The following is a 57,671-nucleotide window of genomic DNA, read 5'->3' as shown; positions in this document are numbered from 1 at the left end:
AGAATCCCGCTTCCTGAACGGCGCAATCGTAACGGCAGATGATGGAATGAGTGTGCAGTAACTGATTTCATTGATCTCGTGTGAGTAAGGTCAACACCCCTAACTCATACGAGTCAAAAAGTAAGCATTCATTCTTCACCGGCGAGACTTTTGGCGGCAATTCCGGTAATCAGTCTCTACATTCAAGCGATCTACAAATCATCAGCCTGTCAGATTTCAGAGTGCATTTCGTTTGATAAAAAACGATGGACAATTCTGTTACTGACAGATGAATAACCTCACTACCTTCGCCAGCATCCCAAGTTATTCAAATCGCCAGTATCAGCTAAGCACCTGCTTTACACTCGACTACCGACGAACAGATCAACGCATAATTCCCAGTAGCTTGTGCACAAGCTCGCTTGATGTTGCTGCAGAAAATTTCTTCATCAGCTTCGCTCTGTGCATTTCAACGGTTCTTGGACTTAATGAAATCTGTCTGGCGATCAATTTACTGGTCTTACCCTCGACTAGCAGGGCTGCAATCTCCCTCTCTCTCGGCGTGAGCTCAGCGCTCACGGGGCGCTTTGCGCTCAGGTCTTCAAATGTCCATATACCGGCCGCGTGCGGCTCATTTTTTCGCAACCCTCGTCCCGTAACATGGCACCAGAATAACTCTTGATTCGCCCTTTTCATGATGCGCTCATCAGAATAGGAGCCCTTCGCATTCATGATAGGCGTGATGCGAGCGCCCGTACGCTCGAACTCATCAGGGCTTGGATACAGTATCTGGAAAGATTGCCCGATCAGATCTTCTTTTTTATAGTTAAACATCTGCGCCAGATCGTCATTACAGGCATAAATAATACGGTTCTGAGAGACACACATTCCTATCGGTGCTTGTTGGAAAATAACTTCAAAATCAATAGTGTGCATCTCTATCATATGGCTGTTCTTGTGCAGATGGATAAGGTAAATTTATTCAGGTAGTTTTACGGTATTGCGGAGTATAGCTCAGCATCTTATGCTGAGCCCTATTCTGAAAAAAGTAATGCGCTATCAACCGATATTCGTGTTGCTGCGAAAAAAACAAACAAGTATTTCCCTGAATATCTATGAGGAGACGACGATGAATAAGGAATACCCAGACGCAAAGGCCGCGTTGGCTAATGTGGTCAAAGATGGGCAGACAATAGCGGTCGGTGGTTTTGGTTTATGTGGAATACCTGAAGCTTTGATTGCTGCGTTGCGTGACTCCGGTGTCAAAGAATTGACGGCCATTTCTAATAATGCCGGCGTAGATGGTTTTGGGCTGGGCCAATTATTGACGACACGTCAGATCAAAAAAATGGTTTCTTCCTATGTCGGTGAAAATAAAGAATTCGAACGTCAGTATCTGGCTGGCGAATTGGAATTGGAATTCACGCCACAAGGAACACTGGCAGAAAAACTTCGCGCCGGTGGTGCTGGCATTCCAGCATTTTTCACGAAAACAGGTGTAGGTACTATCGTCGCAGAAGGTAAGGAAATTCGCGAATTTGATGGTCAGAAATATGTCATGGAAAAAGCCCTGGTCGCCGATGTCTCGCTGGTAAAAGCGTGGAAAGCAGATAAGGCGGGAAATTTGGTCTATCGGAAAACGGCACGTAATTTCAATCCCAATGTGGCTATGGCAGGAAAAGTCACTATTGCAGAAGTTGAAGTGCTGGTAGAAACAGGTGATCTCGATCCGGATGAAATTCATACCCCCGGTATTTTCGTGCATCGCATCGTCGTCAATACACAACCCGAAAAACGTATTGAGCAACGCACTGTGCGTCCGACTAAATAAGATACCAGGAGAAATAATATGGCATGGAATCGCGATGAAATGGCTGCACGCGCAGCATCAGAATTGCAAGACGGATTTTACGTTAATCTCGGAATAGGTCTGCCAACACTGGTGGCTAACCATGTGCCTGCCGGCATGGAAGTCTGGCTACAATCAGAAAATGGGCTGCTGGGGATTGGCCCCTTTCCAACCGAAGATGAAGTTGACCCGGATTTAATTAATGCAGGAAAACAGACGGTGACTACCCTGCCCGGCTCCTCAATTTTCAGCTCGGCCGATTCTTTCGCAATGATACGTGGTGGAAAAATCAATCTTGCCATTTTAGGGGCAATGCAGGTCAGTGAAAATGGCGATCTTGCTAACTGGATGATTCCGGGCAAGATGGTCAAGGGTATGGGTGGCGCAATGGATCTGGTCGCGGGGGTCGGACGTGTCGTCGTGCTGATGGAGCATGTTGCGAAAGATAATGCGCACAAACTTCTTAAATCCTGCAATCTACCGTTAACCGGGGTTGGCGTTGTCAACCGCATCATTACCGACCTGGGTGTGATTGATGTCACTCCGGACGGTTTTAAGTTAATTGAACTCGCTCATGGCATCAGCGTGGAAGAGGTTGTCGCAAAAACAGAAGCAAAGATTGATACCAGCGCATTTGCATAAACAACGCAGCTAATTGAAAAGGCCGACGTAATTTATACGTCGGCCTTTTTTTATTTTACCTCCTGGCTCTCAACTTACCATTTCTCTTTCAATATTTTTTCCAGCCAGAATGAACCTATCACGGTTTTTACATCAGTAATCTTGCCTTCTCTTACCCAGTCTGACATCTCCGTTGAAGTGGCGGTGAATGTCTCTAAAAACTCTTCGTCATCTAAAGAAGCCGGACCTGCTGTTAAACCACGGGCAACGTAAATCTCCAGCCTTTCGTCGGAATAAGCGATGGCGTTATGAATCGTGCAGAGATGTCGCCAATCTGTTGCCGTATAACCGGTCTCTTCGCGTAACTCTCTTTGAGCACAAATCAATGGATCTTCACCAGCGTCAATTTTCCCTGCTGGAAATTCAATAAAAACACGATTCAGCGGATAGCGGAATTGACGTTCAAGCAGAACTTTGTCATCGTCAAATATCGAAATAATGACGACAGCCCCCGGATGGCGTATAAATTCTCTGGTGGCAACATGGCCATTTGGCAAAGAAACGCTATCCTTTTGAACCTGTAGAAAATCACCCTCGTAGACCAGGTCGCTACTGATTTTTTCTTCACGCAAGTGCGCGTCGCCAGAAAAACGATCAGTCACGACGCCGCCTCAGGTAACGAAAGACAAATCCGGGAAAAGCTAAAACCAGAAATAAAAAAGCGGTGATAGCAAAAAATTCCCATCCTTGCGGAAAACGATTGCCGCTTGAACTCTCAAGGAAAACACCTGTAGCACCAATCACAAAATACAAGATGATCAGTTCAAGCAAACGCAACCAAAATGGTTTGATAAAAGAAAAACGCCGTAGCGCGAAAACTGCGAAACAGCGTTCATTAAAAAATGGCAAGTTGGCAGCAATAACTGCCAACACGACGATCAGCCAGACGGAAGTCAAACTAGTCAAAAGAGATGAACCTTACGACGCTAAAGTTTTTACAACCGCGTTCAAACATGCAGTCATCAAACCACCAGGGACCACGCCAAGAATTAAAACGGCCAATCCATTCAGGCTCAAGACCACGCGAACGTCAACACTAGGAGTAATCAAAGCGTTGTCTGAAGCGTCATCAAAGTACATCAATTTAACAACGCGAAGATAATAAAACGCGCCAATCAAGGAGAACAGCACGGCCACTAATGATAACCATATTTGTCCGGTTGCCATTACCGACTGTAACACTGACAACTTGGCATAAAAGCCCATCAACGGTGGGATGCCTGCCAGAGAGAACATCAACAGCAACATGACCAATGCAAACCAAGGCGAGCGTTTGTTCAGACCTTTCAGATCGTCCAGATTTTCAGCTTCAAAACCGGAACGTGCCAACAACATAATTACGCCGAAAGTGCCTAAAGTGGTTAACACATACGTGATGCTATAAAACATCGCGGCACTGTACGCATCTGCGGCAAGAGCAGTATTACCGTGAGCAACGCCAGACAACAGACCCAACAGCAAAAAGCCCATATGAGAAATAGTCGAGTATGCAAGCATACGTTTCAGATTGGTCTGGGCGATAGCTGTAAGATTACCGATTGCCATCGACAGCACAGCCAGCACGACCAACATTTGTTGCCAATCTACCGCCTGAGAGAACAGGCCTTCAACTAGCAACCTGAATGTCATAGCGAAGGCTGCTAATTTCGGTGCACCACCCAGTAACAACGTCACTGCTGTAGGGGCGCCCTGATATACATCGGGAACCCACATGTGGAAAGGAACAACGCCTAACTTGAACGCAAGCCCCGCCACCAGAAATACAATACCAAACACCAGAATAGTTTTATTTGCAGTTGGAGAACTCGCTACCTTGGCAACTTCCGCCAACTCCAAAGAGCCAGTGGCGCCGTACAACATAGAAATACCGTAGAGCATGAAACCGGATGCCAGAGCCCCCAGAATAAAGTACTTCATTGACGCTTCGGTTGACTGAGTGTGTTCACGGCGCAAAGCAACCAGTGCATACAAAGACAAAGACATCAATTCCAAACCAAGATAGATAATCAGGAAATTATTCCCTGAAATCATGATCATCTGACCTAACAGAGAAAACAACGCTAAGACATAAAACTCACCACCCGACTTGCCATTCGTCATACCGCGATCTGTCACGTATTGACGTGAATAGATGAAAGTCATACCCACCGCAAGGTAAGAACACAGTTTGAGCAGGGTCGACATCGGATCCGAGACAAACATGTTATTGCTGACATAAGTTGACCCGTCACTATTCGAAGTCGCGATAGTCAGCGCACCACAAACAAACAAAGCAAGTATGCTCATGACATAAGTCAGATTACGTTTGCTATCAGGCAAAAACATGTCAACCAGCAAAATCGTACAGATTGCCAGCAGCAAAAATATTTCAGGATAAAGTGGTGTGAAGTTCATATTATTCAGTTCTACTAGCATTAATCTGCTGTCACACAATTAGCGCAACGAAAATTGTCGACGGGCTTACTTGTCTATATCTTCAATCAGAGCGGTAACTTTGACGTTGCCACATGCTTCAAAAGATCAGTCACGGAAACTTGCATCGCGTCGGTAAAAGGTGCTGGATACAATCCCATTACGATCACAGCGATCGCCAAAACGCCCAACATAAAAAATTCACGTGCGTTAATGTCACTCAGATGAGCAACATGCTCATTCGTAATTTTGCCGAAAACAACTCGCTTGACCATCCACAAAGAATACGCCGCGCCGAAAATCAACGCTGTTGCGGCGAGCATACCAATCCAGAAGTTAAACTGTACTGCACCGAGAATCACCATGAACTCACCGACAAAGCCCGAAGTGGCTGGCAAACCGCAGTTAGCCATCGAGAACAATACAAACAATGCTGCAAATTTAGGCATCTTATTCACTACACCACCGTAGTCTACGATCTGACGTGAATGCACGCGGTCATACAAAACGCCGATACACAGGAACATCGCGCCAGAGATAAAACCATGAGAAATCATTTGTACAATCGCACCCTGCACAGACATGTCGTTAAACATGAAAAAACCGAGTGTAACAAAACCCATATGCGCAATAGATGAGTATGCGACCAGCTTCTTCATATCAGCCTGCACAAGCGCGACCAGACCAATATAAATCACAGCGACCAGAGACAAAGTGATCATGAAACCAGCCATATAGTGGCAAGCGTCCGGAGCGATAGGTAAAGAGAAGCGCAAGAACCCGTAAGCACCAAGCTTCAGCATAATCGCGGCCAAAACAACAGAACCACCAGTAGGAGCTTCAACGTGAGCGTCAGGCAGCCATGTATGCACTGGCCACATCGGCACCTTAACAGCAAATGCCATCAGGAATGCGCAGAAAATAGCAATCTGTGTTGACATCGGAAGCGGCAGTTTGTGCCAGACTAAAATGTCAAACGAATGACCAGCCTGAATATAAAGATAAATGATGGCAACCAAAGTCAGCAAAGAGCCGAGCAAGGTGTACAGGAAAAATTTGAATGCTGCATAAACTCTGTTTGGACCGCCCCAGATACCAACGATGATATACATCGGTATCAAAGTCGCTTCAAAGAACACATAAAACAACATGCCATCCAAAGCGCAGAAAACACCAATCATCAGACCGGACAGAATCAGGAAAGCACCCATGTACTGAGCTACCTGCTTCTCAACCACTTCCCAAGCAGCGATAACGACAATCACTGTAATAAATGCGGTCAGCGGCACCAGCCAAAGAGAGATACCATCAATACCAAGTGAGTAAAAAATGTTGAATTTTTCTATCCAGGAGAATTTCTCAACAAATTGCATCCCATGCGCTGAATTATCAAAATTTGTAATCAATGGCAAGGTTACGAGAAAACTCGTTAAAGAACCAAGCAGAGACACGCCGCGAACTAAACCACGGTTGCTATCACGGCCAAAAGCCAGAACAAAAATACCAAATGCGATTGGGCACCAGATCGCCAGGCTGAGTAAGGAGGAAGTTGACTGCATCATGATTATATTTTTTTAGCCGAGGTCACTTATTTAGCAAAAGGGAATGGCATGAAATACACGAGAAATGCCAACACGCCCAAAATCATTACAAAAGCATAGTGATAGATGTACCCGCTCTGGAATAAGCGAACAAGCTTTGAGAACCATCCCACCAGCTTTGCACTACCATTAACGACAAGTCCGTCAATCAAACCTTTATCGCCAACATTCCACAGTCCCTGACCAAGCAAACGTGCGCCACCTGCAAAAACGATTTCATTAAACCTGTCCATGTAGTATTTGTTATCAAGCAAAGTATAAACGGCACTTGCATTTTTCTTGATTGCCGCTGGTATCGCCGGCTTAACCATATAGAAGAAATAGGAAGTTGCCACACCTGCTAATGCTAACCAGAACGGTGCTGTTGTCAGTGCATGCTTTGCCATGGCGATAGGGCTATGGAATTCATGCTTTAACTCTTCCATTGCATGATGCGCTTCATTAACAAAAATAACGTCCTTAAAGAAGCTACCGAACAGCATAGGTTCAATCGCAATGAAACCGATCAATACAGACGGAATCGCCAACATCACCAGCGGAAACCAGACGACGAACGGAGACTCATGCGGTTTTTGGCCTGGCGCCAATCCGTGATGATGTTCATCATGATCATCCGCTGCATGGTGCGCGTCATGGTGATCATGGGCATGCCCAAAATTTTCCTTGCCGTGGAACACCAGGAAGTACATACGGAAAGAATAAAACGCTGTGACAAATACACCGGCTAAGACAGCAAACTGAGCAAAGCCAGAGCCAGCAATGTGAGACGCCTGTACAGCCTCGATAATACTGTCTTTGGAGTAAAAACCAGAGAAGAATGGCGTACCAATTAATGCTAAAGAACCTAACAATGAAGTGAGCCAGGTGATAGGCATGTATTTACGAAGTCCACCCATGTTCCGGATGTCCTGATCATGGTGCATACCGATGATCACAGAACCCGCTGCAAGGAACAACAGCGCCTTAAAGAACGCGTGTGTCATCAGATGAAACACGGCAACCGAGTACGCAGAAGCACCCAAGGCGACAGTCATATAACCCAGCTGCGACAGCGTGGAGTAAGCAACAACGCGTTTGATATCGTTCTGGATGATCCCAAGGAAACCCATAAACAAAGCGGTAATCGAACCAATAACGAGAATAAAGGACAAGGCGGTATCAGACAACTCAAACAACGGCGACATACGCGATACCATGAAGATACCAGCCGTAACCATCGTCGCCGCATGAATCAGCGCAGAAATCGGAGTTGGACCTTCCATCGAATCCGGCAACCAGACATGCAACGGAAACTGTGCAGATTTACCCATAGCCCCGATAAACAGGCAGATACAGGCGACCGTAATCAGCATCCAGTCAGTTCCAGGGAAAATCAGTTTGGCCAGCTCTTCTTTTTTCGCGAAGACTTCCATGTAGTTCATTGAGCCCGCGTAAGCGAGCAACAAACCGATACCAAGTATGAAGCCAAAGTCACCCACACGGTTAACCAGAAAAGCTTTCATGTTGGCGTAAATAGCAGTCGGTTTGGTGTACCAGAAACCAATCAGCAAATAAGACACCAGACCCACAGCTTCCCAACCGAAAAACAATTGCAGGAAGTTATTGCTCATTACGAGCATCAGCATGGAGAACGTGAACAGCGAGATATATGAGAAAAAGCGGTTATAACCTTCATCTTCAGCCATGTAGCCGACAGTGTAAATATGCACCATCAGTGATACAAAGGTCACCACACACATCATCATTGCAGTCAGGTTATCCACCAGAAAACCAACTTCCAGTTTCAAACCGGCTACCTGCATCCATTGATACAACGTGGCGTTATAGACGGGTGCGCCACTCATCAAAGCATTAAGCGTCATGCACGAAATAATGAATGCAACCAGCACACCGAGTATGGTCGCGGTGTGTGAAACTTTACGCCCTACGACGTTACCAAAAAATTTGGTGCCCAGTAAACCGGCGATGGCAGATCCTGCCAATGGAGCCAGAGGTACTGCCAATAGTAGTTGTGGGTTAAGTTGCCCCGCCATGATGACCCTTTTTTAGCTTATTACTTTTTTAAATCGCCAGTGAATGATGGGGAGACGCACACTGCATTCGCCCCATGAAACATTATCCTTTGAGTGCGTCCAGATCTTCGACATTAATCGTGTCCAGATTACGGAACAGGACAACGAGAATGGCCAGACCAATCGCAGATTCTGCAGCAGCAACCGTCAGAATGAAAAATACAAAAATCTGCCCTGCGGCATCACCCAGATAATGAGAGAACGCAATGAAATTCATATTCACTGCCAACAAATTCAGTTCAATCGCCATGAGCAAAACAATAATATTTTTCCGATTCAGAAAAATACCAACGATAGAAATCGCAAACAGAATCGCGCCAAGTATCAGATAGTGTGTCAGTGTCAAAGCCATATCAGCCCTCTTGCTTTTCTGTCGATGAAGTTAAAGTACGTCCGGATTCCGCTTTCATTTTAACGATGCGAACACGATCAGTACTCTTCACTTTGACAGCTTTTGCCGGATCAAAATATTTACTGTCTTTGCGACGACGTAAAGTCAACGCAACGGCTGCAACAATAGCGAGCAACAAAATTGCAGCGGCAATTTCAAACGCCAATGTGTAGCGAGTAAAAATTTCTATACCAAGATTTTTTGTATTACCTATCGTATCGGCGGCAGCTGGAACGTGATTATCCGGACGTAAGAACCCGCGCCATAACACTGCAGACATCTCAAGAACAATCACGACACCAACAGTCGCAGCCAATGGTAGATGTCCCCAGAATCCTGCTCGCAATTTATCGATGTCGATGTCCAGCATCATCACAACGAACAAAAACAGGACCATGACCGCGCCGACATATACCAACACTAAAACAATGGCCAGAAACTCCGCCTTCAACAATAACCAAATCGCGGCTGCAGAGAAAAACGACAGCACTAAGAACAACGCGGCATGCACCGGATTACGAGCGGTAATCACCTGCGTCGCAGCAAGCACAAGTATCGCAGCGAAAACATAAAATAATGCGGTAGTAAATTCCATAATGAAACCGTTCTAATTAGCGATATGCAGCGTCAGCAGCACGTGCAGCTGCAATTTGTGGTTCGTAGCGATCACCGACTGCCAATAACATCTCTTTAGTAAAATAAAGATCGCCGCGCTTCTCACCGTGGTATTCAAATACATGCGTTTCAACGATGGAATCAACGGGACAGGATTCTTCGCAAAAGCCGCAGAAAATGCATTTGGTCAGATCGATGTCGTAACGCGTCGTACGGCGGCTACCATCTTCACGCTGATCCGATTCAATCGTAATCGCCATCGCAGGGCAAACTGCTTCACACAATTTACAGGCGATACAACGCTCCTCACCATTAGGGTAACGACGCAGCGCATGCAAACCACGGAAACGTGGTGATTGCGGCGTTTTCTCTTCCGGGAATTGGACAGTAATTTTGCGGGCGAACATATAGCGACCAGTCAATGCCAGTCCCTTTATCAGTTCGCGCAGCATCAGGCTGCCAAAAAAATCTTTGATTGCTTCCATCTTTTCAGCCTCTTACTTCCAAATATTCCATGACGTTTGTATCCATGCAGCGACAAACACCAGATACACCAGAGTTAAAGGGATAAATACTTTCCAACCCAAACGCATGATCTGATCGTAACGGTATCTAGGGAAAGACGCACGAGCCCAGATAAACATGGAAACCACAACAAATGTTTTCAGTCCAAGCCAAATCCAACCTGGTACCCAGTTGAACACGATGGAATTCAATGGAGCATCCCAACCACCAAGGAACATCAATGATGCCATTGTCGAAATCAGGATCATATTCGCGTATTCAGCCAGATAAAACATGGCGAACGACATACCCGAGTATTCGACCATATGACCAGCGACGATCTCAGATTCACCTTCAACCACGTCGAATGGATGACGGTTTGTTTCTGCAATGCCAGAAATAACATAAACAACGAACATCGGCAGCAACGGTAACCAGTTCCATGACAGGAAATTTAACCCCATCGATGCAAAGTAACCTTTTGTCTGTGCATTAACGATATCCGACAAATTCAGGCTTCCTGAAACCATGAGTACAATGACTAATACGAAACCCATTGCAATTTCATAGGATATCATTTGTGCAGAAGCACGCATGGCACCCAAAAACGCGTATTTAGAATTAGACGCCCAACCCGCGATAATAATGCCGTAAACCTCAACCGAAGTAATTGCCATGATCAGCAATAAGCCAGCGTTGACGTTCGCGAGCACAACTTCAGGACCGAATGGAATAACAGACCATGCCGCCAGCGCAGGCATAATCGTCATAATCGGTGCGAGTATGAAAAGAACTTTATTTGCTTTTGCAGGAACAACGATTTCCTTCAGCAATAACTTAACAGCATCAGCGATAGGCTGCAAAAGACCTGCAGGTCCGACACGGTTAGGGCCAAGGCGAATGTGCATCCAACCTATCATCTTACGTTCCCACAAAGTGAGATAGGCAACCAAACCCATGATAGGAGCAACAACGCAGACAATTTTGATCAGATTCCAGACCAGAGGCCAGAAATAGCCAAATACGCCCTGACCAAAAGTTTGAACAGTGAGCAGCCAATTCATTATGCACGCTCCACATTAATAGCACCGAACATGCCGTCCAGCTTACTAGTCAATACCGAACCGGTAGCAACCCGAACCACATTTTCAGGCAAAGATCCGTCGATACCGACATTCAACAGGATTGATCCGCCTTTAGTGACTTTGACCATATCTCCCGCGGAGACACCGATTTTTTCTGCGTATCCAGCACTGATCCAAGCCTGAGGGGCACGTGCGTCTGTAGTTTTTTGTAAAGATTCAGCTCTTCTGACGATCGCATCTGTGCTGTAAATAGCAACATCTGCAACGCGTTCCAAGCCTGCCTCGGATACAGATTCGAGAGCAGGTTTTAAAACAGCGATGTTATTCAGTTTCGCGATAACATCATTACCACCTAAAACTTCATCGCGAATGGCTTCGGATGTTTCGTAATTGAAATTATCCAGACCTAACAAATTCCCCAGAACACGCAATACCTTCCATGCAGGACGTGTATCGCCAAGCGGTTTAACAACGCCATGGAAACTCTGAACACGTCCTTCGCAACTGACAAATGTACCGGCAGTTTCCGTAAATGGCGAAACAGGTAATAAAACGTCTGCATATTCAGCGCTGTGCTTAAACGGAGACATAACAACAACCATGTCAGCTTCCGCTAAGGCTTTTTCCGCCCGGGCTGGATTTGCAGTATCTAATGCAGGCTCGGCATGAAGCACAACATACGCTTTCTTTCCTTCAGCAAACACAGGCTTAGCATTATTGGCAGGAATTGCATTCGCAAGATAACCACCAACCGTGTTTGCAGCCTCAGTCAGATAACCGAAATCTGCACTTGTTTGCTCTGCAATCCATTGTGCAAGTGCATGCAGGCGAGACGCTTCAGGATGATAGGACGCGGTGTTGCCTAAAAATACGCCTGCGTCGCCTGATAACAGTGTTGTCGCGATGTTTTGAGCCAACAACCCAGCGTCAACGGATTCCAGACCAGCCGGTTTAGCAATTTCTTTTTTAACTGCAACGGCAACCGCTACCTCGGCCAGAAACTGCGCCCATAACGAAGGTGCGAGGACTGCCTTATTCGCCAATTTAATCAGCAGATCATCATCAGTTGCATTGAGCACACTGAGCTTTGTACCAGATTTGACGGACTGACGCAGGCGTGCTGCCAACAAAGGATGGTCTTTCCGCAAGAATGAACCGATGACAAAAACGTTCTTCAGTTGCGCGAACTTGGTAATGGACGTACCCAGCCAAGGTTTGACACTTCCATTCAGAGAAAAATCAGACTGGCGCAAGCGGAAATCAACATTATCTGAACCGATGCCGCGGATTATCCGCTGAAGCAAGAATAATTCTTCGAGAGTCGAATTAGGTGCAGCAACAGCAGCGACAGAATCAGCGCCGTGTTCGTGACGAATGTTACGCATAGCATGCGCTACGTATTCTAATGCTGTCTGCCAATCTGTCTCTTGCCATTGACCACCTTGCTTGATCATCGGCTTAGTCAGGCGCTCAGCACTGTTCACGCCTTCGTAAGAGAAACGGTCTTTGTCTGAAATCCAGCATTCATTGATCTCTTCGTTTTCGAAAGGAACAACACGCATTACTTTGTTATTTTTAACCTGAACAATCAGATTCGAACCTAAACCATCATGTGCGCTGACAGATTTACGACGGGACAATTCCCATGTACGTGCAGAATAGCGGAACGGCTTGGAGGTCAATGCGCCCACAGGGCACAGATCAATCATGTTACCGGACAATTCAGAGTCGACAGTTTTACCAACAAAAGAGGTAATTTCGGAATGCTCGCCACGATTGAGCATACCCAATTCCATCACACCTGCAATTTCCTGACCAAAGCGAACACAGCGTGTGCAATGAATACAACGGCTCATCTCTTCCATCGACACCAACGGACCGACATCTTTGTGGAAAACAACGCGCTTTTCTTCTTCATAGCGAGAAGTAGTACCGCCATAACCAACCGCCAGATCCTGCAACTGACATTCGCCACCCTGATCACAAATCGGGCAATCCAGAGGGTGGTTAATCAACAGAAATTCCATTACTGCTTTTTGTGCTTTCACAGCCTTATCGCTGTGAGAACGCACAATCATGCCAGGCGTGACGGGAGTCGCGCAGGCAGGCAGCGGCTTAGGTGCTTTTTCAACCTCAACCAGACACATGCGGCAATTCGCCGCAATAGATAATTTTTTGTGGTAACAAAAATGCGGGATATACGTGCCAAGTTTATTGGCAGCGTCCATCACCATACTGCCTTCTTGGACTTCGACTTTTTTGCCGTCTATTTCGATTTCAACCATGGTCTACTCTAAGTGTGCTAACCGAAGCTGGCTTACAGGTAAGTGGGAACCAAGCAATGCTTATGCTCGATGTGATATTCAAACTCTGTGCGGAAATTTTTTACGAATGCGCGAACCGGCATCGCTGCTGCATCACCTAACGCACAAATCGTTTTACCCTGAATATTGTCTGCGATGGAATTCAGCATATCCAGATCTTCAGGGCGACCTAATCCATTTTCAATCCGATGAACCAGGCGATACAACCAGCCTGTACCTTCGCGGCAAGGCGTACACTGCCCGCACGACTCTTCAAAATAAAAATATGACAGACGTTCCAGCGATTTAACCATGCAACGGGTTTCATCCATGACGATGACGGCTCCGGATCCAAGCATGGAACCCGCCTTGGAAATCGAATCATAATCAAGATCCGTATTCATCATCACATCACCAACAATCACCGGTGCGGAAGAGCCGCCAGGAATGACTGCTTTGATTTTTTTTCCGCCACGCATGCCGCCAGCCAACTCAAGCAAAGTCGCAAATGGAGTACCTAATGGAATTTCGTAATTACCGGGCCGCTCAACGTCACCTGAAATAGAGAATATCTTTGTACCGCCGTTATTTGGCTTACCAAGAGCGGCATAATTTTCACCACCCATGGCAAAAATGAACGGAACGGCAGCAAATGTTTCAGTGTTGTTGATGGTTGTCGGCTTTCCGTACAAACCAAAGCTGGCCGGGAACGGAGGTTTGAAGCGCGGCTGGCCTTTTTTGCCTTCCAGTGACTCCAACAATGCCGTTTCTTCACCGCAAATATAGGCACCGTAACCGTGGAACGCATGCAATTGAAAACTAAATTCGGAGCCTGCGATATTATTACCAAGCATCCCCGCCGCGCGCGCCTCTTCAATCGCTTCTTCGAAACGATCATAGTCCGCAAAAATTTCGCCGTGGATATAGTTATAACCGACAGTAATTCCCATGGCATACGCACCGATGGCCATACCTTCGATCAGCGCGTGCGGGTTATAGCGAATGATATCGCGATCTTTAAATGTACCAGGCTCACCCTCATCGGTATTACAGACCAGATATTTCTGTCCAGGAAACTGACGTGGCATGAAACTCCATTTCAGGCCAGTCGGGAAACCCGCTCCGCCACGACCGCGCAAAGACGATGCTTTGAGCTCAGCAATGACCTGCTCAGGTGGAATTTTTTCTGAAAGAATACGCTTCAAGGATGCATAGCCACCACGAGCCACGTAATCTTGTAAGTGCCAGTTTTTACCATCCAGACCCGCGAGAATGAGGGGCTTAATATGGCGATTGTGCAGACTCGTCATTATTTACCCGCCTCTTTCAGTTCATTCACAAGTCCGTCGATTTTTTCGTTCGACATAAAGCTGCACATGCGTTTATTGTTGACCAACATGACAGGTGCATCACCACATGCCCCCATGCATTCACCCTCAACCAGGGTGAATTGCCCATCGACAGTGGTTTCTTTGTAATCAATACCCAGCTTCTGCTTCAGATGGTGCGCTGCGCGCTCCCCACCTGATAAAGCACAAGGCAAATTAGTACAAACGGTAATTTTGAATTTACCGACTGGCTTCGTGTTGTACATATTGTAGAAAGTAGCCACTTCCTGTACAGCAACGGCAGGCATACCAATATAGTCAGCCAAAGTCTGCATTACTTCAGGAGAGATCCAACCAGTTTCATCCTGCGCAATAGCCAAAGCGGCCATCACAGCGGACTGGCGCTGGTCAGCCGGGAACTTTGCCAGTTCACGATCAATTTTTTTAAATGCCTGCTCTGATAACACCATAGCTAATGCCTCAAATAAACGTCAGATGACGTTTTTATCTGTCAATCTCACCAAAAACAATGTCCTGAGTACCAATAATAGTTACTGCATCGGCAATCATATGTCCCTTCGCCATTTCATCCAGACCTTGCAGGTGCGGGAAGCCTGGAGCGCGAATCTTCAAGCGGTACGGTTTATTAGCACCATCGGACATCAAGTAAATACCAAATTCACCTTTTGGATGCTCAACTGCGGCATAAGCCTCGCCAGCAGGAACATGGAAGCCTTCTGTGAACAACTTGAAATGATGAATCAAATCTTCCATATTTGACTTCATGTCGACACGATGTGGTGGCGTAACCTTGTGATTATCTGAAATCACAGGCCCCTGATTATTTCTGAGCCACTCTACGCATTGTTTAATAATGCGGTTAGATTGACGCATCTCTTCTACGCGAACGAGATAGCGATCATAGCAATCACCATTGACACCAACAGCAATATCAAAGTCGAGCAAATCATAAACTTCGTATGGTTGTTTTTTACGCAGATCCCATTCAACACCAGATCCACGCAACATCGCACCGGTAAAGCCCATCGCTTTCGCACGCTCAGGCGATACAACACCGACACCGACTAAACGCTGCTTCCAGATACGATTATCCGTCAACAAGGTTTCATACTCATCGACATATTTCGGGAAGCGATTTGTAAAATCCTCGATAAAATCAAGCAAAGAACCTTGGCGGTTTTCATTAAGAAAACGCATAGACTTTTCGTTCTTCAGCAAAGATGCTTTATGCTTAGGCATTTCGTCAGGCAAATCACGATAGACACCACCAGGACGATAGTAAGCCGCATGCATACGCGCTCCGGAAACCGCCTCATAGCAATCCATCAAATCTTCCCGCTCACGGAACGCATACAACATCACAGCCATTGCACCGACGTCAAGCGCATGTGCGCCTATCCACAGCAAGTGGTTCAACAAACGAGTAATTTCATCGAACATCACGCGTATGTATTGCGCACGCAGAGGCACTTCCAAACCGAGCATCTTCTCAATCGCCATAACGTAGGCATGCTCATTCGCCATCATCGAGACGTAATCGAGCCTATCCATGTACGGAACAGATTGCAAAAATGTTTTTTGTTCTGCCAATTTTTCAGTTGCACGATGCAACAAGCCGATATGAGGATCGGCACGCTGAATAACTTCACCATCCAATTCCAGCACCAAGCGCAATACACCATGCGCAGCAGGATGCTGAGGACCAAAGTTGAGTGTGTAATTCTTAATCTCAGCCATTATTTCATCCCGTAATTTTCTTCGCGAATAATACGCGGGGTATTTTCGCGCGACTCAATAGTCACAGGTTGATAGACAACGCGTTTTTGATCCGCATCGTAACGCATCTCCACATAACCAGACACAGGGAAATCTTTGCGGAATGGGTGACCAATAAAACCATAATCAGTCAGAATACGACGCAAGTCGTTATGACCGTCAAACAATATGCCATACAAATCAAAGGCTTCGCGCTCGTACCAATTAGCAGCATTCCAGACATCAGTCAAAGAAGATACAAGCGGCATTTCATCATCCGGCGCAAAAACACGAACCCGAAGACGCCAGTTATTTTTAATCGACAACAAGTGCGTTACGACTGCATACCGGAAACCATCCCAGGCACCATCAGCATAGGTAGAATAATCAACACCACAAAGGTCAATCAATTCTTCAAAACACGTATCTGAGTGATCACGCAAATCACGCATCACCTGCAAATATTCAGCTGCCGACACAACAATCGTCAACTCACCTAGAGCATTTTTCAGCTCAAGAATACGCTCACCCAAGACTGCTTTTAATGCCTGCTCGAGTTTTTCTAATTTGATCGTCATAGTTAAAGGCTGCCTCAGCAATCGCGCGATCAGCGCGCGATAGTGTTTGTACGTTTAATCTTGTTTTGCAGCTGAATGACACCGTACAGCAATGCTTCTGCCGTCGGCGGACAACCAGGCACATAAATATCAACTGGAACAATGCGATCACAGCCGCGCACAACGGAGTACGAGTAATGATAATAACCACCACCGTTAGCGCAAGAACCCATGGAAATAACCCATCGAGGCTCCGCCATCTGATCGTAGACTTTTCGCAACGCAGGCGCCATCTTGTTGCACAAGGTACCCGCGACGATCATCACATCCGAATGACGTGGAGATGGGCGAAACACAACACCAAAACGATCCAGATCATAACGGGACGCACCAGCATGCATCATTTCAACCGCACAACAAGCCAGACCAAACGTCATCGGCCACATAGAACCCGTACGCGTCCAGTTAATCAGCTTATCGGCTGTTGTCGTAACAAAGCCTTCGTTCAACACACCTTCAATAGCCATTTTCCATCACTCCCAATCCAGAGCGCCTTTTTTCCAGATGTACCAAAACCCGACAGCAAATTCGAGCACAAAGCCAAGCATAATCAAGAAACCAGCCCATCCCAGATCGCGCATAGCAACGCCCCACGGGAAGAAAAATGCAGTTTCAAGATCAAAGAGAATGAAGAGAATCGCGATCAGATAATATCGCACATCAAATTTCATACGCGCATCCTCAAACGCCTCGAAGCCACACTCGTATGCTGATGTTTTTTGAGAATCCGGCTTATACGGACCGAGAACACGCCCCAAAACCTGAGGCAATACACCGACTCCGATACCAACCAGAATAAAGAGAAGAACTGGGAAATAATTTTCGAGGTTCACGTTAGGCTACCTGTATTTGAACGCCATATTGAAGCAAGCCATTTTTGAAGGACCTCATCAAAAATAACCACTTCCTCGACAAAATCAGAAAAGAAAACTGATTTGTTTTTTGGTGCCGACGACGAGACTCGAACTCGTACAGCTTTCGCCACTACCCCCTCAAGATAGCGTGTCTACCAATTTCACCACGTCGGCATAAGCCCAGCATTCTACCCTGAATGACCTCATTGTTCAACGCACAATCGAGGAAATTCAAGTTTTTTTGCCGGGAAATATAAATTTATTTTGGAATCTGATTCGATTGCGCAGACGAAGCCGCAGCAGCAGGCGCTGGTGCGGGTGTTTGCACAACTGCAGGCGCTACTTTTGTCACTGGCAGGTTATCCATCACACCGCCAGCTGGCTTACGCTCACCACCAAAAACACCCAAGGCCAATGTTGCAGCAAAAAATATCGCCGCCGCAATACCTGTGGAGCGCGACAAGAAGTTGGAGGAACCTGTTGCACCAAACAGACTACCGGAAGCACCCGAACCAAAAGAAGCTCCCATATCCGCACCTTTACCATGCTGCAGCAAAACGAGCGCAATAATTGCCAATGCAGAGATAACCTGAACGACCACTACCAATGTAAAAAAAGTTTGCATTCAAAACACCTAAAAAAATTAATCTTCAATCTTCAGCAATACAATCAAGCTGCAGCAGCAATAGCGAGAAAATCAGCAGACTTCAACGCGGCGCCACCGATCAAACCACCATCAATATCTACCATTGCCAGTAAGTCCTTTGCATTTTCGGGCTTCATACTACCACCATAAAGTATTTGCACCGAAGCAGCTGCAGCAACATCTTTCAAAGCAATTTGCTGACGCAAAAAGGCGTGTACGTCCTGCGCCATTTGTGGCGTCGCCGTTTTACCGGTACCAATTGCCCACACTGGCTCATAAGCAACAACAAGCTGAGTAATTTGCGCAACATCAACAACATCCAACACCGCCTGCAATTGCGCAGCAACAACGTCTTCTGTCTGACCGCTTTCACGCTGCTCCAAGGTTTCCCCCACGCATACAATAGGGATCAAGTTCTCGGATAACGCACGCAAAGTTTTTCTTGCGACAACCGCATTCGATTCAGCATGATACGCGCGCCGTTCAGAATGCCCGACGATCACATATCGACAACCGCAATCAACCAGCATCGATGCGGCAACCTCACCGGTAAATGCACCTTGTGCATGCTCAGAAACATCTTGAGCGCCCCATTTTACAAGGCTCGCTGTCAGCAACTCAGCACATTGAGTCAGGTACGGCGCTGGCGCACATACCAAAACATCACAATCCGAAGATACGGGCAATCCGGCTACGATTTCAGATAACAACGAACGATTGGCCGCGAAGCTGCCGTTCATTTTCCAGTTACCCGCAATTAGTGTACGTCGCATAAGAGATCAGAATATAAATAACCGTCTATTGTATCCCGCTGACAATACCCGGTCAAACAAAGGCAGCACAAAACAAACACGACCTACAGCCCAAGCCGACACATGCCTGCCCTGCACATCTAGGCAATTCATTTCTAGACACACTGCGATCTGTGCCTTCGATATCTCGAAAAATAAGAACCCCGACAGAATTACACCAACTGCAACATAATTTTGCCTATGTGACGACCATCCTCCATCAAAGCGTGCGCCAGATCCGCCTGAGTCAAAGGGAACACCTGATGAATAACCGGCCTGATTTTTCCTGCCTCAAGTAACGGCCAGACATGTTGCTGCAATTGTGAAGAAATCTGCCTCTTAAACTCAACAGAACGTGGACGCAAGGTTGACCCGGTTATCGTCAGTCGCCGACGCAAGACCTGCCCAAAGTCAACCTCTCCACGGTTACCGCCTAACAAGGCAATAATCGCAATCCGGCCATCATCTGCGAGACTATCGATCTCCATTGGAATATAACTTCCTGCGACCATATCAAGAATCACATCCACCCCCTTACCAGCAGTCAGTGATTTGACAACCTCGGGAAATTTTTCAGTTTTATAGTTAATAGCACGCTCTGCTCCCAAGCCCTCAGCAGCACGGCATTTTTCATCTGTTCCCGCCGTAGCAAAAACCCGGTGCCCGAGAGCGCTTGCGATCTGAATCGCAGCAACACCAATTCCTGATGTGCCCCCCTGTACCAGTAAAGTCTCACCAGCACTCAATCTGGCGCGATCAAAGACATTACTCCAGACGGTGAAATAAGTTTCTGGCAACGAGGCTGCCTCTACCATGCTTAAACCCTTGGGGACGGGAAGACACTGCGCAGCAGGCGCAACACAATATTCAGCGTATCCACCACCCTGCACCAGCGCGCAGACGAAATCACCCACCTGAAAATCAGTCGTCGATAAGTCTCCACCAACAATTTCTCCGGCAACCTCCAACCCTGGCAAATCTGAAGCCCCCTGAGGAACAGGGTAGTAGCCAAGCCGCTGTAGCACGTCCGGGCGATTCACGCCTGCAGCATGCACCTTAATCAAAATCTCACCAGTCTGCGCTTGCGGAATCTCGCGCTCACACAATTGCAAAACCTCGGGCGCTCCATATTTCGTAATTTCAATTGCACGCATAAAACTCACCGAATAAATAAAAAAATCATTGTAAGTCAATAAAAAAACGCCCGTTTAAACGGGCGTTTTTTTCAACAACTCATGACAAACAGCACAATTACTGGGCTGCCTGCGGCTCTTGTGACTGAGCCTGCGTATCACCTTCAACAGCAGCTGCTTTCATGGACAACTTGAAGCGACCACGATCATCGGTTTCCAACACTTTGACGCGTACTTGCTGACCTTCTTTGAGATAGTCAGCAACTGCGTTGACGCGTTCGTTGGCGATCTGACTGATGTGCAGCAGACCATCTTTACCTGGCATGATTTGCACAATCGCACCGAAGTCCAGCAACTTCAACACAGTACCTTCGTAGATTTTGCCGACTTCAACTTCTGCCGTCAGCTCTTCAATACGACGCTTGGCTTCTTGACCAGCCGCCGCATCGACAGAAGCGATAGTAACAACGCCTTCGTCGCTGATATCGATCTGCGTACCTGTTTCTTCAGTCAGCGCACGGATCACCGCACCACCTTTACCGATCACATCACGGATTTTCTCAGGATTGATCTTGATTGTGATCAGACGTGGAGCGAAATCGGACAATTCGGTGTTACCAACCGGAACTGCCTCTTGCATTTTACCCAGAATATGGACGCGACCTTCTTTAGCTTGCGCCAAAGCGACTTGCATAATTTCTTTAGTAATGCCCTGGATTTTGATATCCATTTGCAATGCAGTAATACCTTCTGCAGTGCCGGCAACTTTAAAGTCCATATCGCCGAGGTGATCTTCATCACCCAGAATATCGGTCAGAACAGCAAACTTGTTACCTTCTTTGATCAGACCCATGGCGATACCTGCAACATGCGCTTTCATTGGCACACCTGCATCCATCAGAGCCAGACAGCCACCGCAAACAGACGCCATCGAAGAAGAACCATTGGATTCAGTGATTTCAGAAACCAGACGTACGGAGTAGCTGAAATCTTCCGGATCAGGCAATGCCGCCTGCAATGCACGCTTAGCTAAACGACCATGACCGATTTCACGGCGCTTCGGCGTACCAACGCGACCAGTTTCACCAGTAGCAAATGGAGGCATGTTGTAATGCAACATGAAGCGGTCAGAGTATTCGCCCATCAACGCATCGATTTTTTGTTCGTCACGTGCAGTACCCAAAGTTGCAATCACCAAAGCCTGTGTTTCACCACGGGTGAACAAAGCGGTACCATGCGTACGTGGCAAAATACCAGTGCGGATAGTAATAGGACGCACAGTGCGAGTGTCGCGACCATCAATACGCGGCTCACCTTCGAGGATTTGGGAGCGAACGATTTTCGCTTCCAGATCAAACAGAATATTGCCGACGTCTGCTGAATCAGGAGCTACCTCACCTTTGGCGGCAGCTTGTTCAGCCAGCGCAGCAGCAACTGCAGACGTTGCGGCCTTCAATTGCTCAGTACGGGCTTGCTTTTCTTTGGTTTGATATGCAGCACGCAACAGCGGTTCTGCAACAGTAGTGACCGCAGCGATCAGCGGCTCATTTTTTGCTGCAGGTGCCCATTGCACTTCAGGTTTGCCACCGTCGCGTACCAATTCGTGGATCGCATCAATAACAGCTTTCATTTGCTCGTGGCCGAACACAACAGCACCCAGCATGACTTCTTCAGACAATTGCTGCGCTTCGGATTCCACCATCAATACAGCTTGTTCAGTACCCGCAACAACCAGATCCAGTTTGGAAGATTTCAACTGCGTCGCAGTTGGATTCAATACGTACTGACCGTCGATATAACCAACGCGCGCGGCACCAACAGGGCCACTGAAAGGAATGCCAGCAACAGAAATCGCTGCAGAAGCACCGATCATCGCAGCGATATCCGGATCAATTTCAGGATTGACTGACAATACGTGCACAATCACCTGAACTTCATTCAGATAACCCTCAGGAAACAAAGGGCGAATCGGGCGATCGATCAAACGTGAAGTTAATGTTTCTTTTTCTGATGGACGACCTTCACGCTTGAAGAAACCGCCAGGAATGCGGCCGGCAGCGTAAGTTTTTTCCATGTAATCCACGGTCAGAGGAAAGAAATCCTGACCAGGTTTAGCATCTTTTTTTGCAACCACAGTTGCCAGCACAACAGTGTCTTCGATCGAGACCATCACTGCGCCAGAGGCCTGACGTGCGATTTCACCGGTCTCCAATGTCACCTGATGTTGACCGTATTGGAAAGTTTTCGTAATTTTGTTAAACACAATGTGTCCTTTCTATTTTGCCGACAGATTTTCAGGCGCTGTCGTTCACCTCACCACGTGCAATCCCTCAGGACTGCCTTTTGCCAGTTTTTTGCTTATTTCTAACAATTTTGCTAAAAATTTCGCACAAAACCAAAACACCAGATAAGCAAAAAGCCTGCGACAGTCAACTGACGCAGGCTTTTTGCTATAAATTTTTTGCTAAATTCAGCAAGAATTACTTACGCAAGCCGAGTTTTTCGATCAGAGCGCGATAGCGATTCAGGTCTTTACCTTTCAGGTAAGACAGCAGGCTTTTACGACGGTTAACCATCATAATCAGACCGCGACGGGAATGGTGATCTTTACCGTGGGCTTTGAAGTGACCGTTCAAATCATTGATACGGGCTGTCAGCAAAGCAACCTGAACTTCTGGAGAACCTGTGTCGTTTTGACCACGGGCGTTATCCGCTACGATAGCGGCTTTTGCACTTTTTTCGATAGACATAATTTTTCCTTTACATGCGATAACAAGAGTCGTTTGATGACAAAACCGTCGTTATCGTGAAATAAACTCCCGCCAAAATGACGGGAGCCGAGACTATAGCACACAAATAATCAATGAATCAAACTTGTGGATTCAGCTTTTCTGACTTTGACTCGAGTTTATTCAGCGCTGACAAGTAGGCTTTCGCAGACGCCACGACGATATCAGGATCTGCCCCCACGCCATTGACGATACGTCCGGCTTTTTGCAAGCGCATCGTCACTTCGCCCTGAGACTGCGTGCCGGTCGTAATTGCGTTGACTGAAAACAGCAGCAATTCAGCGCCACTGTTCACCTCAGATTCAATCGCATTCACAATCGCATCCACCGGGCCGTTTCCTTTTGCTTCACAAGTCACTTCTTTACCGGCAAAAGCAAACACCACTTTTGCTTTTGGTGATTCGCCGGTTTCAGAATGCTGGGCCAGCGAAACAAAGTGGTAAGCCTCTTTGTCATTGGCCTGCTCTTCATCTGAAACCAACGCCAAAATATCTTCATCAAAAATATCAGATTTGCGATCCGCTAACTCTTTGAAACGGGCAAATGCCGCATTCACTTCCGCTTCAGATTCCAGTGCAATACCAAGCTCCTCAAGGCGCTGCTTAAATGCATTCCGGCCAGAGAGCTTACCGAGAACAATTTTATTTGCACTCCAGCCCACGTCTTCGGCGCGCATAATCTCATAGGTATCGCGGGCTTTCAGAATGCCATCCTGATGAATGCCGGAGGCATGTGCAAACGCGTTTGCGCCAACCACGGCTTTATTTGGCTGCACTGCAAAGCCGGTAATTTGCGACACCAGTTTAGATGCCGGAACAATCTGAGTCGTATCAATACCCAGATCGAGATTAAAGTAATCTTTACGCGTACGCACTGCCATCACTATCTCTTCAAGTGCGGTATTACCGGCGCGCTCGCCAAGTCCGTTAATCGTACATTCGACCTGACGAGCGCCACCGATCATGACACCGGCCAGTGAATTCGCCACTGCCATTCCCAGATCGTTATGACAATGCACCGACCAGATTGCTTTGTCGGAATTCGGAATGCGTTCACGCAAAGTTTTCAACATATTGCCGTACAACTCAGGCACTCCATAACCGACCGTGTCGGCGAAATTAATTGTGGTTGCCCCCTCTTTAATGACGGCCTCAATTACGCGACACAGGAAATCCATTTCGGAGCGGCTGCCATCTTCCGGGCTGAATTCAACGTCGTCAGTAAAATTACGCGCAAAACGCACTGCCTGAATCGCTTGCTCCAACACCTGATCCGGACTCATGCGCAATTTCTTCTCCATGTGCAAAGGAGAGGTCGCAATAAAGGTATGAATACGCTTGCGCTGCGCAGCAGCCAAGGCTTCTGCGGCACGGGAAATATCGCGGTCATTGGCGCGCGACAAAGAACAAATGATGGAATCTTTAATCGTCGCGGAAATCGCCTTGATCGATTCAAAATCGCCAGGAGACGCGGCCGCAAAACCCGCTTCAATGACATCAACTTTCAATCGTTCCAGTTGTTTTGCAATACGCAGTTTTTCATCCTTTGTCATCGACGCGCCCGGGGATTGCTCGCCATCGCGCAAAGTGGTGTCAAATATGATGAGTTTGTCTGCCATGATTTTCTCCTGAAAAGAATGTTTGAGATTGAAAATGAATCGATAAAAATGCTGAATGTTCTCTGCCCCACCCTTGCAACGCACACAGGGGTAAGAGATTACACAAATTGTGGGTATAGGGGATTTAGCGCGTTACCGCACTAGTAGAAATGCAAATAGCGATAGCAGACGGGAGGCGTCTGCTAAAGTTTTTAATGTGAGGGATGTGACTGAAAAGTTCATGCATTCGACTATAAGCGTGAACACAGAAAAGTGCAAGAATTTATAGCAGCCTATTTCTAATTTAATTAATCCGAAAAGAAAAAAAGCCACAATGCATTTTGTACATTGTGGCGATTCTGCGTTAAAACAAAATTTTATTTATCGTCGTGGGTTTCCACGCTGGTCTGAATAATGCTGATCGGACGACCTTTGCGCCAGCGCCACAACAATACGACGTAACCGGACAAGCCATACAACACAAACAAACCAAATAACACTTTAGGCGGATCACTGACCACCACCACATACACCAGTAACACTAACAAAGGCGCAATAAAAGGAACGCTTTTTTTCAGGTTCACATCTTTGAAACTGTAAAACGGCACATTGGTCACCATCGTCAAGCCAGCGAATAAAGTGATGCCCCACGCGATCCAACGAAGGTCGCCACCGACAAAGTGCAAATCATCCATCAGCAGCACGAAACCAGCAACTAAGGCCGCCGCCGCCGGGCTTGGTAAGCCCTGAAAATAACGTTTATCAACGATGCTGATATTCGTATTAAAGCGTGCCAGTCGTAATGCTGCGCCGGCACAGTAAACAAAAGCGGCAAGCCAGCCTAGTTTATCCATACCGCGCAGCGACCATTCATACACAACCAGCGCAGGAGCCGCGCCAAAAGAAATCATGTCTGACAGGCTGTCGTACTGTGCGCCGAATTCGCTTTGGGTATTCGTCATACGGGCCACCCGACCATCCAGACTATCCAGCACCATCGCAACAAAAATCGCGAGTGCCGCCTGATAAAAACGCTGATCCATCGCCATGACGATCGCGTAAAAACCGCAGAACAGCGCCGCCGTCGTAAATGCATTCGGCAACAGATAAATGCCACGTCCGCGCGCCGTCGCTTTTACCGGTAAGGCAATACCGTCAGCATCTGTTCTTTGCTGCGTTTTACGTACGCCTTTGGGGAAAAGTTTGAAGTTACCTTTGGGTTTGCGTCGATTAAAAGATGGCATGTGAATCTAAAGAAATAAAATAGCCCGAACATGTCGGGCGGAACCTGGCACTTTGCGCTGGCAGTATAACTCTGTTTATCGGTCAGGCAAACCCGCAAGCACGAGTGTATGGTCTATTTCAGTCGCAGTTTTCCAGTGATTTTTATATTCAATGAAGTAAATCCCGGCTCGAAGCTGGGTTCCGTTGCGGCTGCGTCGGCTCTGGCCGCTTTGAGCATCATCGGTGCCGCTTCAAACTGACGCAATTCACTGCCGGCGTTATCGAAATCGAGAGACTCGATCACAATATCATCCGGCTTCTTACCCAGCGTCGATGCAATCATTTTTACTTTGTCAGAAAACTGGTGGTAACCAGCCTCAACCCGCGCGGCCTCGAATTTTTTAATCGCTGCATCAGATAAGCCAAAATTGACACCGTTCAGCGCCAACACTTTCTGCCCTGCTGCTGCCGTGGACGACAACTGCGCAATGTTCGTGGTTTTCACCTCCAGATACTGACCTGAACGCCACCCGATGATCTGGCGTTTGACAGGCTGCCCTGCCGCATTGGCTGGGGTTTCAGCATAGATGGGGTAAGAATAATAAGACCGCGTCCGCAACTCTGCCTGCGGGTCTTCTTTCCTGATCAGATCAGTACCGGATTTCATTTTCTGATTCACCCGCGACGCTGCCGCGGTCTTGTCTTTGTCCTGCTCTTCGATATAAAAATTGAGCACCGCCTGATCATTGTCCGCCTTCACGTCCGCCGATCCTGAGACCGTAATGACGGTGCCAGTGAGCGTCTGCGCGACAACCGGCAATGCCAGCAAACAAGCAGCAGTCAAGCCAAGTAGTTTTTTCATGATCATTCCCCAGAAATGTTGGTATTGTTGATTCAGACAAGTCTTCTTGATTCAAGTTGCAAAGATACCTCTTTTTCAATGATCACACCCATCTACGATTCAATTAATGACTTCACTGGGAATCGAATTTCAGAGTTAACCCTGGGAATTAACCCGTTTCAAGCCTTAAATATACTCCCCCCAGTATATTTAAAACCCCTATATTTCATTAAGACATATACGAGAAAATGAAACATACTCCCCTATTTTTCAAATTTCACGGGTAAAACAAGGGATATTTGAAGGCAAAAAAAAATCGCCCGTTGGACGACTTTCAGCTTTCGGGCTGCGCGCACCTGCAAGCGCACGCGGGATGACGCCCGGCGATCTTGGCAATTAGTTTTTGCTTTGATCAACCAGCTTATTTTTAGCAATCCATGTGTACTTGAAGGCGTAAAAAAAGTCGTCCACGTGGACGACTTTTAGCTTTCGAGCTGCGTGCGCCTGCAAGCGCACGCTGTATGATGCCCGGCGATCTCAGCAATTAGTTTTTGCTTTGATCAACCAGTTTGTTTTTAGCGATCCATGGCATCATCGCACGCAATTTTGCGCCGACTTCTTCGATCTGATGTTCTGCAGTCAGACGACGACGGGAAATCAAGGTAGGCGCGCCTGCTTTGTTTTCCAGGATGAAGCTCTTCGCGTATTCACCAGTCTGAATGTCTTTCAGACATTGGCGCATCGCATTTTTGGTGTCTTCCGTCACAACGCGTGGGCCTGTCACGTATTCGCCGTATTCTGCATTGTTCGAGATCGAGTAATTCATGTTAGCGATACCGCCTTCATAGATCAGATCAACGATCAGTTTCAATTCATGCAGACATTCGAAGTACGCCATTTCAGGTGCATAACCAGCTTCCACCAGAGTTTCGAAACCCGCTTTGATCAGTTCAACAGCACCGCCGCACAACACAGCTTGTTCACCGAACAAATCTGTTTCTGTTTCTTCGCGGAAGTTCGTTTCGATGATACCGGCACGGCCGCCGCCATTCGCCATTGCATACGACAAAGCGATATCACGGGCAGAGCCGGATTTATCCTGATAAACAGCGATCAGGTGTGGCACGCCGCCACCTTGCGAATAAGTGCCGCGTACTGTGTGGCCTGGTGCTTTCGGGGCGATCATGATGACGTCCAGATCAGCACGTGGCACAACCTGACCGTAGTGCACATTGAAGCCGTGTGCAAACGCGAGTACCGCACCTTGCTTGGCGTAAGGTGCAACGTTTTCGTTGTACACCTGAGCGATGTTTTCATCCGGCAGCAAAATCATGATGACGTCAGCAGCTTTCACCGCTTCGTTGACTTCTGCCACTTTCAGGCCAGCGCCTTCAGCTTTAGACCATGATGCGCCGCCTTTACGCAGAGCGACAGTCACATTACAACCAGAGTCGTTCAGGTTTTGCGCGTGTGCATGACCTTGTGAACCATAGCCGATGATGGCAACGTTTTTACCTTTGATCAGGGACAGATCACAATCTTTATCGTAGAAAACTTTCATTTTTTATCCTATTTAATTTGAATGATTTTTATATGCCAGAGGCAGATGAATACTTGCTTATACCTTGAGGATGCGTTCGCCGCGTCCTATACCTGAGCCACCCGTTCTGACTGTCTCCAGAATTGACGCACGGTCGATGGAATCAATGAATGCATCCAATTTACCTTTGTTGCCCGTCAATTCTATGGTGTAGGTTTTTTCGGTCACGTCAATGATGCGGCCGCGGAAAATATCCGCTGTACGCTTCATTTCTTCGCGCTCTTTACCTACCGCTCTGACCTTGATCAGCATCAGCTCGCGTTCGATGTGTGCGCCTTCAGTCAGATCAACCACCTTCACCACTTCAATCAGACGATTCAGGTGTTTCGTGATCTGCTCGATGATGTCGTCTGACCCGCTGGTAACGATGGTCATGCGGGACAAGGTCGGGTCTTCGGTCGGCGCAACCGTCAGCGTTTCAATATTGTAGCCACGGGCAGAAAACAATCCGACCACGCGGGACAATGCACCGGCTTCATTTTCCAGCAGGATGGAGATAATGTGTCTCATATCACAGATCCTCCGAGCCAAGCAGCATTTCAGTCAGGCCCTGCCCCGCCTTCACCATAGGCCAGACATTTTCTGTCTGATCGGTAATGAAGTTCATGAATACCAGTCTGTCTTTCATTGCGAACGCCTCACGTACTGCACCATCAACGTCTGCAGGATTTTCAATTTTCATGCCGACGTGACCATAAGCTTCCACCAGTTTGGTGAAGTCCGGCAGTGAATCCATATAGGATTCGGAATAGCGTGAACCATAATCAATTTGCTGCCACTGTCTGACCATACCGAGGAAGCGGTTATTCAACAAAATGATCTTGGGTGTCAGGTGATATTGCTTACAGGTCGCCAATTCCTGGATACACATTTGTATCGAGGCTTCGCCGGTAATGCAGGCAACGGTCGCATCGGGATTCGCCATCTGCACGCCCATCGCGTATGGCAGGCCAACGCCCATCGTGCCCAGACCACCGGAGTTAATCCAGCGACGCGGTTTATCGAAACGGTAGTATTGCGCCGCCCACATCTGATGTTGTCCTACGTCGGAAGTCACAAAGGCATCGCCATTGGTTACTTCCCACACTTTTTCAACCACCGATTGTGGCTTGATGAGTTCAGACGAAGTGGCATATTTCAGGCATTCCTTTCCGCGCCACTCGTTGATCTGTTTCCACCATGCTGCCAGCGGCTTCGGATCAGGACGGGTTTCGACTGCACCTAACTGCGACAACATCTCTTGCAATACGTCTTTGACATTACCAACAATAGGAATGTCCACTTTCACGCGCTTGGATATTGAGGAAGGGTCAATGTCTATATGAATAATTTTGCGCGTATTCGACGCAAAATGCTTAGGATTGCCAATCACGCGGTCGTCGAAACGTGCACCGATCGCAATCAGCACATCACAGTGCTGCATCGCCATGTTAGCTTCGTACGTCCCATGCATACCGGGCATGCCGACGAATTTTTCATCGCTGGCGCGATAAGCACCAAGACCCATCAACGTGTTTGTGCAAGGGAATCCCAGCTCGTCCACCAGCTTATTTAATTCAGCAGAAGCATGCGCCAGAATAACGCCGCCACCGGTGTAGATCATCGGGCGTTCTGCCTGCAGCAACAACTGAACAGCCTTGCGGATCTGACCAGCGTGTCCTTTATCGACAGGCTTATAAGAACGCATTTCAACTTCACGCGGATAGCTGTAAGTGGTTTTGTGCATGCTGATATCTTTAGGAATATCAACCAGCACAGGGCCTGGGCGTCCGGTTGTTGCGATGAAAAATGCTTTTTTGATCGTCTCTGCCAGCTCCCGTACATCTTTGACCAGGAAATTATGTTTCACGCAAGGACGGGTAATACCTACCGTGTCACACTCCTGGAAAGCATCCTGGCCAATAACGGCACTGGATACCTGACCCGAGATGATCACCATAGGAATCGAATCCATGTAAGCAGTTGCCAGACCGGTCACCGCATTGGTAACGCCAGGTCCGGATGTGACCAGAGCCACACCTACTTTATTGGAAGAACGGGAGTAAGCATCAGCAGCATGAATTGCAGCCTGTTCGTGACGAACGAGGATATGCTGAAACTTATCTTGTTTGTAGATTGCATCGTAGATATAAAGTACTGCGCCGCCCGGATATCCGAAAACATGCTCAATACCTTCTTCGGCAAGACACTTGACCAGTATCTCTGCGCCTGTAAATTCTGAACTCATTATGTTGTCCTTTCAAGGTCCATAGGAAATTGATCGGATGTTCTTTCCTGGCGAAATCGACATGTAAATCCGGTGAGCTGATATTCCTTTTTGTACCGCGACATTTTCTTTTACACTCCCGTTGGGCGTGGTACCGGAAAATGCTTAAGGCACTCGTTCAATCAGTGTTAAGGCTTTACAACGACAAATTTCTCACGCTTGTGGCATGGGTTAGAACAAACAGCTTCATTAAAGCGCACTTGCGGGCAATAACATTGTGGGTTATTCCAGCCAAGTATTTGATACCCCGAGATTTTGAGGTGGACTCATACGGTAATGCGTTGCAGCATTTTGGTCAAGCAGAATTATTCTTTTCTCTTTTTATCAATGACTTATTTGATCCGGGAAAATTCGCCGCAAGACAAAACTTGGGACACGTAAGGCTATTTTTGCTAGGATATGCGCAATTTTAAAAGCAGGCAGCTTTTTTAGCGGGTAGCGCCACTATTGACAAGTAAATACACCATCACTATATGAATATCGCCAACAATGGCTACTGATAAAGAATTATCGAATTTCCTGGAAAATGTGGAAAGGCGTGCCTTCAAGCATGCTGTCTATACGGTCAGGAACGAGGAATCAGCGCTGGACATTGTCCAGGAAGCAATGATTAAACTCTCTGAAAAGTATGGCGACAAGCCGGCAAATGAATTGCCCATGCTGTTTCAGAGAATATTGCAAAACACCATTCTGGATTTTTTCCGGCGTGAGAAAGTGCGGAATACCTGGGTCAGCCTGTTTTCCAGCATTACGCCCGGCAATAATCAGGACGATGATAACTTTGACTTACTTGAAAGTTACGCTGCGGAAGAAGGAACTGAAGCGGCAGAATCGACTGCGGATAAGTTAGAACGTGAACAGGTTCTGAATATTATTGATGATGAAATAAAAAAGCTGCCTGCGCGTCAACGGGAAGCCTTCCTCATGCGTTACTGGGAAGACATGGATGTCGCAGAGACAGCCGCAGCAATGGGCTGCTCAGAAGGCAGCGTCAAAACGCATTGCTCTCGTGCAACCCACGCACTGGCCGCCAACCTCAAGGCTAAAGGAATACAGTTATGAACTACTCAAAAGAATCGCGGGATCTTGATTTTGCCTACAAGGTAAAACGTGCCCTGAACGAATCAGCAGAAAATATCCCATCTCCGGCACTGGAGAGACTGGCGCAAGCACGCAAGCTTGCTCTTGCCCGCAAGAAGCAGGAAGCTCCTGTCAGTGTATTGGCAATCAAAAACGTCTTCGCCGGGGTAAACGGTTTTGCGTCTCAAGGCATGGGCTCTTGGTTTGGTAAAGTGAGTTTATTGCTACCTATGCTGGCGCTGGTTGCCGGATTGTTTGGTATTTATGAGTACGAACAGCAACAAAACATCAGCGAATTAGCTGATATTGATGCCGCTGTCCTCGTTGATGAATTACCGCCCGCAGCTTATGTCGATACCGGCTTTACCGCTTATCTGAATAAAGCGGAGGAGTAAACGTGGCGTTTTCCAATTTACGTCATTACGTATTTTTCCTGCTTTTCAGTGCTGGCCTGCCATTTGCGCTGGCGGGCGGCACTAATGCTGTGCCTGCTTCCAAACCGGCAGCCACACCTGCAATTGCAGCACCTGCCACACTGGTAAGGCCATTGTGGTCGGAACTGAATGTCATGCAAAAACAGGCATTGGCGCCACTGGCAGGAGAATGGGATAAGTTCCCCGAAGGCCGCAAGAAAAAATGGCTGGAAATAGTCACACGCTACGCAAAAATGAAGCCGGAAGAGCAAGTTCGCGTGCAAGAAAGAATGCGCGAATGGATTAAGCTCACACCGGAACAACGCATGGCAGCGCGTGAAAATTTCGCAAAAAGCTCGCTGGTGAAACCTGAGCAAAAATCAGCGCAGTGGCAGCAATATCAGCAACTCAGCGCCGAAGAAAAACAACGTCTCGCGCAGGAGCATGCAAAGAAAAAAAGCGTGACCAATTTATCGCCTGATCTGGTGAAAAATCCGCAAATACTGGCACCGATTAAGCTGGGCCCTAAGCCACCGGCAAAACCAGCGTTAGCAGCGCCGATCGCGCCAATAACACCGGTGCCAGCATCGGCAGCAGCATTAGTGGCCGCACCTGCGCCAGCTTCCGGCAGTCTGCCTGCCGTCAGTGAACCTGCCATCGCTCCGGCCGCGGGTTCTGCATCCCAAGCCGTATCGAAATAATCTGTGAACAGCGTTTTAGCCACACCCACTTTACGTCGCCGTTTAATTTGCATGGTCTATGAGGCCTTGCTCTTATTCGGCATCGTCTTTGTTGCCGGTTTTTTGTTTGATGTCATCACGCAAAGCAAGCACGCACTGACCTTGCGACACCTACGGCAAGTGTGGCTGTTTATCGTCATCGGTATTTATTTTGTGTTTTGCTGGACCCGCAGCGGACAAACGCTTGCGATGCAAACCTGGCGCATCCGCGTGGCAGATACCGACGGCAAAAAACTTCCGTTGGTGAAGGCGATCGTCCGCTATTGCCTTGCCTGGATGTGGTTTATTCCAGCAATGGCCATCAATTATCAGCTCGGACTTAAAGAGTGGCCGATGGTAATCGTTCTCGGTATCGGCATCGCAGGCTGGGCGATGACATCACGTCTCGACGAACATGGTCAATTTTTACACGATAAGCTCGCTAAAACACGCTTATTTCACGTTTCTTCTGAGAACGAGAAAATTGCCACAATGTAGCGAGAGGTTTTGCTGTTGAACAGAACGATGTTATTCTAATGAAATAATTTTTCGAGAAGAATCACATGCAACACAAAGCTCCTCGCCGCACCCGGGAACGCATCCTCGAACTTTCCCTCCGCTTGTTTAATGAATTTGGTGAGCCAAACATCACAACAACGGTGATTGCCGAAGAAATGAATATTTCGCCCGGCAATCTGTATTACCATTTCCGCAATAAAGACGATATCGTCAACTCCATTTTTACCCAGTTTGAGGCGGAAATTAATAAAAAGCTCGCCTTTCCACAGGGTAGAAAAGCAAATATTCAGGATATCTGGACCTATCTGCATCTGACTTTTGAACTGGTATGGCGCTATCGCTTTTTCTATCGCGATCTGAGTGATTTACTGTCTCGCAACCGTAAGCTGGAACTCAACTTCAAAGAAATCCTGTCGCATAAAATCAAAGTCGCCACCGATCTCTGTCACGACTTGCGTGCCGACGGTGAATTCGAAGCAACCGATATGGATATAGATGCGCTCGCAACCAATATGGTGGTCGTTGCCACTTACTGGCTGTCGTATGAATATGTACGCAATCCGCGTAAATATTCAGAGCTGCAAACCATGTCGGAATCACTGGCGCGCGGCTGCTATCAGGTCATCGTACTAATCAGCCCGTATTTACGCGGCGAAACCAAACAGGTTTTTGAAAAAATGTCGCAGAACTACCTGCAAAAAATGAATCATTCATGAAAGCAATCTGCGTTTATTGCGGCTCAGCGGCAGGAATCCTGCCCGCCTATGCGGCTGGTGCCAGACAACTGGCAGCAAATCTGGTCGAACAACAGCTGGGACTGGTCTATGGCGGCGGCAACGTCGGCCTGATGGGTATCATTGCCGATGAAGTCATGCGGCTTGGCGGGCGAGTCACCGGCATTATTCCTCAAGCGCTGATGGATAAAGAAGTCGGTCATCGCGGCCTGAGCGAGCTGCATATCGTCAAAAATATGCATGAGCGCAAAGCCATGATGGCGGAATTATCCGATGGTTTTATCGCTATGCCAGGCGGCATAGGTACACTCGAAGAATTATTCGAGGTCATGACCTGGGCACAACTGGGTTTTCATGACAAACCGATAGGCTTACTGAATGTCGAAGGCTTCTACGACGGTCTGCTGGAATTTTTAAAGAATACCCAGCAACAAGGCTTCTTGCGCTCAGCGCATCTGGATTTACTCTATTCCAGTAGTAATCCGGCAGAGTTATTACAGCACTTCGCGACCTATCAACCTGTACACGTGCGTAAATGGGTAGATAAACCAGACCTGTAATCTGTCAGTACTCTGCCACAGACGCGTCGCTGGGAAGCGTCTGTGCCTGCGAATACTTTTCCATCCATATCTGGACGAATGCGGTTTTCCCGGAAATACAGAGTAAAATGCCGCTTCATCCGTTCTTTACGTGTTTATTTCAATACTATGAAATTCTCCAAGCAATTTTCTCTGTACGAATCCGAAGCAACTGGCTTTCTCAAAAGTTTAAAAACTGCGAATCCTAAGCTGGAGCAAAGCCAGCGTGATGGTCGCGCGCTGTTATGGGACAAAGCTCCAGTTGATCTGGAAACGCAAAAAAACAATCTGGAATCCCGCGTGCCTCAACAAGCTTACGTTTACCAAAACAAAGGCTGATCCTGTCAGAGCGCCCTGCTTGTGACTACGTCTGAACTTCCCTCGTCAGAGTTACCTCTGGTCGGTGCCGTTGATAGCACGCCCGATGTCGTTGACGGCATGGCGTTTGCGCGACTGTACGGCGAGCCATTGTTCAAGCTGCCGAATGATTTATACATTCCGCCAGATGCGCTGGAAGTTTTTCTGGAGGCATTCGAAGGGCCGCTGGATTTATTGTTGTATCTGATCCGCAAACAGAATTTCAATATTCTCGACATTCCGATGGCGCAAGTGACCTTGCAATATCTGAAGTACGTCGATCAGATTCGCGAACATAATCTGGAGCTTGCCGCAGAATACCTGCTGATGGCCGCCATGCTGATCGAGATTAAATCGCGCATGCTGCTGCCATCCACCAAAAGCAATGCCGAAGACGAGGCTGAAGACCCGCGTGCGGAATTGGTACGACGCCTGCTCGAATATGAGCAAATGAAACTGGCTGCTTACGATTTAAATGCGATACCGCAGTTAGGCCGTGATTTTTTGCACGCACAGGTATTCGTCGAGCAAAACACGGTATTGCACTGGCCGCATGTGGAAATAGCCGATATACAAGCCGCCTGGGCCGACATCATGAAGCGGGCAACACTGGTGGCGCATCATAAAATCAGCCGCGAAGAATTATCGGTACGCGAACACATGTCCGGTATTTTACGTAAGCTGCAATCGACTAAATTTGTCGAATTCTCCGAATTATTCGATCCTTCCCGCGGCGCGCCGGTACTGGTCGTGAATTTTGTCGCCTTGCTCGAACTGGCGAAAGAAACGCTGATAGAAATCACGCAGGCCGAAGCCTTCGCGCCCATCTACGTCAGACTCGCCTATTCGCCAGTCTGAGTATCATTGATAACCGAAACATCACACATTCATTATGAAAATCATTTCATCCATTGAAGAATTACGCGACCATCTGAGCGGTCAGTTACGCACGGCATTTGTGCCGACCATGGGCAATCTGCACGAAGGTCATCTGTCGCTGATGCGACTGGCAAAAAAGCATGGTGACCCGGTGGTCGCCTCGATTTTCGTCAATCGCCTGCAATTCGGACCGAACGAAGATTTCGACAAATATCCGCGCACTTTCCAGGCTGACGTAGAAAAGCTGGAAAAAGAAGGCGTCTATATTTTGTTCGCGCCGACAGAAAAAGATCTGTATCCGGAGCCGCAGGAATTCCGCGTCCGTCCGCCAGATGATCTCGGCAATATTCTCGAAGGTGAATTCCGCCCAGGCTTTTTCACTGGCGTGACCACGGTGGTGTTGAAATTATTCTCTTGCGTACAACCGCGCGTTGCCGTGTTTGGTAAGAAAGACTATCAACAGCTGATGATCGTCAGAAATATGAGCAAGCAATTTGCCTTGCCAACCGAAATTATCGCAGCCGATACTTTCCGTGCCGAAGACGGCCTCGCCTTATCGTCACGCAATATGTATCTGTCTGCCGAAGAACGGGCCGAAGCGCCTGCACTGTATCAGGCATTGAATCAGGTTGCAGAAGAAGTCCGTGGCGGTCATCTGGATATGTTTGAACTCGAACGCAAAGCCATGGCCAGCCTCGCAAATCGTCACTGGAAACCGGATTACATTGCGATCCGCAAACGTGCCGACCTGCAACCGCCATCTGCTGGCGATATCGCGCAGGGCGCGCCGCTGGTAGTGCTGGCAGCCGCGAAGCTCGGCAATACCCGTCTGATCGACAATCTGGAAATCTGATGACATCGCTGCGCATGCTGATTGGCAGCATCTGCATACTGCCTGCACTGCTGGTCAGCGCCAGCAGTGTGGCGGCGGTCAGTGTCAAAGACGATGCGCAGCGTACGATTACACTCGACAAGCCAGCGCAAAGAATCATCAGTCTGGCGCCGCATGCGACCGAATTATTATTTGCAGCTGGTGCCGCAAAAAGTATCGTTGCCGTCAGTGATTACAGCGATTTTCCCGCAGCAGCAAAGGCCTTGCCTTCGGTAGGTAATGTCTTTGCCTTAGATCTGGAAAAACTGCTGGCCTTAAAACCTGATCTCGTAGTGGTGTGGGGCACAGGTAGCGGCAAATTACTGGTTAACAAATTACGCGACAATCACATCACCGTTTTTGAGAGTGAGCCGCGCGATTATGAGATGGTGACCACCACGCTTGAACGACTGGCGATACTGGCTGGCACGCCAGCCGCAGGCAAAGCGGCCGCAGAGCAATTCCGTTTGCGGCTCGCCAACCTTCAGAAACAATATCAGAGCGCACGCGACAAACCCATCAGTGTCTTTTATCAAGTCAATCGCAAGCCACTGATGACGCTGAATGATACGCACATGGTCTCGGCGGCGATACGCTTATGCGGCGGCAAAAACGTTTTTGGTGCACTGAAAGAAATCAGCCCCACCGTGTCAGTGGAAGCTTTGCTGGCGGCGAATCCGGATGCCATTATCACTGGCGGCAGCAACACCGATAGCCTGAATGAGTGGCGGCAGTTTTCAGTGCTGACTGCAGCAAAGAAAAATCATCTGTACGCGGTGAATGGCGATTGGCTGAACCGCGCCGGGCCACGCATACTGGATGGCACCGAAGCACTCTGCAAGCAAATTGCGGCGGCCAGAGAAAAGTAAAACGGGCTTACGCCTCCAAGTCATCACCACTATCGGCCCACTATCCGTCCACTATCCGCCCCATTCAACGCAACAAATAGTTACCCCTCAAGCATGATTCTGTCTTTACGAGGATAATTCATGCCTCAGCCGCTGTGCGGCTTTTTTCTGGATATGATACATGCGTAAAGGCATCTTCCTGGCAGGCTCCGCTTACATCGTCTGGGGTCTGTTTCCACTGTATTTCAAAGCGCTGCAAAGCGTTCCCTCCTTAGAAATACTGATCCATCGTATGTTATGGTCGCTGCTGTTTTTAGCCGGCGTGCTCGCCTGGCGTCAGCAATGGTCATGGCTGAGCGCTGTCCGTCGCCAGCCGAAAGTGATTGCCGGTTTTACGCTCAGCGCTCTGCTCTTGTCGAGCAACTGGTTTATCTACATCTGGGCCGTCAACGATGGTCATGTCGTCGATGCGAGTCTGGGTTACTTCATTACACCGCTGGTGAATATTCTGATCGGCTCGGCGGTGTTGCGGGAAAGACTGCGTCCGGGTCAATGGCTGGCGGTCGCCTTTGCGGCGCTTGGTGTCGCCTGGCTGACCTGGCAAACTGGTCATTTGCCCTGGGTGGCCTTAGCGCTGGCGATCACCTTCGGCACTTATGGTCTGTTGCGTAAAACGTCGTCACTGGGCGCATTGGAAGGCTTGTCGCTGGAAACGATACTGCTGTTTCCGTTCGCTTTCGCTTATCTGGCGTGGCTGACTTTGCATGGGCAAAATGCGTTTCTTGTACAAGACAGCCACATGCAGATATTGCTCGCACTCAGCGGCCCGATCACGGCAATTCCGCTATTACTGTTTGCTGCCGGTGCGCGCCGGATTCCGATGACGACACTCGGTTTACTGCAATACATCGCACCCAGCGTGCAACTCTTACTCGGCATCTGGGTGTTTCACGAAGCGTTTGATCAGCATAAATTGCTCGGCTTCATTGCGATCTGGGCAGCGCTGCTGGTGTATTCCATGGAAGGGATGTGGATCAGCTTCGCAGCCAAAAAACAGGGAGTATGAGCCTGTTTGCACCAAATCTCAGCGTATTTGCTGGGGTTTTAAAGATACTCCCCCCAGTATATTTGAGGCAAAAAAGCACACCTGGTGTGCTTTTTTTTATTGAGCTAAACGATTCATGTTAAAGTGGCGCCTTCGCTAGGGGTCCTGGAAATGTTTTTCCGGGTGAGAGAGTCCCTTATACCTGATCTGGATAATGCCAGCGAAGGGAAGCGCAAAGTTCATGCCTCTGCCACGTCCTTTTGTGTACTCCCGCGCTGTACTTCACCGCAACCGAGAGTACAACATGAAAAACCCATCTGCACATCATCTTCATCCACGCCGTTTATCGTTGATCGCCATTGCTGTCGCACAGGCATTTGCATGGAACGCGGCGCACGCGCAATCCGTTGAAAAAGATTTACCTGAAGTCATCGTCAGCGGCAACCGGCTCAGCGATGCCAAAGCCGAACGCACCAAAGCCGCCGGTTTTCTGAATACCTCGCTGATCGAGACGCCGTTTTCGGTCACCGCATGGACGACGCTGCAAATGCAGGACTTGCGTATACGCCAAACCACCGATGCGATGAAATTCGATGCCAGCGTGAATGATGCCTATAACGCGATCGGCTATGCCGAGCAATTCTCGATTCGTGGTTTTGCGCTGGATAATTCCAGCAGCTATCGCAAAGATGGTTTTGCGATTCCGGGTGACGCCTCGATTCCGCTGGAAAATAAAGAACGCGTTGAAATCCTCAAAGGTATTTCCGGATTCCAATCTGGTTTCGCGACACCGGGCGGCATACTGAATTATGTGACCAAGCGCCCGACCACATCCGCACTGCGCAGCATCACCACGGAAATTTCAGAACGCGGCACTTTGTATGGCAGTGCCGATCTGGGCGGCATGAGCGCCGACCGCCAATTCGGTTATCGCATCAATGCCGCTGGCGAACGCCTGCGCTCGTATGTCAAAGGGGCGAATGGTGAGCGTCAGTTTATTTCTGGCGCGTTCGACTGGCATTTGTCGTCGCAGGCTTTGCTGCAACTCGATCTCGATTACCAGCACAAATCGCAGCTCTCCGTGCCGGGCTTCCAGCTCACGAATGGCACCGATCTGCCCCGTAACATCAGCGCCGATATGATGCTGAATCAACAGCCGTGGGCGAAACCGGTCGATACCCGTAACACCAATGTGGGCGTGCGTTTTGAATACAAAATCAACGCCGACTGGAACGCCAGCTTTGCCGCGAATCAGCATGAATTCAAACGCGACGATTACACCGCATTTCCGTATGGCTGCAGTTCTGCCAATCTGGCCCCGGGCTATTGTGCAAATGGCGATTACGACGTGTATGACTATCGCAGCCTGAATGAATCGAAATCGATGACCGGCACCCAGGCGCTGCTCAGCGGTAAATTTAACACCTTCGTATTTGCCCATACGTTTGCAGCAGGTTTATCCACTTCCCGCCGCAAAGATTATTTTGGCGATTACATTTACGATTACGCTGGCACCAGCAATCTGTATAACCCGGTTGCCGTTGCACCATCGCCAAATCAGCCGGGTGCGGCCAGCTTACGTCGCACCGATAAAGAATGGTCGGTATTTGCGCAAGACATCATCAGCCTCAGCGATACCTGGAAACTGCACGCCGGCGTGCGCCATCTGCACATCGAGCGCAGCCAACTCGATAATCCCGGCTATGACCGCAATGCCTGGGTGTCGAATGCTGCGCTGGTCTATCAACCTGTGCAATCCATGTCTTTGTACGGTTCGTTTGCGCAAGGGTTGGAACATGGCGGCATCGCCCCTTTCGGCACCAGCAATCAGAATGTCATGCTGAATCCGGCACGCTCGAAACAACTGGAGTTCGGTATCAAGAGCGATCTGAACCGTGATCTGAGCATCACTGCGGCTGTTTTCCGCATTCAGAAACCACTCGAATATACCAACAGCGCCAACGTTTATGTACAGAATGGCGAAGCGCAACATACCGGGCTGGAGCTCGCAGCACAGGGCAAATTAAGTTCGCAACTGTACCTCGGCGCCAGCATCACCGCGCTGGAAGCGAAACAGCAAGACACCGGAAATGCCGCGCTCGATGGCAAACGCGTGTTGAACGTACCTAAGCTGAAATCCAGCATCTATGCCGACTACGCTGTGGCGCAAGTCAAAGGGCTGAATCTGAATGCGAGCTGGCAGTATTCCGGCAATAAAGCCTATTCGCCGGATAACGCGGTGATTGTGCCCGGCTATCAGGTCGTGAATCTGGGTGCGCGTTACGTGACCAGCATTGCCGGCACCGCGACGACCTTGCGCTTTAATATCGACAATGCATTCGATAAATTCTACTGGCGCGATGTCACGCAATCCCTCGGCGGCTACTTGCTGCCGGGCGCCTCAAGGATTTACAAACTGTCTGCACAGTTTGATTTCTGATGTCACGGCAAGCTGATCTGCGCTGAAACGGCGCCGTCATCTCAATAAAAAACGACGATACGCCACGGCGATCGTCGTTTTTTTTATTGCTGGATTGATTACCAGCTTGATAGTCAGTCTGACTGCTATTTGATGGCAGCAGGTCAATTTAACGAAAAATATACTGGGGGGAGTATTTTCTAACACCCAATAAATTCAAAGAGATTTAAGCGAAAATTGAACATACTCCCTACTTTTACCAAAAAACACGAACCCGGAACACGTTTTACAAATCCAAAGCAGAGCAGAATGCTGAATGGCGAGAGGTATCAATCAAAAAACAAACGTGTTTCAACACACCATGCCAGCAGATCAAGCAAAAGATCGGAATTAACTGGATTTTGTTGTTATTGCCGCAATGTTGATATAAATCAACGTTTCTATATTAACATAGTGTTTTATATAGAATTGATCGCTTTGATTGCCTAAATCGGTTTCGATAAAGTTACCCGATCTTTATCTGCCAGCGTCCGGCCGGGCTGAATTAATCTGAATCGGACAGTGACTGCAAACCGTGAACGATGAGGTGTTTTTTACCCCTGCCTCATATCACAAAAAAATATGCCGCATTTGTACCCCCCCTAAGAAAAAATTTTCTTTAACAAGACAGGAAGAGACATGAAACTCAGCTTTCGCAGCAAACTTTATTTACCACTCATCATCAGTTGGCTTTGCCTGCTCGGTATCAGCACGGTGAATGTATTGCAAAATAAAGCACAACGCTTTGAAGAGCGACAGATTGCATTGCGCTTTGCGACGGACGTCGGTATGTCAACAGTGAAAGAGTACGCGGCGCTGGTCAGTTCTGGCGCGATGCCGGTGGAAGAAGCCCAGAAACAAGCGCTGGCGCGCCTCAAGGCCATGCGCTACGGCAAAGATGGTTACTACACCGTGATCAACTCTCACCCGACTGTGGTGATGCATCCGATCAAAGCCGAACTCATCGGCAAAGATGTCAGTGACTTCAAAGACCCGGGCGGCCAGTTTTTCTATCGCAATGTCGCAACCATTGCCAAAGGTGCAGGTGAAGGCTGGATCGAGTATGTCTGGACCAAACCGGGCAATGCGGATCCTAAGCAGGTATTTCCCAAAGGCGCCTACGTTCTGACTTACAAGCCGTGGGACTGGACCTTCATCACCGGCTTATACCTTGACGACCTGACGGATGCCTTCATCAAAGATCTGTGGAGTGCCATCTTTTTGCTGGCAGGTATCGGCATCGTATTGAGTGCGATCATCGTGATCGTGGCACGCAATATTGAGCGTGCCATCGGTGGCGAACCGGAATATGCGGCCGACATCGCGAAAGGCATTGCCGCAGGCGATCTGACGATTGATGTCCACACCCGTGAAAATGATCAGGACAGCCTGCTGTTCGCGATGAAGAGCATGCGCCAGAGTCTCGCTAAAGTGGTTGGCGAGGTACGTCAAAGCACCGATATGATCGCAACCGCCTCCAGTGAAATTGCCTCAGGCAATCTGGATTTATCAGCGCGTACCGAAGAACAGGCTGGCTCGCTCGAAGAAACAGCAGCTTCCATGGAAGAGCTGACGTCGACCGTCAAACAAAATGCGGAAAATGCTCGCCAGGCTAATCAGTTGGTATTGTCCACCGCCGACGTGGCTGCCAAGGGTTCCGTGGCGGGCACAACGGTGGTCAATACGATGGAAGCCATTAACAGCTCCTCGAAGAAAATTGTCGACATCATCAGTGTGATTGATGGCATCGCTTTTCAGACCAATATTCTCGCTCTGAATGCGGCAGTGGAAGCAGCGCGCGCCGGTGAACAGGGACGCGGATTTGCGGTCGTCGCGTCAGAAGTCCGCAATCTGGCACAGCGTTCCGCCGCCGCCGCGAAAGAAATCAAAACACTGATTGATGATTCGGTTGAAAAGGTGGGGCTGGGTTCACAACAGGTAGGTGAAGCGGGCCTCGCGTTGCAGGAAATTGTCACTGGCGTCAATCGCATCACCGATGTGATGAGCGAAATCACAGCGGCCAGCCATGAACAGCAATCTGGCATAGAACAAGTGAATCAGGCCATCATCCAGATGGATCAGGTCACGCAACAAAATGCCGCGCTGGTAGAACAAGCCGCTGCGGCTTCGGCCGCGATGCAAGACCAGGCCAGAAATCTGGCGAACGTGGTCAGCATGTTCAAGCTGGATGCGTCACAAACAACGATCAGCGCGTCATCGTCGCACACCACACGTGCGACACATACGACACCAGTAAAAGCATCGCCACGGATCGCCAACCAGCGTCAGGCGCAGCCGTTGAAAAAAATTGCGAGTACAACGAAACGTGCGGGCACAACAAAACCAGCGACAACAAAAGAAAGCTCAGACTGGGAAGAATTTTAAACGTATCAGCACGAACTCCTGTGACGAAGGAGCTGGTGCAGGTTGATAAAAAAAGCTCATAAAAAAGCTCATAAAAAAGGCTCGCATGTTGCGAGCCTTTTCTTTATCAATCTGTTTTCTATGACTTCAGACATTTGCCCGCACCAGAAAATCCATGCCAACCTCACGCCAGCATTCGGTTTCTTTTTGCAACCAGTAAGCCACCGTCGGATGCAGGGAAACCCAGTCGCGACGCATGTCGAGTTCGATATTCTTTTTCATTTTGAGACGAATATCTTCATAGTCAATTTCTGCGCGTGAATGCATCAGCATCACGGCCAGACGCAATGCCAGCACCGCTTTGGCAAAATCCATTTCAGTCAGACCTTCACTGATTTTGCGCAAATTACCTTTCTGACTGAGGATCAGCTTACTCATGATCCTTTGCTCGCTGGTGGTGAATCCCGCCATGTCGGCATTTTCTATCATGTAGGCACCATGCTTATGGTAACCAGTGTGAGAAACGACCATGCCTACTTCATGCAACATCGCACTCCAGTACAACAAGCGCAAATAGGTATCGGATGCCGGTTTGAGTTGCTGATAAATCGATTTCACCATATCCGCAACGCGATTGGCACGTGACATGTCGATATGGAAAAGCTGGGTAATTTTCTGCACCGAGACTTCGCGCCGGTCGCGTTTGGTCGCACGTAAATACAAGTCCCACATGACGCCCATGCGCAGACCAGCTTCAACCGGCAACAATACTTCGATGTTAAATTCCAGCATCAGCCCGATCAGAATCGCCAGCCCACCGATCACCATGGCGACGCGCTCGGGTTTGATGCCGTTCAATTCAAGTTCGCTGAGTTGTCCGCAGCGGATGCAGTATTGTTTCAGTGCATTGAGACTTTTTAAAGTCAGTTTGCCATCGCCCAGACCATTGTTGACGATCGCATCGGCAATCGCCCGCATCGTGCCAGATGAGCCATAAGCCTTGCGCCAATGCTGCGGCTGATATGGTGGCGCAGCATCTTCAAACATCGATCTTGCGGAAAGAATAGCCGCTTCAAAAGCCGCTTCCGTCAGACGCCCATCCGGAAAAAAACTGGCGCTATGCTTGACAGTGCCTATGCTGAACGATTCCACCTTGATGATCTCGTGCCCACGTCCGAGTATCACTTCCGTCGAACCACCGCCGATGTCCATCACCAGACGGCGCTCATCGGGCACAGGAATCGCGTTCGATACGCCCATATAAATCAGGCGGCCCTCTTCTTCACCGGAAATCACATCAATCGGATGACCAATCGCTGCTTCGGCTCGCGGCAGAATGGCGGCAGAATTTTTAGCGATACGTATCGTATTCGTCGCAACAACACGGACACTGTCAATCGGATAGGCATTCAGAATTTCACGGAAGCGCGCCAGGCAATCAACCGCATTCTGTATCGCCTGCGGCGTCAGATTACCATCCGCATCGAGCCCGGCCGCCAGACGGATAGGCTCACGCGCACTTTTAACGACACGAATCGCATCACCTTCATGACGGGCGATGTGCAAACGAAAACTGTTGGAACCAAGGTCAACGGCAGCCAGCATGTTTTCTATCCTTTACTATCAATACCATGAGAGAGATACAGCACGTCAGAGTGAAAATGATATTAATCATTTTTTATGACCTGCAAGTGACGACAGATTTACGGTGTGACAAAAAAACGTCGCTGCATAGTTTCCAGCCCCGTCGTCTTCAGCACTTCCGCCAGCCGCTCTGCCGGACGTTTCGCAGGCAGACCTTTGTATTCAGCAATGATCAATTCATTTTTCATCGAATGCTCCCATCCTACCAGCTCAGTGACGCGAACCTGATAGCCATGCGCCTCTAACTGCAGACAACGCAACACATTGGTAATCTGACTGCCAAACTCGCGCGTATGTATAGGATGGCGCCACATTTCAGATAAAGGATTATTGCGCACCGCATCGCTTTTATTTTTGCGCAATTCAGCGGCAACTTCTGCCTGGCAGCAAGGTACCAACACCATAAATTTAGCCTTCTTTTTCAAGGCAAACTGTATCGCATCATCCGTCGCCGTATCACATGCATGCAAAGCGGTGACGATATCAATCTGGCCTGGCAACTGATCTGAGGTAATCGAATCTGCCACGGATAAAGTCAGGAAAGACATACCGGGAAAATCGAGACGCCGGGCAAGTTCTGCCGATCGCTGCACCAGTTCATCGCGGGTTTCAATCCCATAGATATGCGCTTTGCTTTGCGACTGTCCGACTTTAAAGAAGAGGTCATACAGAATAAAGCCGAGATAGGACTTCCCTGCCCCATGATCGACCAGACTGATATCGGCATGGTCTTTTTGCAGGGTTTCCAGCAAAGGCTCGATGAATTGATATAAGTGATAGACCTGCTTGAGCTTGCGGCGGCTATCCTGATTCAGTTTGCCATCGCGCGTGAGGATATGCAGCTCTTTGAGCAACTCCAGCGACTGGCCGGGGCGGATTTCATGCTTTTCATTGTGATCTGCCGCATCCTGCCCGCTCTGCCCGTCTGATTTATTTTGTTTGTTTTTTTTGACTACAGGCTTTTTCATGATGGACTGTCCGCTAAGCTAATCAGGAATGATAATTCCAATTCACAGGCGATGGGAGAACAATACAAAAGTTTGCATTGTGCCGGTCACGGCTTCTCTCGTCATGATTGGAAAAACAAAAAAGGACTCAGGCATACACCTGAGTCCTTTTGTTTTGGTAGGCCGTGCGGGATTCGAACCTGCGACCAACGGATTAAAAGTCCGCTGCTCTACCAGCTGAGCTAACGACCCAAAACTTGCTAAAAAAATTAAAGACTTACATGACATAAGTCTTTTTTGTATTCGTGGTAGGCCGTGCGGGATTCGAACCTGCGACCAACGGATTAAAAGTCCGCTGCTCTACCAGCTGAGCTAACGACCCGAAAGACCGAAATTATATGGTGTTTTCAGGCCGCTGTCAATGGCATGAACAGGATTAAATCCTTGTCAGACTTACTTCGCCGATGTCATGCGGTTCTTCGCTGCATGCGCCGCTTCGCTTTCAGGATATTGCGCAATCAGGCTTTCCAGCGTCTTCTTAGCCGCGTTTTTATCTTTCATCTCAGTCTGGCAACCAGCAATATTTAACAATGCATCAGGTGCCTTGGGGTGATCCGGATACACTTTCACCAGTTGTTGCATAGCCACAATCGTGTTCTTACAATCACGCTGTGCATAGTATGAATTGCCCATCCAGTACTGAGCCGAACCAGCAAAGGCTGACTGCGGATACGCCACCAGAAAACTGCTGAACGATGTCACTGAATTTTTATAATCACCGGCCTTAAATAAACTGAGCGCATTGTCGTAAGCGCGCTGTTCATTTGGCTCTACCGTTGCCTCTTTGCCGTCGACCGTCAGGCGCTTAGGCTCAATCTTACGCAGGCGATTATCCAGATCGACATAAAAATCCTGCTGGCGACGCTGGGTATTGGCGATGTCATTCGCCAACACTTCCACCTGTCCGCGCAACTTAGCGATCTCAGCACGCAGCTGTTCATTTTCATTAGCCAGATCCAAGGCCGTACCTTTGTCAGCTTTGGTATCGAGTTTATTATCCAGACGAAGATTTACTGCATCTACTTTAGAGCGTAAATCCAGAATCGCTTTACGCGCTTCATCGTCATCAAAAATTCCTGCCGATGCCAGCGAAGGGATCAGGGCAGTGGAAAAAGCCGCTGACAGAGCAGCCATGGCAAAAGAACGACGAATAGAGGTCAATTTCATAGCAATCAAAAATAGAATGAAAGACGCCGGATATCCTGAGTGAGGAATCCGGCGTCAAATAAGCTCAAAAGACCGCCAAGGGCACTTTTAAACTACGCTGCTATTACTGATAAACGATATCAGCACGGCGGTTTTCTGCCCAAGCTGCTTCATCGTGGCCTTCTGCTTTTGGTTTTTCTTTACCCAAAGACACTGCCTCGATTTGCGCTTCAGAAACACCCAACAGACTCATAGATTTACGAACAGCTTCAGCACGTTTCTGACCCAGAGCCAGATTGTATTCGCTGCCGCCACGTTCATCCGTATTACCCTGGATCAGGATCTTACGGCCTTTGTTTGTGCTCAGATATTTGGAGTGCGCTTCAACGACAGATTTGTAATCGTCTTTAACGACATAGCTATCGAAGTCGAAATAAACGCTACGCTTCGCCAATACACCTTTTGGATCGTTCAAAGGATCGACAGAACCAGTATCAACTGTTTTAACAGCATTTGGGTCAGCCGGAGTCTGAGTTGTTGCAACTGGTTTTTCTTCGATTTTTGCTTTGTCTTCGAGTGGTACTTTAGAAGCACAGGCAGTCATCAGAACAACGCTGGAAACCAGCATAGCCAGAGTTTTGGATTGGGATGTGAAGCGCATTTTCTCTCCTGATTAAAAAAAAGTGATTACAACTTATTTCATGAAAGGACCCCAGGTGGGCTCCCGAATATCTCCGGCTTGCACCGTCAATTTTTGCTTAACTTTACCATCGACAGAAACCACTGCCAAAGCACCACGTCGCCCAGATTCGGTTGCGTACATGATGTAGCGACCATTTGGCGAAAAACTTGGGGATTCGTCTTTACTTGTATCTGACAGTCTTTGTTCCTGACCACTGACTAAATCAAGCGCATACAACTGAAACTTACCTTCGCGGCGCGAGATATAAGCTAAAGTGCGACCATCCGGTGAGATCCGCGGCGTTATATTATAACTCCCGCTGAAAGTCACGCGCTTGGCTTCTCCACCGTTACTGTTCATACGATAGATCTGCGGGCCGCCGCTGCGGTCACTCAGGAAGTAAATTGACTGGCCATCGGCTGAAAACTGTGGCTCGGTATCAATGCCACTACTACTGGTCAGACGTTGCAAACCAGACCCGTCCGCATTGACGGAATAAATCTGCGTCAAACCATCACGTGACAGTGCGATTGCTAACTTTGAGCCATCCGGAGACCACGCTGGTGCCGAATTGCTGCCTTTGTAATTCGCAATCACCTTACGTTCACCGGTCATCAGATTCTGCACCCAGATCACGGGTTTTTTCGCTTCAAACGACACATAGGCAACCTTAGTACCATCAGCCGACCACGATGGTGAAATAATCGGTTCATTGGAACGCAATGCCACACGGACACCTTCGCCGTCAGCGTCAGCAACTTCAAGTCGATACTCGCGCCCGGCCTTGGTCACATAAGCAATACGCGTCGAGAATGCACCGCGCACGCCGGTCAGTTTTTCATAAATATCATCCGCAATCTTATGTGCTGTCTTGCGTGTATTTTCAGGTGTTGCCGCAACAGAGAAGCCAGATAAGGAGGCCGATTTCATCGTATCGAGCAACTTGTAGCGGACATCAAAACGACCATCTGCAAGACGCTGCACACTGCCGACCACCAGCGCTTCGGCGCCGCGCTTTTTCCACTCATCAAAATTAACCGGACTGGTTTCAGTGATGACCGCACCAGCCTCGATAATTTTGAAATAACCGCTGCGATTCAGATCGTCTTTAATGATGCTGGTGATTTGCTGCGGCGTCATAGCCTCATCCGCAAATGCGGCAATCGCCACCGGAATCTGACTTGATCCCACACCCGCAATTTCAATACGCAACTGCGCACTGGCTGGCGCAATCAACATGCTGCCAGTCGCGGAGGCGAGCGCGACACGAACAATAATTTTTTTCAAAAAAGACATCATTAACTATCACTCTTCCTTCATTTTGTATGCAAAATCCAGGGTTCCGGGCACCTGACCATTTTTATCTTTAGGAAAGGGAGCGGATTTTTCTATTCCTTTTGCTACCGCATCGTCAAACGCCAGATTACCGGACGACTTCAGTTTTTTAATCGCGCCGCGCAGAGAGCCATCGGGAATCAGCTCAATTCTATACTCAACTGTCGGATTACCAGCCACTGCATCAACGCCACTGTAAATGGTATTTGAGCGAACTTTAGCGGCAATTTTTGCCATATAGCTTGGATCACCCCGGTTATTTCCGGTTGATTTTGCGGCAGTACCTGTTCCACCGCTACCAGTCACACCCGCTTGCGCTGACAAACGTTGCATATTTTCTTTAAACAGCTTGTCGCTGGCGGCTTTGTCTTTCGCCTGTTGCGCTTTTTGATCCGCTAATTTTTGTTTCTCTGCTTTTTCTTTGTCGCGTTCTTTTTCTTTGTCTTTTTCTTTCTGGCGCTCTTTTTCCTGTTCGCGTTCTTTTTCGCGTAATTTTTCACGCTCTTTGTCTTTTTTCGCCTGCAACTCCTGCTCTGCCTGACGCTTTTCCTCTGCCAGCGCACGCTGATGTTCTTCGGCTTTTTTCTTTTCTGCGAGCAGGCGTTTTTTCTCTTGCTGCAAAGCGATCTCAGGATCTTCCTTTGGCAAGTCGGCTTTTACTACGGGAGGTGGTGGGGGAATGTCTTTTAATTTGACAGGTTCTGGCTCTGGCGGTGGTGCCGGGGGGATTTCTACAGCAACCGGTGCAGCTTCGCGCGTCGTCATATCCCATACTTCAGCTTCGACTGCTGTTGACTCTTTATTTTGCCAACTCACACCGATCCACAAAAAACCTAATAATAAAACATGGACGAGCGCCGCCAGAACGACCGGACGCCAGTTACCTGCCTGAGATTGGTGAAGGTTGCCTGGATAAGCTGAAATAGAAACTTGATTCATAACCTTTTATGATTCGCCTGCAACGGATTAGTTCCGATGAGCCCGAAATTTTGGTGGCGAAAGATTAATTTGATACAGCACATAGTGAAATTATAAACCTCTCCATGAAATTCGCCGTATTTTTTGCAAAATTCAGGAATTTACTAAGAAATACAGTCGTTCTTTGACGCTGTCCTATAAAAAAAGCGAAGCATCTCGCTCCGCTTTTCTTATTTTCACCGATAAAATTCATCACTCCTGATGATAACGGGTCACGCGTTCAACTTCGTTTTTAGAACCCAGGAAAACAGCGACACGCTGATGCAAAGCTGTCGGCTGAACGTCAAGCATCCGTTGTTTGCCATCCGTCGACGCGCCACCGGCTTGTTCAACGATAAATGACATAGGATTCGCTTCGTACATCAGACGCAACTTACCTGGCTTCTCAGTATCGCGTTTATCAGCCGGATACATGAAAATGCCACCGCGACACAAGATGCGATGCACATCGGTCACCATAGAAGCAATCCAACGCATATTGAAATCTTTTTCACGCGGACCAGTCACACCTGCCAGCATTTCATCGACATAGCGCGTAACTGGCGGGTACCAGTGACGTGAATTCGATGTGTTTATGGCGAATTCCTTGGTATCCGCAGGAATCTGCATATTCCTTTGTGTCAGCACCCAGGAACCCATTTCACGATCCAGCGTGAAGCAATTAACACCATTGCCAGTTGTCAGCACCAGCACAGTCTGCGGGCCATATACCGCATATCCGGCTGCAACCTGCTTGCTGCCCGGTTGCAGAAAATCCTGTTCGGTTGGTGCGGCCATTCCTTCCGGTGCCTTCAGGACTGAAAAAATCGTCCCAATAGAAACATTCACATCGATATTGCTGGAGCCATCTAGCGGATCGAATAACAGCATGTATTCGCCCATAGGATAACGATTCGGGATCGGGTGTATGGTTTCCATTTCTTCGGATGCCATTGCGGCCAGATGACCACCCCATTCATTTGCTTCGAGCAAAATCTCGTTAGATAAAATATCCAGTTTCTTTTGTACTTCACCTTGAATGTTCTCGCTGCCGGCGCTGCCCAAAACCTCACCGAGCGCACCTTTACCAACCGCATGACTGATGGTTTTACAAGCGCGGGCGACGACTTCAATCAGTAAGCGTAACTCTGCGGGAATAGAATTATTCAGACGCTGCTCTTCAACCAGATACTGGGTCAGACTGACACGTTTCATGATGTTCCTTATGTTAAAAACTCAAATTCAATAATCAAATGGCTAAGCAAACATGCGGGTGCTGGCTGCTTTCTGGCCCGCGACCCGCAGATTTCCTATGTGGCGACAAACGCGAAAGACAAACTTATGCGGCCAGTGCTTTGCTGACGACTTCAGCGACATCCTTGGATAATTTCTTCGTCGCCGACACTTTTTGCAAAGCTGCTTTCATCTGTGCTTGCAAACCAACCGGATATTTTTTCCATCTGTCGAGGCTACGTGCAAGACGGGCAGCCACCTGCGGGTTAATCTTATTCAGCGCAATCACCAATTCAGCCCACAACGCATAACCACTGCCATCTGGCGCGTGGAACTGCGATGGGTTTGCGTTGCAGAAGTTAAATACCAGACTGCGCGCGCGATTCGGATTCGTTAAGGTGAAGGCCGGATGCTGCATTAATTCTCTTACTTTTTCCACGTCTGTTGTATGTGCTGTTGCCTGCAACATGAACCACTTGTCGATCACCAGATCTTCTTTCTTGAAATCTTTGAAGAAGCGGCGCAGCGCTTTCTCTGATTTTTTCTTCTGCTTTTCAGTACCATTGAAGTTTGTCAGTGCAGCCAATGCCGCCAGACGATCCGTCATGTTTGCAGCTTCTTTGAATTGCACATACCCCAGATCGAAAGTGCTTTCATCTGCCCATTCGAGTAAGTATGAAAGTGCCAAATTTTTCAGACTACGTTTCGCCATCGATACAGCATCAGGACGGTATTTACCCGGTGTCTGATGGGTTTCATAGACATGCAGTAAATCTGCTTTCAAATGACGGGTGATCGTCGCACGGACAAACTGACGAGCGGTATGTATCGCTTGCGGATCGACCACATCAAATGCTTCTGCAATCATCGCTTCGGATGGCAACGTCAGCATGAGCTCACGGAATGCAGGATCAAGAGACTCGTCGTTCAGTGTGTTGCGCAATGCATTGATGAACCAGTCATCGATCGAGAGTTCTTCACCTGCCTGCAGCGCTTTCGTCAATTTAACCAGACGGCGGGTGGCAAGGCGCTGCCCTGCTTCCCAGCGGTTAAACGGATCACTGTCATTCGCCAACAACAATCCCAGCTCTTCATCGGTGTAATCAATATCCAGCACAACTGGCGCCGAGAAGTTACGCAACAAGGATGGCACAGGCTCGCTGGTGACTTTATTAAACCGGAAGGTTTGCGATGCGGCAGTCAGTTCGATGACCAGATTCGTAGCACCCGCCTGGGCCGGGTAGTCATCGCAATACAAGGGAATATCTTTTCCGTCTGCGTCAAGCAAACCCATCGCAACAGGAATATGAAACGGTAATTTTTTTTCCTGACCCGGAGTGGTCGGACAAGACTGCGTCAGCTTGATATCGTAAGTCTGTGCTTCGGCATCATACGCCGTCACCACGCTGACACGCGGAGTACCGGCCTGACTGTACCAACGCTCGAACTGAGTCAGATCACGCCCGCTGGAATCTGCCATCGCGGCACGGAAATCATCGCACTCAACCGCCTGACCATCGTGGCGTTCAACGTACAGATCCATTCCTTTACGGAAGTCATCATGCCCGAGCAAAGTGTAGTACATACGAACAACTTCGGCACCTTTTTCGTAAATCGTCACCGTATAAAAATTATTGATCTCAACGAAGGAATCTGGTCGTACCGGATGCGCCATAGGGCCAGCGTCTTCGGAGAACTGCACCTGCCGCAGCACACGTACATCCTCGATACGTTTAACAGCGCGCCCGGTAGTCGTGCCGACCAGATCGGCAGAAAATTCCTGATCACGGAACACAGTCAGACCTTCTTTTAAAGACAACTGGAACCAGTCGCGGCAAGTCACCCGGTTACCGGTCCAGTTGTGGAAATATTCATGCCCCACCACGGATTCGATACCGGCATAATCAATGTCGGTGGCGATGCTGGAATTCGCCAATACATATTTTGTATTAAAAATATTCAGGCCCTTGTTTTCCATCGCGCCCATATTGAAATCACCAGTGGCGACGATCATGAAGCGGTCGAGATCGAGTTCCAGCCCGAAACGTTCTTCGTCCCAGCGTATGCTCTTTTTCAACGAGTCCATGGCGTGCTGGGTTTTATCGAGGTTACCTTCTTCCACCCAGACTTGCAGTAATGCTTTACGCCCTGATTTCAGTTTGAATTTTTCTTCCTGACAAACCAGAGTTCCGGCAACCAAAGCAAACAGATACGAAGGTTTTTTAAACGGATCTTCCCACTTCGCAAAATGACGTCCGTCATCAAGATCGCCTTCATCAATCAGATTGCCATTACTCAGTAATACCGGGAATTTCTTTTTATCGGCGCGCAGCATGACCGTATATTTCGCCATGACATCAGGACGATCAGGGAACCAGGTAATTTTGCGAAAACCTTCGGCCTCACACTGTGTGATGAGATTTCCTTTGGATGCGTACAAACCAGACAGGGAAGTATTTTTCGAAGGTTGTATCTGCGTTGTGATTTCCAATGTCACCTCATCCGGTGCATTTGGAATGCGCAACGTCTCACCATCAATCTGATAATCAGCTTTCTTCAGCTTCACGCCGTTCAAACGCAATTGCACTAATTTCAGGGACTCGCCGGACAGCACCAGATCTTTTTCCGTACTCGCGTGATTGCGGCGCATAACCATACGGTTAGCGACCAGGGTAGATTTGAGACCCAGATCAAAACCCATTTCTACAGTATCAACCCAGTAACCCGGGGCGACGTAGTCTTGACGAAGTATGGCTTGAGGAGTGATGACGGTATCGTTACGCATGGCCTTGGAATCTCGCGAAAATAGTATAAATCAAAGTCTTATGAACTTTGTGAGACCACCATTTTACCAAGACAAAAAGCACAACACCTTAAACCAGAGAAAGATAGTGCAATAAATACAGAATGACATCTGCTTATTGCCAGTCGTGAACGCATCAATTTATTGAAAACCGCGGATCTGAATTGCCGTTATTAACTGCCTGAGCACGGCGTTTTCATATACAAATCAATACAAAAATTTCTGCAACGATGCTGAATGATCGCTATCATGAAACTATCTTAAGATTTGGAGTAAAGCCATGAAAAGTTTCTTATCCTGGATCATCATCTTCATCAGTACATTGCTGACAGGGTGTGCCAGCACGTTCACCAGCCAGGTCAGTGTGTTTCACGAATGGCCGGGAAACAAACAAGCGACATCGTATATCGTCGAAAGATCGCCGTCTCAGGAAAACAATCCAGAATACAAATTGTATGAAGAGGAACTCAGACAACAACTAGGTTTGCACGGTTTTCAGGAAATCACCGCGGGAGTAACGCCTGCATTAAAAATCGGCATGCAGTACGGAACGAGCCTAGGTGAAATTCAGGTGTCTGCGCCATGGGCTCCGGCAATGTATGACCCATTCTGGCAAATGCATTTCAGTCGCGGCTATCGCTTTTCGCCTTACTCGCCGTATTATTTCGGCAGCCCGTACTACATGAGCAGAAACCTTGATTTCAGTGTCCGGCGTTACTATCTGCATCGACTGGAAATCAACATCAGCGACTTTCAAAGCGGAAAAAAACTGGCGGACATTAAAGTCAGCACGGAACAATTGAATCAGCAAATCTCTGAACAGATGCCTTATCTGATAGAAAGTGCCTTGCAGGGTTTTCCGGGTATCAATGGCAGCACAAGAAATGTAGAACTGCCATTAAAAAAATAAGCGCATCAGTTTAATTCGGTGGATCGCGCAAAGCCTCAACCAGTGCACGATCCACGATTGACTCAGCAGAAACAATCGTGGCATCACCATTCCGCAACTGCGCCAGCAATTCTTCGCGAGATATAGAAAACGAATCGTGTCCCTGACGGTTTGTAAAAATATAGCGGGTCCGTTTCGGACTCACCCATGCCAGTTTGAAGCGATTAGTAACACCTGCAGTGGTCGTGAAATCAAACCAGACACCACGCTCTAATCCTTCGACCATTTTTCCCCACTCGTCCACTTCCTGTTCATTCTGATCGACGAAATGACGGTTCAGTCTTTTTTCACTCGCACGTTGCGCAATATTGACGGCGATTTCCAGTTGACGGCGTGGTGACAACTCTAAAGGAGCCCGGGCAATAGCAGCGTGGCGCTCGGCCAATTTGGAAAAAAATAAAACCCGATCCGGCTCATCCCATTTGATCGCATTCAACCAGGCGTTCAGCAAAGTCAGCATTGCAGGAAGCTTACTGACCAATTCTTTGCGTTCTTCGGATGTATTTTTCGGCTTCAGACTCCAGATCAGATCATCCATCGTCCGCAACGCATTTTCAAGTGCGTTTGGCTTTTCTTCTTTTACATTGTGCGCAATGGTCAGAATCCGTATCCACTGCTTACGCAAAAACTCTTCAACAAACCCGGCAACTTCTCCAGTGTCGGTACGAATCGCGACGTCATTTTCGGCAAATTCGCGCGCCAGACGCATTTTTTCCTGCTTCAGCGCTTGTTCTACCGGCTCCGAAATTGCCTGTTCGGTCTGCGCCTCTTCACTTTTAAGAAATGCCTCCAGATCAGCAACCACATCAGAAAACAACTCGATCTGCTGATCAAAATCCTGCTGAACCCGATCAACGATGCCTTCTATCATCTGATACAAAGGATCTTCACTGGTTGCATCATTCCCCAGCAGCACGCTGGATTTTGCGAGGGTATCAATCAATACTCTCGCAGGGTGATTTTCTTTAAAAAAGAAATCTTTATCGAGCAAAGCAACCTTCAGAGTCGGTATCTGCAGCTGTCCGATCAGGCTTTTAATTTCTTCCGGAATACTGTCGTCACTGAACACATAATCGAAGATTCTGGCCAGCAGTTCTATCGTATTCTGATCAATATGGGTTAATTCGCCCGCAGAAGCTTCTTGTGTTAAACGACGCAGGTGCGATCGGTCTTCCGGCTGCACCAACTGATTTTGCTGAATCTGCTTTTGCATCCCAGTCAGATAATCAAAGAACTGACGATCTATCGTTACCGTATCCACCGCCCCACCAGCGCCCGCAGGCAACCATGATTGAAGGGGGCCTGACTGACCAGCACCATCTTGCGCAACCGCACCAACACCGCCTGACTGATTTCGCTCTTTAGACGCCTGAGGATAGAAAATATTTCTTAATTTATTTTGCAGATAAGGATCGCGTGAATCAAGATCCTCACTCTTCAACGGGGCATGCCGTTTTTTGTTTTCCCGCTTCACGGCATCCGTATCGACGACGATACCGCGCTCAGCCAACGCATCATTCAATCCCTGATAAACAGAACTTAAATTCAGAAATAAATCCGGTTGCATGATCCGTATAATCAGATGCGGCGTCACTGTCGTTGATTCCAGCTCCATCCAGGCCTGCAACACCGCATTGACAAAGATCTCTGGGCGAAAAGGATTTTGCGACACAGTAATTGGCGTACGTTTCATCACCAGGCCGATACGGCAATTCAGCTCCACCAATTTTTCTGCGCTGTTTACCTCCAGCGATTTCGTCAGATTATTGGTCAGAACTTTATTTTCCATTTCCTCGAAAGTGACGAGAGAAATATCCTTGATGTCGTGATTGTCTTTGAGCCGTTTGCGCGTATTAATCGCGCCGACTTCTTTCATCAGCATCGTTGAAATCTGCGACGCCAACAAACGGTAAAAAGTGGTCTGGTTGCGCTTCAGTAACTGACAAGCCTGAAAACTGTTGGCGGCCTCTTCCGGCTGTAATGTCTGGTCAGAAATTTTAAATAAGGCATCCGTTAATCGCGATGTAAATGCCTCTAGTTGCGACGAAACAAGATTGGTGGCAACAGGTACCAGACTTTGCAACATCAGCAAACGA

54 protein-coding genes, 3 tRNA genes and 1 riboswitch (2 of these 58 running past the window's edge) are annotated in these 57,671 nt (G+C 48.2%); of the genes, 17 read left to right on the top strand and 40 right to left on the bottom strand.

Annotated features, from left to right (window positions below; translation table 11 throughout):
* Positions 1-61 carry the 3' portion of an SDR family oxidoreductase gene (locus tag H8K26_RS12480; protein WP_186885136.1) on the top strand. Its footprint begins 716 nt before the window's first position, so the window shows 61 of its 777 coding nt (coding positions 717-777); its start codon lies beyond the left edge, outside the window; the stop codon is at positions 59-61.
* Positions 62-363: 302 nt separating this feature from the next.
* Here the strand turns inward: H8K26_RS12480 and H8K26_RS12475 are convergent, their stop codons facing one another.
* Positions 364-924, bottom strand: a complete 561-nt coding sequence (locus H8K26_RS12475; RefSeq protein ID WP_186885135.1) for a LuxR C-terminal-related transcriptional regulator — start codon at positions 922-924, stop codon at positions 364-366.
* Between the two features lie 184 nt (positions 925-1,108).
* Between H8K26_RS12475 and H8K26_RS12470 the strand changes: the two genes are divergently transcribed.
* Both H8K26_RS12470 and H8K26_RS12465 read left to right on the top strand, forming a co-directional pair.
* Positions 1,109-1,810 carry a CoA transferase subunit A gene (locus H8K26_RS12470; protein WP_186885134.1) on the top strand — a complete coding sequence of 234 codons (702 nt, stop codon included), beginning with the start codon at positions 1,109-1,111 and terminating at the stop codon, positions 1,808-1,810.
* 18 nt (positions 1,811-1,828) lie between these two features.
* A complete protein-coding gene (locus tag H8K26_RS12465) occupies positions 1,829-2,470 on the top strand; it encodes a CoA transferase subunit B (RefSeq protein ID WP_186885133.1) in 642 nt (213 codons plus the stop codon).
* A gap of 74 nt (positions 2,471-2,544) precedes the next feature.
* Here the strand turns inward: H8K26_RS12465 and H8K26_RS12460 are convergent, their stop codons facing one another.
* From H8K26_RS12460 to H8K26_RS12325, 28 genes are all read right to left on the bottom strand, one after another.
* The gene (locus H8K26_RS12460) at positions 2,545-3,111 is read right to left on the bottom strand and encodes an NUDIX domain-containing protein (protein ID WP_190479918.1); all 567 of its coding nucleotides are present in this window, start codon (positions 3,109-3,111) and stop codon (positions 2,545-2,547) included.
* Positions 3,104-3,415 (bottom strand): DUF2818 family protein, encoded by a 312-nt coding sequence (locus H8K26_RS12455; protein ID WP_186897941.1) that lies wholly within the window; start codon positions 3,413-3,415, stop codon positions 3,104-3,106. The genes H8K26_RS12460 and H8K26_RS12455 overlap by 8 nt, the downstream gene beginning before the upstream one ends.
* Positions 3,416-3,427: 12 nt before the next feature.
* The gene (gene nuoN / locus H8K26_RS12450) at positions 3,428-4,903 is read right to left on the bottom strand and encodes an NADH-quinone oxidoreductase subunit NuoN (protein WP_390366770.1); all 1,476 of its coding nucleotides are present in this window, start codon (positions 4,901-4,903) and stop codon (positions 3,428-3,430) included.
* 86 nt (positions 4,904-4,989) lie between these two features.
* Positions 4,990-6,483, bottom strand: a complete 1,494-nt coding sequence (locus tag H8K26_RS12445) for an NADH-quinone oxidoreductase subunit M (RefSeq protein WP_190479916.1) — start codon at positions 6,481-6,483, stop codon at positions 4,990-4,992.
* A gap of 26 nt (positions 6,484-6,509) precedes the next feature.
* Positions 6,510-8,555, bottom strand: coding sequence for an NADH-quinone oxidoreductase subunit L (gene nuoL / locus H8K26_RS12440; RefSeq protein ID WP_190479913.1), 2,046 nt, complete (start codon positions 8,553-8,555; stop codon positions 6,510-6,512).
* A gap of 82 nt (positions 8,556-8,637) precedes the next feature.
* Complete coding sequence (nuoK, locus tag H8K26_RS12435) at positions 8,638-8,946, bottom strand: NADH-quinone oxidoreductase subunit NuoK (protein WP_186885129.1); 309 nt, start codon at positions 8,944-8,946, stop codon at positions 8,638-8,640.
* A gap of 1 nt (position 8,947) precedes the next feature.
* A complete protein-coding gene (locus tag H8K26_RS12430; RefSeq protein ID WP_190479911.1) occupies positions 8,948-9,580 on the bottom strand; it encodes an NADH-quinone oxidoreductase subunit J in 633 nt (210 codons plus the stop codon).
* A 16-nt stretch (positions 9,581-9,596) separates the two neighbouring features.
* Positions 9,597-10,085, bottom strand: coding sequence for an NADH-quinone oxidoreductase subunit NuoI (gene nuoI, locus H8K26_RS12425; RefSeq protein ID WP_186885127.1), 489 nt, complete (start codon positions 10,083-10,085; stop codon positions 9,597-9,599).
* Positions 10,086-10,097: 12 nt separating this feature from the next.
* The gene (nuoH, locus tag H8K26_RS12420) at positions 10,098-11,168 is read right to left on the bottom strand and encodes an NADH-quinone oxidoreductase subunit NuoH (RefSeq protein WP_186885126.1); all 1,071 of its coding nucleotides are present in this window, start codon (positions 11,166-11,168) and stop codon (positions 10,098-10,100) included.
* On the bottom strand, positions 11,168-13,474 hold the full coding sequence (nuoG, locus tag H8K26_RS12415) for an NADH-quinone oxidoreductase subunit NuoG (RefSeq protein ID WP_190479909.1): 2,307 nt from the start codon (positions 13,472-13,474) through the stop codon (positions 11,168-11,170). The genes nuoH and nuoG overlap by 1 nt, the downstream gene beginning before the upstream one ends.
* Positions 13,475-13,506: 32 nt before the next feature.
* On the bottom strand, positions 13,507-14,802 hold the full coding sequence (gene nuoF, locus H8K26_RS12410; RefSeq protein ID WP_186885124.1) for an NADH-quinone oxidoreductase subunit NuoF: 1,296 nt from the start codon (positions 14,800-14,802) through the stop codon (positions 13,507-13,509).
* On the bottom strand, positions 14,802-15,290 hold the full coding sequence (gene nuoE / locus H8K26_RS12405; protein WP_190479907.1) for an NADH-quinone oxidoreductase subunit NuoE: 489 nt from the start codon (positions 15,288-15,290) through the stop codon (positions 14,802-14,804). The genes nuoF and nuoE overlap by 1 nt, the downstream gene beginning before the upstream one ends.
* A gap of 34 nt (positions 15,291-15,324) precedes the next feature.
* Positions 15,325-16,578 (bottom strand): NADH-quinone oxidoreductase subunit D, encoded by a 1,254-nt coding sequence (locus H8K26_RS12400; protein ID WP_186885122.1) that lies wholly within the window; start codon positions 16,576-16,578, stop codon positions 15,325-15,327.
* Positions 16,578-17,174, bottom strand: coding sequence for an NADH-quinone oxidoreductase subunit C (locus H8K26_RS12395; RefSeq protein WP_190479905.1), 597 nt, complete (start codon positions 17,172-17,174; stop codon positions 16,578-16,580). Before H8K26_RS12395 ends, H8K26_RS12400 begins: the two co-directional genes overlap by 1 nt.
* A 29-nt stretch (positions 17,175-17,203) precedes the next feature.
* Positions 17,204-17,680 (bottom strand): NuoB/complex I 20 kDa subunit family protein, encoded by a 477-nt coding sequence (locus H8K26_RS12390; protein ID WP_186885120.1) that lies wholly within the window; start codon positions 17,678-17,680, stop codon positions 17,204-17,206.
* Positions 17,681-17,686: 6 nt separating this feature from the next.
* Positions 17,687-18,046, bottom strand: coding sequence for an NADH-quinone oxidoreductase subunit A (locus H8K26_RS12385; protein WP_186885119.1), 360 nt, complete (start codon positions 18,044-18,046; stop codon positions 17,687-17,689).
* Positions 18,047-18,156: 110 nt separating this feature from the next.
* Positions 18,157-18,241, bottom strand: a tRNA-Leu gene (locus H8K26_RS12380).
* 85 nt (positions 18,242-18,326) lie between these two features.
* Positions 18,327-18,692 carry a preprotein translocase subunit SecG gene (gene secG / locus H8K26_RS12375; RefSeq protein ID WP_190479903.1) on the bottom strand — a complete coding sequence of 122 codons (366 nt, stop codon included), beginning with the start codon at positions 18,690-18,692 and terminating at the stop codon, positions 18,327-18,329.
* A 44-nt stretch (positions 18,693-18,736) separates the two neighbouring features.
* Complete coding sequence (gene tpiA / locus H8K26_RS12370) at positions 18,737-19,486, bottom strand: triose-phosphate isomerase (RefSeq protein ID WP_190479901.1); 750 nt, start codon at positions 19,484-19,486, stop codon at positions 18,737-18,739.
* A gap of 191 nt (positions 19,487-19,677) precedes the next feature.
* The gene (locus H8K26_RS12365) at positions 19,678-20,658 is read right to left on the bottom strand and encodes an NAD(P)H-quinone oxidoreductase (protein ID WP_190479900.1); all 981 of its coding nucleotides are present in this window, start codon (positions 20,656-20,658) and stop codon (positions 19,678-19,680) included.
* 97 nt (positions 20,659-20,755) lie between these two features.
* Positions 20,756-22,900, bottom strand: a complete 2,145-nt coding sequence (gene pnp, locus H8K26_RS12360; protein ID WP_190479898.1) for a polyribonucleotide nucleotidyltransferase — start codon at positions 22,898-22,900, stop codon at positions 20,756-20,758.
* 217 nt (positions 22,901-23,117) lie between these two features.
* Positions 23,118-23,387, bottom strand: coding sequence for a 30S ribosomal protein S15 (gene rpsO, locus H8K26_RS12355; protein WP_186885114.1), 270 nt, complete (start codon positions 23,385-23,387; stop codon positions 23,118-23,120).
* Between the two features lie 118 nt (positions 23,388-23,505).
* Positions 23,506-25,044 carry a 2-isopropylmalate synthase gene (locus H8K26_RS12350; RefSeq protein WP_190479896.1) on the bottom strand — a complete coding sequence of 513 codons (1,539 nt, stop codon included), beginning with the start codon at positions 25,042-25,044 and terminating at the stop codon, positions 23,506-23,508.
* A gap of 356 nt (positions 25,045-25,400) precedes the next feature.
* On the bottom strand, positions 25,401-26,267 hold the full coding sequence (pssA, locus tag H8K26_RS12345; RefSeq protein ID WP_190479894.1) for a CDP-diacylglycerol--serine O-phosphatidyltransferase: 867 nt from the start codon (positions 26,265-26,267) through the stop codon (positions 25,401-25,403).
* Positions 26,268-26,380: 113 nt separating this feature from the next.
* Complete coding sequence (locus tag H8K26_RS12340) at positions 26,381-27,109, bottom strand: SIMPL domain-containing protein (RefSeq protein WP_190479892.1); 729 nt, start codon at positions 27,107-27,109, stop codon at positions 26,381-26,383.
* Between the two features lie 523 nt (positions 27,110-27,632).
* Positions 27,633-28,649 carry a ketol-acid reductoisomerase gene (ilvC, locus tag H8K26_RS12335; RefSeq protein WP_186897929.1) on the bottom strand — a complete coding sequence of 339 codons (1,017 nt, stop codon included), beginning with the start codon at positions 28,647-28,649 and terminating at the stop codon, positions 27,633-27,635.
* Between the two features lie 57 nt (positions 28,650-28,706).
* Complete coding sequence (gene ilvN, locus H8K26_RS12330) at positions 28,707-29,198, bottom strand: acetolactate synthase small subunit (RefSeq protein WP_186885109.1); 492 nt, start codon at positions 29,196-29,198, stop codon at positions 28,707-28,709.
* A 1-nt stretch (position 29,199) separates the two neighbouring features.
* Positions 29,200-30,915: an acetolactate synthase 3 catalytic subunit gene (locus tag H8K26_RS12325; protein WP_190479891.1), complete on the bottom strand. Its 1,716-nt coding sequence runs from the start codon at positions 30,913-30,915 to the stop codon at positions 29,200-29,202.
* 528 nt (positions 30,916-31,443) lie between these two features.
* Between H8K26_RS12325 and H8K26_RS12320 the strand changes: the two genes are divergently transcribed.
* The 13 genes from H8K26_RS12320 (at position 31,444) to H8K26_RS12260 (ending at position 43,840) form a co-directional block, all read left to right on the top strand.
* The gene (locus H8K26_RS12320) at positions 31,444-32,016 is read left to right on the top strand and encodes an RNA polymerase sigma factor (RefSeq protein WP_190479889.1); all 573 of its coding nucleotides are present in this window, start codon (positions 31,444-31,446) and stop codon (positions 32,014-32,016) included.
* On the top strand, positions 32,013-32,429 hold the full coding sequence (locus tag H8K26_RS12315) for a DUF3619 family protein (RefSeq protein ID WP_186897927.1): 417 nt from the start codon (positions 32,013-32,015) through the stop codon (positions 32,427-32,429). Before H8K26_RS12320 ends, H8K26_RS12315 begins: the two co-directional genes overlap by 4 nt.
* Before the next feature lie 2 nt (positions 32,430-32,431).
* A complete protein-coding gene (locus H8K26_RS12310; RefSeq protein ID WP_190479887.1) occupies positions 32,432-33,148 on the top strand; it encodes a DUF3106 domain-containing protein in 717 nt (238 codons plus the stop codon).
* A gap of 3 nt (positions 33,149-33,151) precedes the next feature.
* Complete coding sequence (locus tag H8K26_RS12305) at positions 33,152-33,664, top strand: RDD family protein (protein ID WP_317889275.1); 513 nt, start codon at positions 33,152-33,154, stop codon at positions 33,662-33,664.
* Positions 33,665-33,729: 65 nt separating this feature from the next.
* Positions 33,730-34,401: a TetR/AcrR family transcriptional regulator gene (locus H8K26_RS12300; protein WP_186885105.1), complete on the top strand. Its 672-nt coding sequence runs from the start codon at positions 33,730-33,732 to the stop codon at positions 34,399-34,401.
* Positions 34,398-34,979, top strand: a complete 582-nt coding sequence (locus H8K26_RS12295) for an LOG family protein (protein WP_190479886.1) — start codon at positions 34,398-34,400, stop codon at positions 34,977-34,979. The genes H8K26_RS12300 and H8K26_RS12295 overlap by 4 nt, the downstream gene beginning before the upstream one ends.
* Before the next feature lie 147 nt (positions 34,980-35,126).
* Positions 35,127-35,336, top strand: a complete 210-nt coding sequence (locus H8K26_RS12290) for a DUF3460 family protein (RefSeq protein WP_186897924.1) — start codon at positions 35,127-35,129, stop codon at positions 35,334-35,336.
* Between the two features lie 99 nt (positions 35,337-35,435).
* Complete coding sequence (locus tag H8K26_RS12285; RefSeq protein ID WP_186885287.1) at positions 35,436-36,212, top strand: segregation and condensation protein A; 777 nt, start codon at positions 35,436-35,438, stop codon at positions 36,210-36,212.
* Positions 36,213-36,246: 34 nt separating this feature from the next.
* Positions 36,247-37,086: a pantoate--beta-alanine ligase gene (gene panC / locus H8K26_RS12280; protein WP_186897923.1), complete on the top strand. Its 840-nt coding sequence runs from the start codon at positions 36,247-36,249 to the stop codon at positions 37,084-37,086.
* Positions 37,086-37,973 carry a cobalamin-binding protein gene (locus tag H8K26_RS12275; RefSeq protein WP_223827003.1) on the top strand — a complete coding sequence of 296 codons (888 nt, stop codon included), beginning with the start codon at positions 37,086-37,088 and terminating at the stop codon, positions 37,971-37,973. Before panC ends, H8K26_RS12275 begins: the two co-directional genes overlap by 1 nt.
* Positions 37,974-38,133: 160 nt before the next feature.
* Positions 38,134-39,018 carry an EamA family transporter RarD gene (rarD, locus tag H8K26_RS12270; protein ID WP_186885101.1) on the top strand — a complete coding sequence of 295 codons (885 nt, stop codon included), beginning with the start codon at positions 38,134-38,136 and terminating at the stop codon, positions 39,016-39,018.
* 127 nt (positions 39,019-39,145) lie between these two features.
* Positions 39,146-39,243, top strand: a riboswitch (TPP riboswitch).
* Between the two features lie 58 nt (positions 39,244-39,301).
* A complete protein-coding gene (locus H8K26_RS12265; RefSeq protein ID WP_190479884.1) occupies positions 39,302-41,437 on the top strand; it encodes a TonB-dependent siderophore receptor in 2,136 nt (711 codons plus the stop codon).
* Positions 41,438-42,094: 657 nt separating this feature from the next.
* A complete protein-coding gene (locus tag H8K26_RS12260) occupies positions 42,095-43,840 on the top strand; it encodes a methyl-accepting chemotaxis protein (RefSeq protein ID WP_190479882.1) in 1,746 nt (581 codons plus the stop codon).
* A 126-nt stretch (positions 43,841-43,966) separates the two neighbouring features.
* Here the strand turns inward: H8K26_RS12260 and H8K26_RS12255 are convergent, their stop codons facing one another.
* The 10 genes from H8K26_RS12255 to pepN form a co-directional block, all read right to left on the bottom strand.
* Positions 43,967-45,424 (bottom strand): Ppx/GppA phosphatase family protein, encoded by a 1,458-nt coding sequence (locus H8K26_RS12255; protein ID WP_186885098.1) that lies wholly within the window; start codon positions 45,422-45,424, stop codon positions 43,967-43,969.
* A 98-nt stretch (positions 45,425-45,522) separates the two neighbouring features.
* The gene (locus H8K26_RS12250; RefSeq protein ID WP_190479880.1) at positions 45,523-46,431 is read right to left on the bottom strand and encodes a class I SAM-dependent methyltransferase; all 909 of its coding nucleotides are present in this window, start codon (positions 46,429-46,431) and stop codon (positions 45,523-45,525) included.
* A gap of 155 nt (positions 46,432-46,586) precedes the next feature.
* Positions 46,587-46,662: transfer RNA gene (locus tag H8K26_RS12245), tRNA-Lys, on the bottom strand.
* 54 nt (positions 46,663-46,716) lie between these two features.
* Positions 46,717-46,792, bottom strand: a tRNA-Lys gene (locus H8K26_RS12240).
* Positions 46,793-46,863: 71 nt separating this feature from the next.
* Positions 46,864-47,637 carry a tol-pal system protein YbgF gene (gene ybgF, locus H8K26_RS12235; protein WP_186885096.1) on the bottom strand — a complete coding sequence of 258 codons (774 nt, stop codon included), beginning with the start codon at positions 47,635-47,637 and terminating at the stop codon, positions 46,864-46,866.
* A 103-nt stretch (positions 47,638-47,740) separates the two neighbouring features.
* Complete coding sequence (gene pal / locus H8K26_RS12230; protein ID WP_186885095.1) at positions 47,741-48,277, bottom strand: peptidoglycan-associated lipoprotein Pal; 537 nt, start codon at positions 48,275-48,277, stop codon at positions 47,741-47,743.
* A 33-nt stretch (positions 48,278-48,310) separates the two neighbouring features.
* Entirely contained in the window at positions 48,311-49,537 is a 1,227-nt protein-coding gene (gene tolB / locus H8K26_RS12225) for a Tol-Pal system beta propeller repeat protein TolB (protein WP_223827021.1), read from the bottom strand.
* Positions 49,538-49,603: 66 nt separating this feature from the next.
* A complete protein-coding gene (gene tolA, locus H8K26_RS12220; protein WP_190479877.1) occupies positions 49,604-50,572 on the bottom strand; it encodes a cell envelope integrity protein TolA in 969 nt (322 codons plus the stop codon).
* Positions 50,573-50,803: 231 nt separating this feature from the next.
* Entirely contained in the window at positions 50,804-51,805 is a 1,002-nt protein-coding gene (locus H8K26_RS12215) for a class 1 fructose-bisphosphatase (RefSeq protein ID WP_186885092.1), read from the bottom strand.
* A 124-nt stretch (positions 51,806-51,929) separates the two neighbouring features.
* Positions 51,930-54,608: an aminopeptidase N gene (gene pepN / locus H8K26_RS12210; protein WP_190479875.1), complete on the bottom strand. Its 2,679-nt coding sequence runs from the start codon at positions 54,606-54,608 to the stop codon at positions 51,930-51,932.
* Between the two features lie 298 nt (positions 54,609-54,906).
* Between pepN and H8K26_RS12205 the strand changes: the two genes are divergently transcribed.
* Entirely contained in the window at positions 54,907-55,536 is a 630-nt protein-coding gene (locus H8K26_RS12205) for a DUF4136 domain-containing protein (RefSeq protein WP_190479874.1), read from the top strand.
* Positions 55,537-55,546: 10 nt separating this feature from the next.
* Here the strand turns inward: H8K26_RS12205 and H8K26_RS12200 are convergent, their stop codons facing one another.
* On the bottom strand, positions 55,547-57,671 hold the 3' portion of the coding sequence (locus H8K26_RS12200) for a DUF1631 family protein (protein ID WP_190479872.1). It continues 53 nt past the right edge of the window; the window shows 2,125 of its 2,178 coding nt (coding positions 54-2,178); its start codon lies off the right edge, out of view; the stop codon is at positions 55,547-55,549.

Origin of the sequence: Cognatundibacterium aquatile, assembly GCF_014699135.1 — a bacterium.
In the GTDB taxonomy this organism is placed as follows: domain Bacteria; phylum Pseudomonadota; class Gammaproteobacteria; order Burkholderiales; family Burkholderiaceae_D; genus Undibacterium; species Undibacterium aquatile.
This window is presented reverse-complemented; position numbering and strand designations above follow the sequence as displayed.

Coding starts and splice junctions, on each gene's coding strand:
- H8K26_RS12475 (WP_186885135.1), bottom strand. CDS start 924: ATGATAGAGATGCACACTATTGATTTTGAAGTTATTTTCCAACAAGCA.
- H8K26_RS12470 (WP_186885134.1), top strand. CDS start 1,109: ATGAATAAGGAATACCCAGACGCAAAGGCCGCGTTGGCTAATGTGGTC.
- H8K26_RS12465 (WP_186885133.1), top strand. CDS start 1,829: ATGGCATGGAATCGCGATGAAATGGCTGCACGCGCAGCATCAGAATTG.
- nuoN (WP_390366770.1), bottom strand. CDS start 4,903: ATGAACTTCACACCACTTTATCCTGAAATATTTTTGCTGCTGGCAATC.
- H8K26_RS12445 (WP_190479916.1), bottom strand. CDS start 6,483: ATGATGCAGTCAACTTCCTCCTTACTCAGCCTGGCGATCTGGTGCCCA.
- nuoL (WP_190479913.1), bottom strand. CDS start 8,555: ATGGCGGGGCAACTTAACCCACAACTACTATTGGCAGTACCTCTGGCT.
- nuoK (WP_186885129.1), bottom strand. CDS start 8,946: ATGGCTTTGACACTGACACACTATCTGATACTTGGCGCGATTCTGTTT.
- H8K26_RS12430 (WP_190479911.1), bottom strand. CDS start 9,580: ATGGAATTTACTACCGCATTATTTTATGTTTTCGCTGCGATACTTGTG.
- nuoI (WP_186885127.1), bottom strand. CDS start 10,085: ATGGAAGCAATCAAAGATTTTTTTGGCAGCCTGATGCTGCGCGAACTG.
- nuoH (WP_186885126.1), bottom strand. CDS start 11,168: ATGAATTGGCTGCTCACTGTTCAAACTTTTGGTCAGGGCGTATTTGGC.
- nuoG (WP_190479909.1), bottom strand. CDS start 13,474: ATGGTTGAAATCGAAATAGACGGCAAAAAAGTCGAAGTCCAAGAAGGC.
- nuoF (WP_186885124.1), bottom strand. CDS start 14,802: ATGACGAGTCTGCACAATCGCCATATTAAGCCCCTCATTCTCGCGGGT.
- nuoE (WP_190479907.1), bottom strand. CDS start 15,290: ATGGTGTTATCAGAGCAGGCATTTAAAAAAATTGATCGTGAACTGGCA.
- H8K26_RS12400 (WP_186885122.1), bottom strand. CDS start 16,578: ATGGCTGAGATTAAGAATTACACACTCAACTTTGGTCCTCAGCATCCT.
- H8K26_RS12395 (WP_190479905.1), bottom strand. CDS start 17,174: ATGACGATCAAATTAGAAAAACTCGAGCAGGCATTAAAAGCAGTCTTG.
- H8K26_RS12390 (WP_186885120.1), bottom strand. CDS start 17,680: ATGGCTATTGAAGGTGTGTTGAACGAAGGCTTTGTTACGACAACAGCC.
- secG (WP_190479903.1), bottom strand. CDS start 18,692: ATGCAAACTTTTTTTACATTGGTAGTGGTCGTTCAGGTTATCTCTGCA.
- tpiA (WP_190479901.1), bottom strand. CDS start 19,486: ATGCGACGTACACTAATTGCGGGTAACTGGAAAATGAACGGCAGCTTC.
- H8K26_RS12365 (WP_190479900.1), bottom strand. CDS start 20,658: ATGCGTGCAATTGAAATTACGAAATATGGAGCGCCCGAGGTTTTGCAA.
- rpsO (WP_186885114.1), bottom strand. CDS start 23,387: ATGTCTATCGAAAAAAGTGCAAAAGCCGCTATCGTAGCGGATAACGCC.
- H8K26_RS12350 (WP_190479896.1), bottom strand. CDS start 25,044: ATGGCAGACAAACTCATCATATTTGACACCACTTTGCGCGATGGCGAG.
- pssA (WP_190479894.1), bottom strand. CDS start 26,267: ATGCCATCTTTTAATCGACGCAAACCCAAAGGTAACTTCAAACTTTTC.
- H8K26_RS12340 (WP_190479892.1), bottom strand. CDS start 27,109: ATGAAAAAACTACTTGGCTTGACTGCTGCTTGTTTGCTGGCATTGCCG.
- ilvC (WP_186897929.1), bottom strand. CDS start 28,649: ATGAAAGTTTTCTACGATAAAGATTGTGATCTGTCCCTGATCAAAGGT.
- ilvN (WP_186885109.1), bottom strand. CDS start 29,198: ATGAGACACATTATCTCCATCCTGCTGGAAAATGAAGCCGGTGCATTG.
- H8K26_RS12325 (WP_190479891.1), bottom strand. CDS start 30,915: ATGAGTTCAGAATTTACAGGCGCAGAGATACTGGTCAAGTGTCTTGCC.
- H8K26_RS12320 (WP_190479889.1), top strand. CDS start 31,444: ATGGCTACTGATAAAGAATTATCGAATTTCCTGGAAAATGTGGAAAGG.
- H8K26_RS12315 (WP_186897927.1), top strand. CDS start 32,013: ATGAACTACTCAAAAGAATCGCGGGATCTTGATTTTGCCTACAAGGTA.
- H8K26_RS12300 (WP_186885105.1), top strand. CDS start 33,730: ATGCAACACAAAGCTCCTCGCCGCACCCGGGAACGCATCCTCGAACTT.
- H8K26_RS12295 (WP_190479886.1), top strand. CDS start 34,398: ATGAAAGCAATCTGCGTTTATTGCGGCTCAGCGGCAGGAATCCTGCCC.
- H8K26_RS12290 (WP_186897924.1), top strand. CDS start 35,127: ATGAAATTCTCCAAGCAATTTTCTCTGTACGAATCCGAAGCAACTGGC.
- H8K26_RS12285 (WP_186885287.1), top strand. CDS start 35,436: ATGGCGTTTGCGCGACTGTACGGCGAGCCATTGTTCAAGCTGCCGAAT.
- panC (WP_186897923.1), top strand. CDS start 36,247: ATGAAAATCATTTCATCCATTGAAGAATTACGCGACCATCTGAGCGGT.
- H8K26_RS12275 (WP_223827003.1), top strand. CDS start 37,086: ATGACATCGCTGCGCATGCTGATTGGCAGCATCTGCATACTGCCTGCA.
- rarD (WP_186885101.1), top strand. CDS start 38,134: ATGCGTAAAGGCATCTTCCTGGCAGGCTCCGCTTACATCGTCTGGGGT.
- H8K26_RS12265 (WP_190479884.1), top strand. CDS start 39,302: ATGAAAAACCCATCTGCACATCATCTTCATCCACGCCGTTTATCGTTG.
- H8K26_RS12260 (WP_190479882.1), top strand. CDS start 42,095: ATGAAACTCAGCTTTCGCAGCAAACTTTATTTACCACTCATCATCAGT.
- H8K26_RS12255 (WP_186885098.1), bottom strand. CDS start 45,424: ATGCTGGCTGCCGTTGACCTTGGTTCCAACAGTTTTCGTTTGCACATC.
- H8K26_RS12250 (WP_190479880.1), bottom strand. CDS start 46,431: ATGAAAAAGCCTGTAGTCAAAAAAAACAAACAAAATAAATCAGACGGG.
- ybgF (WP_186885096.1), bottom strand. CDS start 47,637: ATGAAATTGACCTCTATTCGTCGTTCTTTTGCCATGGCTGCTCTGTCA.
- pal (WP_186885095.1), bottom strand. CDS start 48,277: ATGCGCTTCACATCCCAATCCAAAACTCTGGCTATGCTGGTTTCCAGC.
- tolB (WP_223827021.1), bottom strand. CDS start 49,537: ATGTTGATTGCGCCAGCCAGTGCGCAGTTGCGTATTGAAATTGCGGGT.
- tolA (WP_190479877.1), bottom strand. CDS start 50,572: ATGAATCAAGTTTCTATTTCAGCTTATCCAGGCAACCTTCACCAATCT.
- H8K26_RS12215 (WP_186885092.1), bottom strand. CDS start 51,805: ATGAAACGTGTCAGTCTGACCCAGTATCTGGTTGAAGAGCAGCGTCTG.
- pepN (WP_190479875.1), bottom strand. CDS start 54,608: ATGCGTAACGATACCGTCATCACTCCTCAAGCCATACTTCGTCAAGAC.
- H8K26_RS12205 (WP_190479874.1), top strand. CDS start 54,907: ATGAAAAGTTTCTTATCCTGGATCATCATCTTCATCAGTACATTGCTG.